Source organism: Barnesiella sp. An22, from assembly GCF_963931395.1.
GTDB lineage: Bacteria > Bacteroidota > Bacteroidia > Bacteroidales > Barnesiellaceae > Barnesiella > Barnesiella merdigallinarum.
In genome coordinates this window covers 1441282-1498952 of sequence record NZ_OZ007014.1, presented here as the reverse complement: position 1 = coordinate 1498952, position 57671 = coordinate 1441282, and the positions used below count along the sequence as shown (strand labels likewise).

The 57671-nt window shown below is 52.7% G+C and carries 34 protein-coding genes, 1 tRNA gene and 1 riboswitch (1 of these 36 running past the window's edge); of the genes, 16 read left to right on the top strand and 19 right to left on the bottom strand.

Annotated features, from left to right (window positions below):
• The first annotated feature begins 11 nt into the window (after positions 1–11).
• Positions 12–88 (top strand) — tRNA-His (locus ABGT88_RS06025).
• A 146-nt stretch (positions 89–234) separates the two neighbouring features.
• Here the strand turns inward: ABGT88_RS06025 and ABGT88_RS06020 are convergent.
• The 9 genes from ABGT88_RS06020 to ABGT88_RS05980 all read right to left on the bottom strand — a co-directional run bounded on the left by ABGT88_RS06020 (position 235) and on the right by ABGT88_RS05980 (position 16954).
• A complete protein-coding gene (locus tag ABGT88_RS06020) occupies positions 235–1155 on the bottom strand; it encodes a transposase (protein WP_346702831.1) in 921 nt (306 codons plus the stop codon).
• Positions 1156–1213: 58 nt separating this feature from the next.
• On the bottom strand, positions 1214–1555 hold the full coding sequence (locus ABGT88_RS06015) for a hypothetical protein (RefSeq protein ID WP_346700957.1): 342 nt from the start codon (positions 1553–1555) through the stop codon (positions 1214–1216).
• A gap of 311 nt (positions 1556–1866) precedes the next feature.
• A complete protein-coding gene (locus ABGT88_RS06010) occupies positions 1867–3141 on the bottom strand; it encodes a DUF5074 domain-containing protein (protein ID WP_258326991.1) in 1275 nt (424 codons plus the stop codon).
• Between the two features lie 24 nt (positions 3142–3165).
• Positions 3166–4623, bottom strand: coding sequence for a DUF5074 domain-containing protein (locus ABGT88_RS06005; protein ID WP_087407685.1), 1458 nt, complete (start codon positions 4621–4623; stop codon positions 3166–3168).
• 257 nt (positions 4624–4880) lie between these two features.
• A riboswitch (cobalamin riboswitch) is annotated at positions 4881–5077 on the bottom strand.
• A gap of 225 nt (positions 5078–5302) precedes the next feature.
• Entirely contained in the window at positions 5303–7678 is a 2376-nt protein-coding gene (locus ABGT88_RS06000; RefSeq protein WP_346700996.1) for a LamG-like jellyroll fold domain-containing protein, read from the bottom strand.
• A gap of 89 nt (positions 7679–7767) precedes the next feature.
• Positions 7768–9234: a DUF4960 domain-containing protein gene (locus tag ABGT88_RS05995; protein ID WP_087407687.1), complete on the bottom strand. Its 1467-nt coding sequence runs from the start codon at positions 9232–9234 to the stop codon at positions 7768–7770.
• Between the two features lie 21 nt (positions 9235–9255).
• The gene (locus tag ABGT88_RS05990) at positions 9256–10932 is read right to left on the bottom strand and encodes a RagB/SusD family nutrient uptake outer membrane protein (RefSeq protein WP_087407688.1); all 1677 of its coding nucleotides are present in this window, start codon (positions 10930–10932) and stop codon (positions 9256–9258) included.
• 18 nt (positions 10933–10950) lie between these two features.
• Positions 10951–13989, bottom strand: coding sequence for a TonB-dependent receptor (locus tag ABGT88_RS05985; RefSeq protein ID WP_258326994.1), 3039 nt, complete (start codon positions 13987–13989; stop codon positions 10951–10953).
• Positions 13990–14212: 223 nt separating this feature from the next.
• Positions 14213–16954 carry a substrate-binding domain-containing protein gene (locus ABGT88_RS05980; protein WP_087407690.1) on the bottom strand — a complete coding sequence of 914 codons (2742 nt, stop codon included), beginning with the start codon at positions 16952–16954 and terminating at the stop codon, positions 14213–14215.
• A gap of 269 nt (positions 16955–17223) precedes the next feature.
• On the opposite strand from ABGT88_RS05980, the gene ABGT88_RS05975 reads away from it, so the two are divergent.
• From ABGT88_RS05975 to ABGT88_RS05960, 4 genes are all read left to right on the top strand, one after another.
• On the top strand, positions 17224–18402 hold the full coding sequence (locus ABGT88_RS05975; protein ID WP_241147791.1) for an MFS transporter: 1179 nt from the start codon (positions 17224–17226) through the stop codon (positions 18400–18402).
• A 30-nt stretch (positions 18403–18432) separates the two neighbouring features.
• Positions 18433–19311, top strand: coding sequence for a carbohydrate kinase (locus tag ABGT88_RS05970; protein WP_087407691.1), 879 nt, complete (start codon positions 18433–18435; stop codon positions 19309–19311).
• A 186-nt stretch (positions 19312–19497) separates the two neighbouring features.
• Positions 19498–20166, top strand: a complete 669-nt coding sequence (locus tag ABGT88_RS05965; protein WP_346702829.1) for a hypothetical protein — start codon at positions 19498–19500, stop codon at positions 20164–20166.
• Positions 20167–20208: 42 nt separating this feature from the next.
• Complete coding sequence (locus tag ABGT88_RS05960) at positions 20209–21483, top strand: AbiH family protein (RefSeq protein WP_346700992.1); 1275 nt, start codon at positions 20209–20211, stop codon at positions 21481–21483.
• A gap of 182 nt (positions 21484–21665) precedes the next feature.
• Here the strand turns inward: ABGT88_RS05960 and ABGT88_RS05955 are convergent, their stop codons facing one another.
• The 4 genes from ABGT88_RS05955 to ABGT88_RS05940 are packed head-to-tail and all read right to left on the bottom strand — an operon-like array spanning position 21666 to position 29733.
• On the bottom strand, positions 21666–23534 hold the full coding sequence (locus ABGT88_RS05955) for a BACON domain-containing protein (RefSeq protein WP_298663798.1): 1869 nt from the start codon (positions 23532–23534) through the stop codon (positions 21666–21668).
• 6 nt (positions 23535–23540) lie between these two features.
• Entirely contained in the window at positions 23541–24500 is a 960-nt protein-coding gene (locus ABGT88_RS05950; protein ID WP_346700989.1) for a phosphodiester glycosidase family protein, read from the bottom strand.
• Between the two features lie 12 nt (positions 24501–24512).
• Positions 24513–26267: a RagB/SusD family nutrient uptake outer membrane protein gene (locus ABGT88_RS05945; protein ID WP_258326999.1), complete on the bottom strand. Its 1755-nt coding sequence runs from the start codon at positions 26265–26267 to the stop codon at positions 24513–24515.
• Between the two features lie 40 nt (positions 26268–26307).
• The gene (locus ABGT88_RS05940) at positions 26308–29733 is read right to left on the bottom strand and encodes a TonB-dependent receptor (RefSeq protein WP_346700987.1); all 3426 of its coding nucleotides are present in this window, start codon (positions 29731–29733) and stop codon (positions 26308–26310) included.
• A gap of 417 nt (positions 29734–30150) precedes the next feature.
• On the opposite strand from ABGT88_RS05940, the gene ABGT88_RS05935 reads away from it, so the two are divergent.
• From ABGT88_RS05935 to ABGT88_RS05900, 8 genes are all read left to right on the top strand, one after another.
• Complete coding sequence (locus ABGT88_RS05935) at positions 30151–30729, top strand: RNA polymerase sigma-70 factor (protein ID WP_087407697.1); 579 nt, start codon at positions 30151–30153, stop codon at positions 30727–30729.
• A 146-nt stretch (positions 30730–30875) separates the two neighbouring features.
• A complete protein-coding gene (locus ABGT88_RS05930) occupies positions 30876–31907 on the top strand; it encodes a FecR domain-containing protein (RefSeq protein WP_346700985.1) in 1032 nt (343 codons plus the stop codon).
• Between the two features lie 143 nt (positions 31908–32050).
• The gene (locus ABGT88_RS05925; RefSeq protein ID WP_346700983.1) at positions 32051–32749 is read left to right on the top strand and encodes a flavodoxin; all 699 of its coding nucleotides are present in this window, start codon (positions 32051–32053) and stop codon (positions 32747–32749) included.
• Positions 32750–32979: 230 nt separating this feature from the next.
• Entirely contained in the window at positions 32980–33279 is a 300-nt protein-coding gene (locus ABGT88_RS05920; protein WP_087407700.1) for a glutaredoxin-related protein, read from the top strand.
• Between the two features lie 24 nt (positions 33280–33303).
• Entirely contained in the window at positions 33304–33915 is a 612-nt protein-coding gene (locus tag ABGT88_RS05915; protein WP_346700981.1) for a YqiA/YcfP family alpha/beta fold hydrolase, read from the top strand.
• 182 nt (positions 33916–34097) lie between these two features.
• The gene (locus ABGT88_RS05910; protein WP_346700979.1) at positions 34098–35594 is read left to right on the top strand and encodes a class I SAM-dependent DNA methyltransferase; all 1497 of its coding nucleotides are present in this window, start codon (positions 34098–34100) and stop codon (positions 35592–35594) included.
• A 4-nt stretch (positions 35595–35598) separates the two neighbouring features.
• The gene (locus ABGT88_RS05905; protein WP_346700977.1) at positions 35599–36732 is read left to right on the top strand and encodes a restriction endonuclease subunit S; all 1134 of its coding nucleotides are present in this window, start codon (positions 35599–35601) and stop codon (positions 36730–36732) included.
• Between the two features lie 27 nt (positions 36733–36759).
• A complete protein-coding gene (locus tag ABGT88_RS05900) occupies positions 36760–40113 on the top strand; it encodes a DEAD/DEAH box helicase family protein (protein ID WP_346700975.1) in 3354 nt (1117 codons plus the stop codon).
• Positions 40114–40208: 95 nt separating this feature from the next.
• On the opposite strand, the gene ABGT88_RS05895 is transcribed toward ABGT88_RS05900, so the two are convergent.
• The 5 genes from ABGT88_RS05895 to ABGT88_RS05875 all read right to left on the bottom strand — a co-directional run bounded on the left by ABGT88_RS05895 (position 40209) and on the right by ABGT88_RS05875 (position 52056).
• Complete coding sequence (locus tag ABGT88_RS05895; protein ID WP_346700973.1) at positions 40209–41351, bottom strand: hypothetical protein; 1143 nt, start codon at positions 41349–41351, stop codon at positions 40209–40211.
• A 16-nt stretch (positions 41352–41367) separates the two neighbouring features.
• Positions 41368–43572: a S8 family peptidase gene (locus tag ABGT88_RS05890; protein WP_346700971.1), complete on the bottom strand. Its 2205-nt coding sequence runs from the start codon at positions 43570–43572 to the stop codon at positions 41368–41370.
• A 19-nt stretch (positions 43573–43591) separates the two neighbouring features.
• Positions 43592–45787, bottom strand: coding sequence for a choice-of-anchor J domain-containing protein (locus tag ABGT88_RS05885; protein WP_346700969.1), 2196 nt, complete (start codon positions 45785–45787; stop codon positions 43592–43594).
• Between the two features lie 60 nt (positions 45788–45847).
• Positions 45848–50176: a T9SS-dependent choice-of-anchor J family protein gene (locus ABGT88_RS05880; RefSeq protein ID WP_346700967.1), complete on the bottom strand. Its 4329-nt coding sequence runs from the start codon at positions 50174–50176 to the stop codon at positions 45848–45850.
• A gap of 839 nt (positions 50177–51015) precedes the next feature.
• On the bottom strand, positions 51016–52056 hold the full coding sequence (locus ABGT88_RS05875; protein ID WP_346700965.1) for an alcohol dehydrogenase: 1041 nt from the start codon (positions 52054–52056) through the stop codon (positions 51016–51018).
• A gap of 381 nt (positions 52057–52437) precedes the next feature.
• Here ABGT88_RS05875 and ABGT88_RS05870 point away from each other — a divergent pair, with 381 nt between their 5' ends.
• Complete coding sequence (locus ABGT88_RS05870) at positions 52438–55398, top strand: AsmA-like C-terminal region-containing protein (RefSeq protein WP_346700963.1); 2961 nt, start codon at positions 52438–52440, stop codon at positions 55396–55398.
• A gap of 164 nt (positions 55399–55562) precedes the next feature.
• Here ABGT88_RS05870 and ABGT88_RS05865 read toward each other — a convergent pair whose 3' ends face one another.
• Positions 55563–55931: a DMT family protein gene (locus ABGT88_RS05865; RefSeq protein WP_298663127.1), complete on the bottom strand. Its 369-nt coding sequence runs from the start codon at positions 55929–55931 to the stop codon at positions 55563–55565.
• Positions 55932–56233: 302 nt separating this feature from the next.
• On the opposite strand from ABGT88_RS05865, the gene ABGT88_RS05860 reads away from it, so the two are divergent.
• Both ABGT88_RS05860 and ABGT88_RS05855 read left to right on the top strand, forming a co-directional pair.
• A complete protein-coding gene (locus ABGT88_RS05860) occupies positions 56234–56722 on the top strand; it encodes a YcxB family protein (RefSeq protein WP_158096828.1) in 489 nt (162 codons plus the stop codon).
• 187 nt (positions 56723–56909) lie between these two features.
• Positions 56910–57671, top strand: partial view of a tetratricopeptide repeat protein gene (locus ABGT88_RS05855; protein WP_346700960.1) — the 5' portion only. It continues 690 nt past the right edge of the window; the window shows 762 of its 1452 coding nt (coding positions 1–762); it begins with the start codon at positions 56910–56912; the stop codon falls past the right edge of the window.

Genomic DNA, 57671 nt, shown 5'->3' with positions numbered 1-57671 from the left:
AACAGAACATGGTGCCTGTAGCTCAGTTGGTTAGAGCATCGGATTGTGGTTCCGAGGGTCGTGGGTTCGAGTCCCATCTAGCACCCCACAAAAGGAGCGAGAACAAAAAGTCCTCGCTCCTTTTGTTTTACCCACTCCTTTGTAAAACCGGGGCAGTAGAGGGATAAGGGGAGCAACGTAAAAAACTGAGGGATTCGTGAGGGATCAACGTAAAAACCTGAGGGATTCATAAGATTAAGCATAAATTTTAGCTAGTCTGAACAAGAAGAACGCCTTATCCTTTACTCCTCTGAACTGCGAACGGAAGCTCTTTATTTTGGCATTGAAGGATTCAGAAGCCGCGTTTGTGGAACGCCTCTCAAAGAAGTTAATGATTTCCAGATAATGTGTCTGTATGGATCTTGCCACTCTGCCAAAAGCCAGGAAGCCCGATTTGTCCACCTCGTCATACCATCTGGCAAGTCTTGTCAATGCGGTATCCTTATGCTTGCACTGGTGATATATCAGCCCGAGTCTCATGGAAAGATAGTAGGCCTTCTTTATCTCGGGATATTCTCTGAAGAGGATTTTGGCTCGTACACGCTGTGATTCGGTCCATAAAGATTCCTTCTTATAGAGAAGATAGATGCTTCTTGCCAGCAGCTGCTTTCTCGAATCCCCGTTCTCGAATACCGGAGCATGATAGATTTTCCCGCAAGCTTTGGCATGTGCTATCTGTATGGATTCCTCATCCAGGGCTTCCCAGCGTGCCTTCACTCTCATTTCCTGAACCTCTTCATAAGCCAGTTTCTGGACATGGAAGCGGTCTGTGACACGGCGTGCGGCAGGGAAGCAGATTCGTGCCGTCTGCTCCATGTTCGGAGCCATATCGAGGGTTATCTCCCTGACCTGAAACCGCCTGCGTCTGGAGAGCTTCAGCAGGACGGATGTGACGATCCTTACATCGGTACCCTTTATGATGGCAATGATACTTCCCAATCCTCCTCTTCTCTCCTTGTTTATCAGGATTGTGTAGAGTTCTCCCTGTGAAAGGTTGACCTCATCAATTCCCACATACGGACCGATATTCTTCTCGAAAAGAATCCATTTTTCGGCATGGGGGAGCTGGTCCCAGCTCTTGTAACCGCTCAAGTGGTTGCGGTACTGACGCTCCAGAAGATCTCCGTCCACGCCGAAGAGGAATCCCAAAAGCTTGCAGCTTACCGGAAGTGTATCAATATAGTTCTTTTAAAAAAGACGCAAATTCTTGCGTCATACGGCTCCCTTCTGCAACCAGCTTCCAGTTGCGGCTTACATAACGGCCATCTTCCTTCACAATCCATCTGCGCCGGCGGATATTCAGGAAAAGTTTCTTGCCACGAACCGGAAAGTCCTGAACCACTACAGGATCATAAAATCCCTTGCTTTCCACTTTCATTTTTGAATGTTCTTCAGGAACTTCATTTTTCTCTTCCAGATATATTACTATTTCCGTACTGCTTTCCTTTACATCCGAGATGATAAAATAATCCAATGTCCCTTCGGGAAGAAGGAGACGATAGCCGTTGCTTTCCATATCTGTTGCTGATTCATTGTTCGCAAAGATACGATTTTATACGGTTTACTCCTCAGGTTTTTACGTTGATCCTTCGTGAGATTAAGCATAAATTTTAGGAGCAGTAGAAAATCGGTGGGGATAACCACACAGTTTAACGATTTTAAAAAAAAGGACTTTTGGAGAATAGGCGTAAAAAAACGTGGGATTCGCAAAGTCAGAACGCAGCAAGGATTAACACCAAAACAGGCCGCCCTCAAAAATTCTGAGAACGGCCTGTTTACAGACTCTACAATTAGATAAACCTTATCTCTTTATCTCGGACAGATGGCTCAATAGAACTTCGACATCGGATAGATGTTCACCGGATAACTGCCCTTGTTTTCGAGATTCATCACCAGCTTCGGCTCATCGCCGCTGCAATCGTAGACGAGGATATTCCCGTCGGAAATCCGGGCCTCGTTCAGGTCGTTCGATACCGATACATAGAGCAGATTCTTGTTCGGGTCGGCTACAACGTTGCAGGTCAGATACTCGGCTTGCGGAGCATCGTTTTTCACCTGGATATACTCCTCGATTTTCCACGTCTTGAGCGAGATGCGGCTCACCGTCAAGGTACCGGCGGCAAAGTAGAGGTAGTCGCCAGCCAGCGTCACGCCCGACGAGTTCATAAACTCGGCCGAGATGTCGGCACTGATGGGTTTCTCGAGTATGACGCTCATGGTCTCGGTGTCGACAAAGGTGAGATAACTTTTCAGGCTGCCCGAGCGGCCGCAGGTAGCCACCACGATTTCGTGGTCGCCCGTGCGACAGATACCGCTGATAAATTCGCCCGAAAGGTCGAGCGAACGGGTCAACTTGTTGCTGTCTTTCGTGAACTCGAAGAGCTGGGTATTGGTCCAGAATCCCCCGCCGGAACAATAGAGGTGATCGCCGATGACGGTCATGCCGCGTGTGCCCACAACGGTCTCGATTGTATTCCCCTGGTTGCCGAAGTGGTATCCACCCTCCACGAGAGTCAACTCGCCGGTCTCGGTATCGAGGCGGAACATGCCCTGTCCGTCGGCCAGAAAGAGGTTATGCTCGTCGATAACGGCCAGATTCTCGAGCGGCGTGACCAGCGGCAACGAGTCGACCACCTCGAGCGAGCCCTCGGGTTTATGAAACTTCAGGTCCTTGAAATGGAATACCTTCTCGCGGCGGAAGGTCTCGGCATCGACAATGACGATAGTCCCGTCGCCCGGCTCGCTGTTTCCCAAATCGGGCACCTCGGTATTGTTGCTCATGATGTAAATCTTGTTTCCATAGAGGTAGAGATCTTGCGACGTATTGCCGCAGGCCGAACCGTTGACGGTACGGTAGACATTCTGCTCGACCTGCCCCTCGGGCGAAATCCAGGTGACCGAGCCGTTCTCCAGACGCGGGGCTCCCTGGTTGAGAATCAACACTCCGTCGGGCGAAGCATATCCGCCGAGAGCCGTGGGCGGATTAGTGCCGCCACCGCCCGTATTACCACCGTTACCTACAAGTTCGGGGTCGGACGAGCAACCGCCCGCCGCAACCATGGCCCCCGTCAGCACGAGGGCTGCAATCCATCTGTTATTCATTGCGCAAAACATATTTCTTACAGATTACTGACGACCGGCCGGGAAATAGAAGCCGGCGGGGAAGTGGGTATAGTTTTCGTATTTGACGGCCGGAGCCTCGGTGCTGGTGGCAAAGTCGAATCCCCAGATCTGGTTCTGCCCGAAGAGGGCATACGACTTGAGGGTATTGATGTAGACACGTCCCGACTTGGGGTGCACGCCCAGTCCGTTGTAACGGATGCCGGCGTTCTTGTCCAGAGCAGAGAGGTCGACCATCCATTGCTCGGCCTCGAGACCCGAGTCGGCCTTGAGATCTTCGCTCTCGTCGAAAGGCAGACAGTAGACCGTCACCCCATCGGCATAGTAGAGGTTGTTGCCATAGGCGGCGAAGGCCTCGCCCGACGAACCCACGGCCGGTTCAACGCCTATGCGGCGCTGAATCATCGAGCGGTCCGACAGGTTGAACTTGCCGATGGCAATCTGTCCCGAGCCTACGGTCGTCGAGGTAGAGGTCATCACCCACATCCGGCCGTCGTCGGCGCCCTGAATGCCCAGCACACGGTTGATCATGCAGGGGATGCTGTACGGGAACGAAATCGACGTCACGGCATCGCTCTCGGTCGAGAGCTCGAGAATCTTGCTCAAATAGCCCGACTTGAAGGTGTAGGCCTTGCCTCCCATCGTCACGAAGCGGCTCTTCGGCGCACCGTCCGAACCGGTCACGAAGGTCAGCGACTTGGCCGTGGGGTCGAAACGGTAGATACCGGCGTTGTCGCGGATATAGAGATGCTGCTCGTCGAGCACGGCGATATGCGTGGGCCAGTCGAGCCCCTGCAGGTCGTCGGTCGTGTAGGCGGCCGTACGCTTCAAGGTGTGGGCATCGGCCACCACCAGCATGCCGTCGTTTTCGAACACCGTGCCGTTGGGGTTCTTGTTGCCATTCTGCGAGATGATATAGACCTTGCCGTTACAGAACGCCATGTCCTGTGCCACGTTGCCCAGCTCGGTACCGTTGACCGTCTTGTAGGCATCGGCCACCACATACCCCTCGGGCGAAATCCAGGTGAGCGAGCCGTTCTCGGTAGTCATGTTCCCCTCGTTGAGCACAAAGACCCCGGCCGGGTCGTCAAAGGCATTCAGACAATACAGCTCCACCTTTTGCGAAAGGTTCTTCCCGCCTGCGCCCGCTACCGTGACGGTGAGCGTAGCTTTTGTTTCGGCATCGGCCGTGGCCGAGATTTCGATTTTCCGGGCATCCTGGTCGACCGTTGCACTCCACCCGGCGGGCAGCGATTCGGTCTTGACCGACTGCACATGCTCTGCCGCATAGGCAATCTCTACTTGGGTATCGGGAACCACAAACACCGGCACATCGGTTGCAACAGCCGTTGTCCACTCAAACTTCGGGTCGGGCATCGGTTCTTCACTCTCTTTCGAGCAACTGCCCATAATCAGAGCTACCGCTACCAGCAGCACGCCCCACATCTTTCTTACTTTCATCATTCTACTTTTGGATAAAAATCTATTATTTAACAAGTTGTTGAAAATTTGCAAAACAAGGTCCCGGGCCGGAGAAGAGACGGCAAGCCCGGCCGTTGCCATATTGTCAAGACGGCAACGCGTCGTGCCTGCCTGTTCCCGGGCAGATGCCCCAACAGGTTTACACAGTACCCCGACACGGGTTATGAATGGCTCGAAAAGCCTGAAAAAAGTATATAGCATTTACGTCGTACATTTAACCGTCCTGTCCACGGGCTCGATTAAAAACAAAAACTGACGGCAGGTCTTCTGACTGACTCCCCACTCGAGGCCTTCCCGATATTGCAATCAGTGGCGTATAGAATTCGAGCGGTTGGCGGAGCTTCACAGCAGCGGGACTGTCCGGGATTTTCACCCGATTCCCTTTTAATCCTCGAGGCCCGGCGGACCTTTTGGAACCAATCGGCTGCAAAATTAGTATTTTTTTCTGGAGAAAGATAACTTTTTGCTTCCTACTTCAAACAGATTGTATATGGTGCAGCTTATAGTCTTTATCCTCAGCGGTCTTGACAACACACTCCCCCCACAAAAAAAGCATGAGCGCATATAGCCGAGATGCGGCTGTATGCGCTCATGAGTTTCTCTGAAGAAGTTTTGCCGGTTCTCTCCTACACCGGCTCCATTTTTTTCTATACTGCCAAACTTATCTTACCAGAACCTTCTGGCCGCCGATAATGTAGAAACCGTTCGGCAGATTCTCGGCAGCAACCTCCCGAGGTACGTTGGCCCGCACCTTCATGCCTTGCAAATTGAAGACATCGACACGGGCACTTCCCGAATCCACACGGTCGGAGACCACAGACTCGATGCCCGAACTCGCCGATTGCCCCTCGAGTATCCAGGCATTCAGCTCCTTTACCCGGGTCGTGGCCGAGGCAAAGGCTTCGATGCCGTTGGCATCGGCTTCGGTGGGGAAGACACGGATGGAGGTAGCCCACTTGTCGTTCACGAAGATGTCGAGGATGGAGTGGTCGATAAAGATATTTATCTTCAGCTCACTCCCCACGGCCGGACGCTCGGGCAAGATGCAACGATAGACACCGTCGTATACGCCGGCGTCGTTGGTCAACCGAGGCAGGGCGCTGAAGTCGGCCACGAGTTCACCCGTTGCCGGAGTGTACGAAACAACGGCCTCGGCACTGCCGCTCTTGAAGATGTGGAAACCGAAGTCGGAGGCACCCACCTCGAATGTGCCGCATATCTCGACCGAGCGTCCGCTCACAGGCGAGAGGTCGAGAGTACCGTTCAGGTCGAACCCCGTGCGGGTAAAGGTGGTCGTGGTGCGTAACCCGGTCAACCCCTCATAAGGTTTCTGCGACAGCGAGCCGTCCTCAGCAATAGACCACTCGCGAGGCAACGAATAGCAGTGAGCCCAACCCAGGTTCCAGTTGGAGACCGACGACAACTTGTCGGGGACAATGCCCAGGGAAATCACCTTGTCGTTGTGCCGATAGATGGTGGGCGACAAGAGACCGAAGCCGTCGCGGGAGTTCAGCTCGACCAGACGCGGTTGCGAAGAATCGGCATCGGGCACAAACTTTCCATCGGCGGCAATCGAGCCCGTCCAGTACAAGGTGTGAACACCTTGCGATGTGTTGAGCGGCGTGACGGTGAACAGCCATCGGCCGTCGGGCATCGGGGTGATGTTGGGCATCTCCCAGAAGGTACCGGCTTCGGCAGCCGACGAGCCCGTGAAGAAGAGGTCGCCGTCGTTGCTCCACATGCCGGTGAGCGGGTTGTAGCGATGCAGAGTGGTTGTGCCTACCCCATTCTTCGAAGAGCCCACAATGATGTAGGCGTTGTCGCCGTTGCGGAAGAAATAGGGGTCGCGGAAATCGTCGGAGAGTCCGCTGGGGCGACCACCGATAATGGGGTTGCCGGGCAACTTGCTCCACTCGTTCAGGTTGTCGGCGACAGGCGTGGCCTGCGCAATCGTGGCCTTGGCATAATCTACGGCCGTATAGAGGATGTTGGGCTCTCCGCCCGTCACCTCATCGTCGGCAAAGAGACAGCCGCTCCAGCACCCCTTGATGTCGTAGGCGTCGCCGGGAGCCAGGGCAATCTTCTCCTCCCGCCAGTCATAGAGGTTTTCGCTCGAGATATGTCCCCAATGCAAGCGGGCCATGTAGGGGCCGTCGGCATTCTTCTGGAAGAAGAGGTGGTAGCGGCCGTCGGCATAATACATGCCGTGGCATTCGTTGGTCCACCCGGCGGCAGGCATACCGTGGAAACGCGGACGCAGCAAATCGTCGGCAAAGCGCGAGGCCGGTATATCGAGGTCGGGCTCATGCTCGGGTTGCCAGGTCTGTATCTCGTCCAGCGACTTGGCCTCGTTCCAAATCGAAATATCGTCAATCAGTCCGTTGAACGACATCAGCTCGAAGGGGCCCGACAGGCGGGACTCGGAGCCCTGCCCCATGTAAAACGAACCGGCGGCAAACGAGACAGAACCGTTGGCCCGGCTCGAGCCTACCTCCACCCCGTTGTTGTAGAGCTTGATCGACCGGTTGTCGCAGTCGATTACGGCCACCAGGTTGTTCCAGCTATACGTGGGGAGCGGCGTGCTCGCCTCGATACTTACCGGCCAACCGCCGATGTAGGTCTCGAAACTGTACTTGCCGTTAAAGCCGAGGTAGAAACCGAAGCCCGTCTTGCTGTCCCGGTCGAGACAGGTGACGATGGGGGTCTTCTCCGACGTATCGGTATCGATTTGGATAATGGGATAGCACGGGAGGGCCACCCATACCGAGACGGTCATTTGCGTGGCATCGGCAGCCAGGATATTGTCCAGACGGGCATCTACCCGCGAGGTATAGCCGTCGAACCTTAAGGCGGCACCTACGGCTCCGTCGACATTCTCGGGGGCGAAATTTCCCTCGACCGTAAAGCGGTCGCCACTGATACGCTCCTCGATCTGCCCGGAATCGACATTCATAGGAAAATGGGCAACCAGTTCGGCATTTAACGACAACGCCGACGCCATGGCGGCAATAACTGAAAATGATTTAATCCGATTCATTGATACAAATTCTTTTGAGGTTTGGCTGGATACGACACAGATGACGCACCTCGACAGAGAGGGTTACGCCATCTGTGTTTCAATAAGTTTTATTTCAGATAATCGAGAATGTTCATAGTCAACTGCTCGATGTTGTGCTGATAGGGATTGGTACCCGAGTTCTGGTTCCACTCATAGGCGGCAAAGCCGTTGGCGATGCAACGTCCGTGCTCGGCATTGGCATAGAACTCGACCAGACCGGCCACGCAGTGGTCGCGCACATGGCCCCAGGTGGCCAGCACGAGGGCGTTGGTAGTCACCTCGAAGTTGCGAATCACGTCGGGATAGTTGCCTTTCCCGTAGATGTTGCAATCCCACAAGCAGTTGTGGTCTTCGCGTTGACCGGGACCGATGAGCGGCAGGCTGTTGTAGCCGTAGTTGTTGGGGTCTTCCATCGTGAGGCCCTCGTATACGGGATGCGAGGTACGGTCGTAGAATCCCTGGTCGCTGCCGTTGCGGAAGTCCCAGCCCAGGTAGGGATTGATGGTCCACACGTCGGTACCCGTCCCGCCTTCGCCGTTACCGTAGGTCGTGGGAGGCATGGTCGACGGCACGAAGCCGAGGGGTACGGTGAGCTGCGTAGCCATGTTCGAGAGGTAGAGGCTGCCGCCGTTGGCCGAGTATTGGCGCAGAGCGGCGATGGTCTCGTCGGAGGTTATCTCGGCCGGCAGGTTCTCCCACCCGAGAGGCAACCCCACGCGGTCTATCTCGATCCAGAGCACGGGATAGATGTCGGCATCCAGGTCGGCAAGCTGCGAGGGTTGGATGAGTTCGGCATTCTCCTGCTCCATGAACCAGGCGGCCGCAGCCCGCTCGTCGTCATCGGGGAGCTGCTGGATGGTGGCGGCAGTCATCAGGTAACCCATCTTGGGGGTGATGTAGGGAACCGTCACCTGTACCGAAGTACCCTTCGACGTATAATACTCGTCATATACCAGGGCCACGGTGTAGGTCAACTCCTGGTCCATCGGCTGGCCCTTCATCTCGCACGAGGTAGCCGACGCCTCCAGCACGACGGCGGCATCGGCCTCGTCGGCTCTGAAGACCTTAACGGCCGTAATGCCCTCTTCGTCGGGCAGGGTCCAGTTGAGTGTAACGGTACGGCCGCTCACCGAAGCCTCGAGGTCGGTCACATTGGCCAGCTCGATATAGGGAATCGTAGCCGTCACCGAGACACCCTCGGATACATAGCCTCCGTTGTAGAGGACTTTCACCGTGTAGAGATACTCCTCTTCCATAGGCTGCCCCTCCACCGAATAGGAGGTTACGCTCCCCTCGAGGCGTGTGGGGTTCGACGAGTTGCCGTTGGTAATCAGCAATACCCCCTCTACCCCATCGGCTGCGGGCAGACTCCACGAAAGATTGACCACATAGCCGTCGATGTCGGCTCTCAGGTTACTCACCTTTTGCAAATCCGGAATTTCGGTATAACCGGTCGGCTCAAATTCCGAGCATGCACCAAACATACCGCACAGCGTGGCAAGCAGTATGAAAATGCCATAAGATATTTTTTTCATCGTACTTTCTGATTTAATGTGTTATTTATACAAGTCTCCTGCATTGTCTACCTGGTTGACAGGAATCGGGAAATAGATTTCGTCGCTCGAGAGATTGGCTCCCTGGTAGTAGGTCCGGATTTTCCCTTCGGTTTCGTAGTAGTTGTTTACCGTTTCGACTACCGTACCCCAGCGCACGAGGTCGAACCAGCGCAGACCCTCCATAGCCAACTCGAGGCGGCGCTCCATGCGCACAGCCTTGCGGGCATAGTCCTGATTCCAGCCCGTAGCCGGATATTCGCTCACCTTGTAACTGGCCACCATGGGGTTGCAGTCGATGGGTTCGTACGAAGCGTCGACCGAGCGGGCGGCCTTGCGGCGCACGTCGTTGATGAGGGTGCGAGCCTCCTCGAGATCCTTGTTCTGCTCGATCAGGGCCTCGGCCTTCATCAGCAGCACGTCGGCATAGCGGATGAGAAGACCGTTGAGCGACGAGGCTCCCCAGGGCACGATACCGGGTTTGACATAGGGCGACTCGGGTGCCGGATAGGGCTTTTTGCCCGAATACTGTCCGTAGAGCTCGAGGTTGCGGCACCACTTCTCGTTATACTGGTGCGAACGCCACGGCATCCCGATACGGCCTACCGTAAAGTCGAGACGGGGGTCGATGTTGCCTTCGAAATCGGCACGGTCTACATTCTGGTCGTCGGGAGCACCATCGAGATAAGGCAGACCATTTTCGTCGGTACGGAAGGCGTTGACCAGATCTTGCGAAGCCAGATAGAAGTCGTCGCCGTTGCCATAGAGGTTGCCTTCGGACCAGGTACAGTTCAGACAGTTGTTGTAGTTATACTGGTCGGGCGAGTTGGCCGACGAGAACTGGATGGCCAGTATCGACTCGTACTGGTTGTTGTACTCGGGTTTCGACATGTCGAGGAAGTTGGGATAGAGCTCGTACTGATGGCTGTCGATTACGTAGCCGGCATAGGTCTCGGCTTCGGCCCAATCGGAGGTGAAGAGGTCGACACGAGCCAGCAGGGCAGCAGCCACATAGCGGTTGAAGCGGCCCACCTCGGCCTGCGTTGGGGGCAGTATCTCGTAGCTGTCGCGCAAATCCTGTTTGATAAACTCGGCAATCTGCTCGCGCGAATACTGGTCGGCCCGGCATTCGCTGGGGTTCACGACGGTTTCGTCGAAGTAAGGGAACTTTTCAAAGATGCGCAGCATATCGAAGTAGAAGTATGCCCGCAACGTCTTCATCTCGGCCACATACGAGTTTTTCTCCTGGTCGGAAATCGAGGTAGAAGCCTGGATGCCGCGGATGGCGGTGTTGCACCGGCTGATCGAATAGTAGTTGTTGCGCCATTTGAAGGTGACCACATCGTTGTCGCTCTGCACATTGCCAATCTCGAGCTGGTGGATGTAACCCTCCATGGTCACACCGTCGCCCCCCTTGAGGGCGTCGTCGGACCGCACGTCGAATACCCAGTTGTTGATAGGGCCGGCAAACGACTCGTTATTGCCGAAATAGTGGTTGAGCAGCGACGCATAGGCCGAGGTCATCAGGTCGAGAGCCTCCTCGTCGCCAATCTGTTCGTCGGTAAACGTACCTTGCGGTTTGGTGTCGAGCATATCCTCGCATGAATTCATGGTCATGCCCATTGAAAGGATAGCTGCAACCCATATTGCTTTTTTTGCTATGTTTTGTATCATGTTCATGGTTCGTCGTTTTGAATGTTAGAACTGGAAATTCACGCCCACCGTAAAGGTGCGGGGACGGGGATATGCACCATTGTCGATGCGTGCACCATACTCACCGGGAAGGATTTCGGGGTCGAGACCCGTATAGGAGGTGAGGGTAAAGACATTCTCTACCTGCCCGTATACCTCGAGGTTCGAAGCACCTATCTTCTTGATGAGATTCTTGGGCAGTGCGTAAGAGAGTTTCAGGTATTTCATCTTCATGTAGGAACCGTTCTCCACGTAGTACGACGAGAAGCGGCTCTCGTTGTTGTCGTCGGTCAGCGACAGGGCCGGAATATCGGTATCGGTATTGGTCGGGGTCCAGGCATTCAAGATCTCTACCCCGCGGTTGGTCGAGAGGTTGCCGTAGTTCATCGAGAGCAACTGACGCTTCATGTGGTTCTGGATGTCGAATCCGAAATCGCCGGCAAAGAACATGTCGAGCGAGAAGTCCTTGTAGCGGAAGGTCAGGTTCAAGCCCATCGACAAGTCGGGGTTCGGGTCGCCGATGATGCAACGGTCGTTGTCGTCGATTACCCCGTTGCCGTCGAGGTCACGATAGATGAGTCGGCCGGGAGCGGCACCGGTCTGGGTAGCGTGGTTGGCTACCTCGACCTCGTTCTGGAAGATACCGTCGCACACATAGCCGTAGTAGACACCCATGGGCTGACCCGGGATGAGCCGTTGGTCACCGCCGATGAAGTTTTGCCGCGAGTTGAGCTCGAGCAGTTTGTTCTTGTATTGGGCTACGTTGATTGAACCGTTCCACGAGAAGTCGCCATACGAGGGACTGTTGTAGCTGAGGGCGATTTCCCAACCTTTGTTCTCCATCGAACCGGTGTTCAGCCACATGGCCGCATTCTCGCCAGCCACGTCGAGGGCGGGCGGTATCGTCAGCATGTCTTTGGTCTTCTTGATGTAGTAGTCGGCACTCAGACCCAGGGCTCCGCTGAAGAACTGGAAGTCGGCACCGATGTTGTGCTGATAGGTAGTCTCCCACTTCAACTCGGGATTACCGGTGCTCGAGAGGGTGATGCCCGACGTGGTAGACGAGTTGGTTCCGCTGATGTCGTAGGCACCGTTGCCCGTATTGAAGATGTAAGTCGAGTAAGCCGGGTAGAGCGAGGGGATATTGGCATTACCGTTCTGTCCCCAGGAGTAGCGGACCTTCAGGTCGCTGAGCACGTTGTTCTGGGGGAAGAACTCCTCCTGCGTGGGTCGCCAGGCCAGTGAGAAAGCCGGGAAGATGCCGGCGCGATAGCCTTTGGCAAAGCGTGAGTTTTCGTCGCGACGGATGGTGAACGATGCCAGATAGCGGTCGGCATAGTTGTAGTCGACTTTACCGAAGAGTGAGAATACCGACCATTGCGTCTTGCCGCCGCCGTTGCTGCGGGTACCCGTACCGGCGCCTATCTGCATGTAGTCGGGGTCTTCAAAGGCATACCCTTCGCGCGAAGCCGACAGGTCGCGGAACGTATAGCTGATGGCCTCGGTTCCGAGCAGCACGGTCAGGTGGTGCTTGTCGGCAAAAGTCTTGTTGTAGTTGGCGGTATTGGTCCAGGTCCAGGTATCGCCCTGACCGTATACGCTCGACACGCTGTTTACATCGCCGGGGTTCACCGTACGGCCGAGCGTGTGGTTGAAGTATTGGCTGTGCTCGATACCGATATTGGTCTTGAGCGAGAGGCCCTCGATGGGTTTCAACTCGAGGTAGGCATTACCCAGGATACGCCACGACGAGTAGTCGTTGTCCTTGGCATTCTCGATGAGCTGCACGGGGTTGGTCAGGTCCGAAGCAATCAGCTCCAGAGGACGGGCCCACGAACCGTCAAGACCGCGCACGGGCAGTGCCGGGTGCTGGCTCATGGCCGTGAACGGCACACCCCGGTCGCCGGCAACATCGACACCCCGGTTTTTCCAGTGGGCCAGCATGAGGTTCTCGCCCACCGAGATATACTTGTTGAAGTCGTATCGCGAGTTGATACGGGCCGAGTAGCGCTCGTAGAAGGTCTCCCGGATGTTACCGTCCTGGTTGATGTAGTTGAGCGAAAGCATCACCGAACTCTTGTCGGTATTGTTCGAGATAGAGGCGGTGAGGTTGTTGGTCCAGGCCGTGCGGTATACCTGGTCCTGCCAGTCGGTATTGGTGGTAGGATAGTTGGTATTGCCGGCCACGTAGGGTTGCAGCACCGGAGTCTCGCCGTTGCCATAGAGCACATGCGAGGGGGCTATGTTCGAGTTTTTCGAAGCAGCCCAGTAGGCTATGCCCCATTGGTTGGCATCGAGCATTTCGTAGCGGTTGGCAATCGTCTGGATGTTGGTCGAGTAGTTTACGTTGACCGTCATGCGGTCGCCCTTGCCCTGCTTGGTGGTGATGACTACCACGCCGTTGGCGGCACGCGAACCGTAGATCGAGGCCGATGCAGCATCCTTCAGCACCTGCATGGACTCGATGTCGCTCGGGTTGATGCAGTTGATGTTGTCGGTAGGCACACCGTCGATGATGTAGAGGGGGTCGTTGCTCGAGTTGGCCGTAGACATACCCCGGACACGAATCGTACCGGTACCGCCGGGAGCGGCATCGGGCACTACGTTCACACCCGGCAACCGGCCGGCCATGGAGCTCATGATGTTACCGGAGTTCTCGCTCAACGGCTCCTTCATGTCCATGACCGAGACCGCCCCGGTAAGGTCGGCTTTACGAACGATTTGATAGCCCACGACCACCACGTCGTCGAGCACTTCGGAATTTTCGCCCAGATGGATGGTCATCTCCGGCGTGGCTTTGGCCTCGGTCGGATTGAATCCAATGTACGAAAACTTCAAGGTTGCACCTTCAGGGACGGAGATGGTAAAGTTCCCGTCAATGTCGGTAGAGGCTCCGGTTTGGGTCGACTCACAAAGCACGGAGGCTCCAATGAGAGGCTCTCCGCCGGACTTTGAAAGGACCTTCCCATGCACAGTGATATTCTGTGCCTGCGCCATGATTGCCATAATAAACAGCAATGTTGCACTGAGAATTGTTCTTTTCATATTTATTTATTTTTATAAGAATTTCTATCGCAAAAATAGGTTACAAAAGCCCCTGCCGTTATAAAAAATGTTGTACAAGTTATCAAAATTTAAGCGATGCACGTTTTTTGATAGAAAATGCCCCAATTTTAATAGTCGACCAAACGACAAAAAAACGCACCTCTACGGTTGTATAGAGGTGCGCCACAACAGGATTAGTCGCAATGCCTATTGTTGTGCTCGATTATTTCGTCAGCTTGTTTCGAACCTCGGTAGGGGTCTCGCCATAGGTATCGCGATAGCATTTTGTAAAATAGGCCGGGGTAGAAAAACCTATTTCGTAGGCAATCTCGCTTACCGTTTTGTCGGTCGTGGTCAAGAGCTCGCGGCCCCGTTGCAAACGCAACCGACGTATCAGCTCAACCGGAGCGTAGTTGGTGAGCGACTTGATTTTGCGATAGAACTGAGAGCGTTCAAGCCCCATCCTGGAAGCTATCGTATCGACATTCAAGCTGGCATTGCCCATCTCTTCCTGGAATATATCCAGGAAACGGTTGTAAAATTCATTGTCGATATCGCCCGCAGGTGTGCTTTTGGCCGGCAAGGGTTTCCCCTCCTCCTTTCGATTGCCTTTCAGGACAGACGACGAGAGCCACAGCTCCTTTATCCGCTTACGATTGGCTATGAGACTGGCACATCGGGCTTTCAATACGGTACTGTTGAACGGCTTTGAAAGATAGCCGTCGGCTCCGCTGTCATATCCCTGAGCCCGCTGCTCGTCCATGGAGCAGGCAGTCAGCATCAAGACCGGTATATGCGATGTCGAAATCTCGTTTTTGATGCGCCGGCAACATTCCAATCCGTCCATTACGGGCATCATCACATCGCAGATAACGAGATCGGGCACATACTTGACAGCCAACCGCACTCCCTCTTTACCGTTCGAGGCTGTAATTATGTTGTAGTCGGCCCCCATCAACTCACCGATAAGGAGCTGAATATCCCGGTTATCGTCGACAATGAGGATAATGGGCTTGTCCTCATCGAAGGTAATGTGCGTATCGATTACTTCAAATTCGGCCTCGACATCTTGCTCATCGATTTCCTTACCGACATCGATTGTAGTTTCGGCCACATGCCTTACCGGCAAGGTCACCGTGAAAACCGAGCCTTTGTTCAACGTACTGTCTACGGTGATGCTCCCCCCATGCAACTCTACAAATGCCTTGGCGAGCGACAATCCTATACCGGAACCCTTGGGATGGACACGATCGACCTGATAGAACCGATCGAATATGTTGCCGAGGTCTCGCTCGCTTATCCCTTCGCCGGTATCGGAGACCTTGAACGTGAGGTCCGTACCATCGCATTCGTACGAGACAGTAATCGAACCATTGTCGGGCGTGTATTTGAACGCATTGGAGAGGAGATTGAAAAACACCCGCTCTATCTTTTCCAAGTCGATAGCCAGTGCCAGCCGCTCGTCGGCCGACGGGCCGACCAACGACAACTTTATATCGCGCTTGCGGGCTATGGCATAGAACGACTCCAGCCAGTCCCGGATACATTGATTGAAATCGACCTCGGACAAGTGAATATCCAGTTTCCCGTTCTCATATTTACGGAAGTCGAGTATCTGGTTGATCAGCCGCTGGAGTATCCTGACGTTCTTATCGGCTATTTTCATGAGCGTATGTTGCTGCGGCGTGAGGTTCTCGGCAGCGGCCAGTTGGGCAACCGGTTCCGAAATAAGCGTCAGCGGCGTACGCAAATCGTGCGACACACTGGTGAAGAACACCAGTTTGGCCTGAGTGGCTTTTTCGAGCTGCTCATTCAGCAACTTTTGCTTATCACGCTCCTCCTCAAGAAGTTTATTCTGCGACAAGAGCTCTTTCTGGTGCCGACTGCGCTGCCAGTAGGCCCGCAGCAGAAGGAACCCGACACCACACAACAGAACGATAATGGCTACACTGGCATAGAAGAGCGAGGTCTGCGAGGAGTGCTGAGCCCAATAATCATCGATTTGGACTTTCAACAACTCTATCTTATGAGTCTCCTCCTTCAACGTCTCGTTCTGCAACAGCAGAATATCGGCATTGCTCAAATCTACGGCCGACGAAACAGGCAAAATAGTCTCCTTTTTGTAAGGTTCGTCCTTCAAGATGGCAAGAGCCGTTTGAATGAGTCGGTGCCCCTCGGTAGGATACAAAAAGGTTGCGTCGATAATACTATCGGCAACGGCCTGTATGCCTATATTGGGAGCGGCATCGATGCCGATTATCTTGATATGGTCGCGTAGACCGAGACGACTCGCCACCTCCGACGCTCCGATGGCCATACGGTCGTTATGGGCATAGATGAGGTCTACATCGGGATAAATCCTCAATAAAGAGTCGGCAACGGGTATCGCATCTTCCTTGTTCCAGTTGCCGGAGACGCTGGCCAACAAGGTTCCACCCGACGCCACAAACTCCTTGACAAAGCCTTCGTGCCGGTCTTCGGCCGGAGTAGACCCCCTCAAGCCGAATATCTCGATGGCTTTTGCCCGGTTCCCGAGCAAGTGCTGCGCATAGTGGGCCGCCGACTGCCCAAGCCCCTTGTCGTCTACACCGATGCGGGCCGTATAAGAGTCGCTGTTTATATTCCGGTCAAAAATAACCACAGGAATCCCCCGCTTGTATACATCTTCTATAATAGGCGTAAGAGTCTCGGCTTCGTTGGGCGAGACGATGATGATGTCGAACCCGTTCTTGACAAAATAGTTTATATCGCTTATCTGTTTTTCACTACTGTCATCGGCCGACCGAATCTCCACGACAGCTTCCTTGTGAAACATAATCTCGCGGTTTATCTCGTCGTTCATCTTCATGCGCCAGTCGTCCTGGCTGCACTGCGAAACACCTATCCTGTATACTTTGCTCTGGTTACAACCGAACAAGGCCATCAATACTGCCAGCCAAAAACCGTATGATAAGATTCTGTACATCGTTATGTGTGCTTTGTATCCGCAAATTAAACTATATTCTCATAAAAAAAAGCGTGTATAAGGTATTAAAAATCGGGCATAACAACAAATTTGATAAACTATGCACGATTTTTTATAGCCTCCTCAAAGGTTAGTCTTTAACTTTGCATTACAAAACAACAGCAAGTATAACTCGATTTATCATAAATCTCGATAGAAAATAAAAAAATTGAAAATAGGCCCCACAAAAGGAGTTAATCATAAAAAATAAAACTATAATAATTATGGCTATGACTCAATCGCTTGTCACCAATCGCAAATCGTTCCTGCTGCAGATCCTCCCGGTGATGCTCTGCTTCTTTGCCATGGGATTTGTCGACCTCGTAGGCACGGCATCGAACTATGTACAAAAAGATCTCGGCTTAACCGACTCGCAGGCCAACCTCTTCCCCTCGCTCGTATTCTTCTGGTTCCTCATCTTCTCGGTTCCTACCGGCATGTTGATGAACAAAATCGGTCGGAAAAATACAGTTCTCATCAGCCTCGTCGTGACAGCTGCCTCATTGCTCATCCCGCCGTTCGGCGACAGCTACATAGTCATGCTGGTCTCCTTCTCACTGCTCGGTATCGGGAACGCCATCATGCAAACCTCGCTGAACCCGTTGGTAACCAACCTGATAAGCAGTGACAAGCTGGCTTCGACCCTCACCTTCGGCCAGTTTGTAAAAGCCATCGCCTCGTTCCTGGCCCCCATACTGGCCGCCTGGGGAGCCACCACGATATTCCCCACCTTCGGCCTGGGCTGGAGAGCTCTGTTCGTAATCTATGCCGTCATCTGTTTCCTGGCCATCTCGCTGCTGGCAGCAACCCCTATCGACGAAGACAAGCCCGACAAGGCATCCAGCATAGGGAATTGCCTGAAACTGCTCGGCCGCCCCTTCATTCTGCTCTGCTTCATCGGCATCATGTGCCACGTGGGAATAGACGTAGGAACCAACACAACAGCCCCCAAAATCATTATCGAACGACTGGGACTCCCCCTCGAAGAGGCCGGATTCGCCACCAGCATCTACTTCATATTCCGTACGATAGGCTGTTTCCTCGGCGCATTCATCCTGCGCACCATCTCGCCGAAACTCTTTTTTGCCATAAGCGTACTGATGATGCTGGCCGGCATGTGCATCCTGTTTATCTGCAACACCCTCACACCGCTATACATCGGCATCGGCCTCATCGGGTTCGGCAACTCCAACATATTCTCCATTGTATTCTCACAAGCACTCGTCTATGCACCACAAGAGAAAAACGAAGTGTCGGGCCTCATGATCATGGGCCTCTTCGGCGGTACGGTTTTCCCCCTGGCCATGGGTTATGCAGCCGATGCCATCGGCCAAATCGGAGCCGTGGCCGTGATGACGGTCGGAGTCGTCTATCTGCTCTACTATACGCTGAAAATTAAAAACATATAATCACCGTTAACCCCAATCGCATCTAACCCCATGAAAGACATAGTTGTAGGAATGGGCGAAGCCCTGTGGGACATGCTGCCCGAAGGCAAGAAAATAGGCGGAGCCCCGGCCAATTTTGCCTACCACGTATCCCAGTTCGGACTGTCGAGCTGCGTAGTAAGTGCCATAGGCGACGACTCGTTAGGCAAAGAAATCATAGAAAACTTCGCCTCCAAAGGGCTCAACCACCACATTGCCCAAGTACCCTATCCCACCGGCACCGTGCAGGTCGATATCGACCAAGCCGGCATCCCGCAATACGAAATCAAGGAAAACGTAGCGTGGGACAACATACCCTACACCGCCCACCTCGAAGCCTTGGCCGAAAACACAAAAGCCGTATGCTTCGGCTCCCTGGCCCAACGCAGTGTGGTATCGCGCAGCACCATCAACCGCTTTCTCGACGCCATGCCGCAAACCGACGATACCCTCATCGTCTTCGACATCAATCTGCGCCAGGGCTTCTACAACAAGGAGATTCTGTGCAACTCCATGAAGCGGTGCAACATACTGAAGATAAACGACGAAGAGCTCATTCTGGTCAGCCGCATGTTCGGCTACCCCGGCATAGACCTGCAAGACAAATGTTGGATACTCCTCGGGAAGTACAACCTGAAGATGCTCATACTCACTTGCGGCATCAACGGCAGTTACGTATTCACCCCCGGCCACGTGTCGTTCCAACCCACCCCCCAGGTCGAGGTTGCCGATACCGTAGGGGCCGGCGACAGCTTCACTGCCGCCTTCATCGCCTCCCTCCTGAAAGGCAAGAGTGTAACCGAGGCACACCACCTCGCCGTACAAACCTCGGCCTACGTCTGCACCCAGAATGGCGCCATGCCTCTCCTACCCGCCCAACTGACGGCGTAACTACTTCATCCCTTCCCGCGGCTAATGACTACACATTTTCTCACAAAGCATGACCTTCGATACGATTAAAATCGTAACTTTGTTATTACTTATCGGCAAAGCGTTTATGGTGCTTGCGGCTGTGCACCCGGTGGCACAATCCCGAACACGGCGCGGGAAACGATAAGGGAGTTGGAGGTTTTGCGTATGAAGGACGAGCGGTTACACAGTTGTGCCGAACTGATTGACTACATCAATCGAGTGGGCTTCTTGCCCTTGCTGCCCATAGGTATCGCGGGTTGGTCGGCCGAGGAGGTGACCGACGAAGAGTGCCAATATGCCCCCCTGCCCGATGGCGGATGGGAGTGGCCCCTCTGGCAGTGGAAAGGGACTATCTTGCAGGAGAGCGGTTGCGCCTACGGCAAATTCTTCGACCGTAAGGCGGCATTCGTCAGCCGGACGTGGTGGCCCGACTTCTGCAACTACCGGCGCAGCCGATTCCCCTACCCGGCAGAGGGAACCATCGAAGAGGGGATACTCGATACCTTGCGGCGCGAAGGCAGCCTCATCACCCGCGAACTACGCGCGGCATGCGGATTCAACGGGCCCAAAATGCGCAGCCGGTTCGATGCCTACATCACCCGCCTCGAGATGGGGGGCTACATCGTCACCGAAGATTTTGTCTACCCCCGCGACCGTCACGGGCGCGAATATGGGTGGGGCTGGTCGCTGCTCACCACTCCCGAGACGCTTTGGGGCAAAGAGTCGTGTCACCCCGAGCGCACGCCGCAAGAGTCGCGCGAGCGGATACTCGCCCAGCTGCGCCAGATACTACCATCCGTCCCCGAAAAAGTGTATGACGCTCTACTCAAATAAGGGGTAGAGACAGAGAAAACGACCTATATAAATACCAGTGAAATGAGTGCAATCCATAGAATTATCCTCGTAGGTAATGGCTTTGATCTGGCACACGGCCTTGCGACCCGATACGAAAATTTCATCGACTGGTATTGGGAGCAATACATCTCTAAATTAAAGGACTGTCTCATAAATACATATTCTGACACATTGTGCTCTTTCACATTAAAGGAAGCTATGTATGGGGACCGATGGTACCAATTCTTATCACCATACAATAATAAATCATTCGAAAACAAGTCGGGACGAGAAATTTATGAAATACTGAAAGAGCAGAAGGAAACGGTTTCCATAGAACAAACGCCGTTCATGAATCGTATCTGCCAATCTATCGAATCGAAAGGCTGGGTCGATATTGAAAACGAATATTACCAGGCTTTGAATCACGAATACTTCGAATGCCCGGAAAAGCTCAACAAAGAGTTTGAAATCGTGAAGTCGAAATTGGTCGAATACCTCACCCTCGTTCAATCGTCGAATATCGACGAGTCGATTGTAAAGCCAGCGTTGAAAGAAAAAATATTGGCCCCTATCCGCATCGACGAGATTGCCATCGGTGCCCGCTCGCAACTGGTCGACTTCATTCGTTCGCGGTATTTCGGAGAGGCCGACGGGTCATATATTTCCATTGGCGAACAGCTCGGTTGGGACAAAAGAGCAGAAAACATCGAGGCCATGAATCGATTCTCTCGGAAGTGGGGCGACAAAATCGAGGAGTTCGGTATCGAATCTGCAATCGACAGCCAGGACATTCCCGAAACCCTGTTATCGCCCATTCGACTGATGTTGCTGAACTTCAACTACACCCGCACGGCCGACCTCTATCTGCCCCAAGACAAGAAGCTCGCATATTGGTTTCCCATCGACCACATTCACGGTCAGCTAAACGACCCGCAAAGCATCATCTTCGGCTATGGCGACGAGCTCGACGACAACTACCGAAATATCGTCAAACTCAACAACAACGAGCATTTGCGGAATATCAAATCGATACGATACCTCGAGACCCAGAACTATCGCAACATGCTGGCCTTTATCGAGTCGGCACCCTACCAGGTCTACATCATGGGGCATTCGTGCGGAAACTCCGACAGGACTCTCTTGAACACCCTGTTCGAGCACAAGAACTGTATCTCGATAAAGCCTTTTTATCACCGGCAGGAAGATGGCAGTGACAACTATCTGGAGATTGTCCAGAATATAAGCCGGAACTTTACCGATATGAAACTGATGCGAGACAGAGTGGTAAACAAAACCCTCTGCGAAACCCTTTAGAACCGTACGACCATCGCACCTCACCCACAGTAGAAACGATAGTGTATGGCTTTCAACCCCATACACACCCTCTCATCCCGATTTTACCTTTCGACAATTTCTAAAACGCCCATAACATTGCGAGGGGCTGTACCGATGCTTTCGCCCCGATACAGCCCCTCGCTCTCAGAAGGATATAATCATTATTTACCTATGTATTCATAAGCGCCTATATCTATATGACCGTTCCAACTTCTATCGTGACCCAGGATGTCGAAATAGAGATTAAAGTCGGACCATTCGGCACCCTTGTCAATCAAAGGCGAGGTAACATGGAGTGAATAATCGCCATTCTCGGGAGATACAAAGTTGGGGCCGTCGGCTGCCATATTTTCCGAACCGAGGATAATAGAGCCATCGGTGCTCGACGGAGCATTATTGAAGGAGAATGATCCCTCTATCGCACAGTTCTTGAAGAAGCAAGAGCCTTGAGCATCGAGATACCCATTGTTATTCTCGCCATTGGTGTGCTTGTTGTTCCATATCACCGTATTATAGACTTCGGTTCCAGCGCCGGCTCTCAAACCGCTACTGCTACCGCCACTCGTATTGTTGACAATGGTCGTATTGTATATCTTCGATCCCTGCGAGTTTACGGTCGACGAGTTGTTAATGGTATTGTTCCCATAAATCAAGCAGTTGTACAACTTACATTTGCTAAAGTATCCACCGGCATCTCGCGTAGTATTGTTACCGGTGATAATGCAGTTGCGGAATACCCAGTTGTCATAGGCTTCGATAGTACCCAAACCTTGTGAGCTCACCGAACCGGTAAATACAAAGCCATCTACATAGCACTCGTCGGTTTGGTCATAGGCATAAATCGACGACCACGTATTTGCCGGAGCTGCTTTCAACACCGACTTTTTACTCATATCGCGGTCTTTCAACTTGGTTTCATTGCCGGCAAAACCGCCATAAACATTGATGCCTCTCTTCAAGGTCAGATAGTCTTTCAGCACATATTCACCTTCGGCAATCCACAAATCCATGTCGCCATAATTACTACATGCGGCTACACCATCTTCTACGGTTCCAAAGGCTCGTTCCCAACTGGTACCGTCGCCACCCGAGACTCCAGCTTTCACATAGACACGTTGACTACGAGCTTTTTGCGAAATAAACAAAGTATCGGTAGCCGTTTCGTCAGAGCTCTTGACGCACACGTAACCCCATCGCTCTTCTATCCCTGCATTCTGAGATACCGAAACCTTGATATTGATGTCCTGAACAATATCACCCTCAAAAGTCGGAGCCTCAAGAATGCTAATCCAGTCGTTAGATGCCGTACATTGATAGTTGACATTGAGCGAAACGGGAATTACCAGCTCTTCGCCAGCCTTTTCGAGCAGCACATCTTTATCCTCGGCATTCAACGGTATCGACAAAATGTTCTCTACATTGGCCTGAACGATGGTCAATCGCGACTCGGTGGTACCGTCGGCACTGCGAACAATCAACTCTCTCGTGATTTCATTACCGGTATTATTGGGCGAAACCGCCACCTTCAACTGGCTCTCGCTGAGCTTGGTGGCAGTGACACCCTCCAGGCCCTCGGTAACCGGCTCCCACTCTACTTTCGTGGCCACATCAATAACAGCCTCACCTCCGTTTTTATTGAATATGATTTTCTCTTTCGAGAGGGTTATCAAACTGCCCCGACCGTTTTGGATAACATGCACCTTGGTCGACATCTGGTCCATCAACCGCACTTCAATCCAGCCTTCACGCAAATCCATATTCGGATTTTCCTGAACCTCCATGACAATGGAATCGGGTTTCAGATACTGCCCTCTGTAACGAACCATCTTTATCCACGACACCGAAGACTCGGCATACCACGGATAGGTAGACTTCAGCATGATTACATTTCGCGACGCCGTAGGACCAACGACCAACTCGTCGGTTATCTCTATGCCCGGATCCAATTTTTGCTCAATGTTATCATCATCGCACGACAGCAACATGGTTGCTAAAAGAATAAATGCGCTTAATCTAAAAATCAGTTTCATAGTCCCTTATTTTTTTATTACAACTAACCCATTCAATACTTCTCTCACCGGATTATCCGAAGGGGTATTCATCAACTCAAACGAGACTTGCCCTCCCATCTCGGTTCTCTTGACCATTGTGGTCGAGCCTCCTCCATCGAGATTCAAGGCTTGATAACAACCGGCTCCTTGACATAGAAGAATCAAATCTTCCAACCTCATTCCATTGGAATAGTTGGGCTGCCGGCCATCCAGCACAAACAGTTGAACCTTCAGATTATCTCTTGATACACCCACAAATGTTCTCGGATGAAACTCCATGGCATTATCATTCACACTGAATTTCTTGACCGGTTCTCCATCGATCATCATCCGTTGCCAGCCCGACAAGGCGCTCATCACATTAGCCTCGTTCTCCTTAAACTCTTCGATGGTCGAAATATGGGCCGTTCCGTCTTTCAAGATATAGAAGGCATGATCGGCTTCATATCCCAGGGTAGTCCACAAGGCTTTCCCATCCTTATAGACCAAACCACCCGGAATCCAGGTGCCGGCCGTAGCCGTGGACTCTGAAAAATAGTCGCCGTTTGTAGCCAGATAGACATGCTTGCCGGCCGCCTCGGCACACATGGCCTGCTCGGCTACGGTCTGCAACTTCGAGCCCACCTCGTCCAGATTGTCCGGGGTAGAGACACTTATCGTCACATCTTTGGTAAGGTCTATTTCGGCAATAAGCATTCTGGTCGGTTTGCGACAATACGTAAAGGTTACATCTACGATATTGATACCATCGACCAACTGGTAGGAGTCCTCCTTGTCGACCGACTGAATATAGGGAACATTGTCGGCGATATTTTGCATAATAGGCAGTTTGGCTCCCTTGTGAGGATTCTCTACCTCGCTCTCGGCACAACTGCAAAGAGCAAACAGGCCGATAAAATTCAATACAAAAAATATAGTGCTTGTCTTCAAATAATAGGTATTCATATCTGTTCTGTTTTATTCCCAGCCCGGGTTGTTAGGTAATAAGTTAGGATTCAACGAGATTTCATCGAGCGGAACATTGTACAAATAGTTTTTCTCCGTGAAATTCATGCTGTAAGTAGCCCGCTTGGCATACGGTGTGATAAAACCGTCCTGATCGAAACCTACCAAATCGCTAATGGTATTTATCTCATCCTGCGTGTACAGCGTCGGGTCCATTTTGGCACCTCGTCTCACTTTGTTGTAAACGATGGTACCCACATTCCAGCGGCACACATCGTCCCAACGATACCCTTCGGCAAAGAGTTCGATGCGGCGCTCGCGTCTAATCTCCCGAATCAGATTCTTGTTGGGCCCTTTAATATCGGGATACTCCTTAACCAGATTGGGGTCTTCGACCGGATTCTCGGTCAGCGGGAACGGGAAACCGACCCGGGCTCTCAACTTGTTGATTGTCTTGTCGAGTTCGGGATCCTTGCCCAACTCGGCACCGGCCTCGGCTCTGATAAGCAATACCTCGGCATACCTCATCACCGGGGCATCGGTCCCGCCCTTGAAGTTTCCAATCAAATGCTCTTCCTTCTTATAGAATTTTGCCATGGCATAACCGGTGCTCGATGCCCCGTAAAACGTGCGAGTCTCCGACGAGGGTAATATCGAGAATATATTGGGAGCTCCGCCCAAACCATCCTTAAACAAATACCGGGCATTGGGATTTCCCTCTTCGGGGATACAGAGGGTCTGCAACAGGCGGCCGTCGCGATTTTTCATCTCTGCGATATATCCCATATCGGGGTTGTGACACCCACAGATAGAAATAGGCAGACCGGTGTTGGCACACAGATACTCCTCGAAGCAATCCCGGCTCATGCCCAACTCGCCATAGGGTATCGAGTTGGTAACCTGGTGTCCCATGTTTATCGAAGGGTCGTACTCTCTCGAGAGTATGATTTCGCTGTTGGCATTGTAATCGTCCTGTATGAACAACTCGAAGTAGCTGTTCTCGGGGCCGGCGGCATCGTACAACGAATAGCCATACTCCATCAACTCACCGGCAGCTGCATAGGCCTCTTCCAGGAATCGAACATCGTCGTCGATATTTCTGTATCGGCGATAGGTGCCTTCGTACAGACAGATTCGGGCCTTAAGCAACAACGCTGCGTCGCGACTCACCCGATAGACAGCCGTCTTTCGCGGCAAAAACTCGATAGCCCGGTTGATGGTACTCAGTATGGAATCCATCACGAGTATTCTGGAATCGCGTCCTTTATACAACTCGGGCGACTCGGCCGTCAGCACCCCATCGTACCAAGGCACATCGCCAAACAGCTTCACTTTATTGAAATAGTCGAATGCCTTGAAAAAGAGCATCTCTCCTGCATATCTTCGTTTATCGCTTATCGATGCCGGCGACTTTTCATAATTGGTCAAGAACTCGTTACAGCCACGAACCACCGACCAGCTCCAGTCGCTATTGCTGGTCAACACCGTGTTCTGACCAAATGTGATTATGCTCGGAGCCGAGCCCAGCAGATTGTCCGACTGGTATTCCGAGTTAATCATATCGCCTATTGTCCAACTCTGCGGATCGCCATGACCTTTGATCAGTTTGGGATAATATAAATTGCAATACTGCTCCAAAGCGGCAGCATTGGCAGTACTCCAAAAGGTATTATTGTCAATCGCATCGCCTGGAATAGTATCCAAATAGTCGCAACTATTCATCGCTGCTGCTATAATCAAAATCAATAATGAACAATTCTTTTTCATATGTATGATTCTTATCTTTATCGATTCTACTCACTATACTCTAAAACGTAATATTTATGCCAAACGAATAGCTTCTCATAAAGGCATACTCTTTTCCAGCATTCTCACTCTGCAGGCTCTTGTCGACAGTTATCTGATCGACAATATCGGGAGTCATGAAGGGAGGCAGATGTGTCTTCTCCCACAAGTTCAAGCCACTTAAATAGATATTTATATTCTCGGCTTTTATACGGCTCACCCACTTCTTGGGCAAATTATAGGCAATCGTCAAATCTTTCAACCTGATGTACGAAGCATCTTGCAGATACTTGGTCTGAACCTGCTTGCTGCGTTTATTGCCATTGGCATTCAACCGCGGATAATAGGCGGTAGGATTCTCGTACGTCCAGGTATTGTCTATGTGATACTGAGTCACGTTCGAGTTGTATATTCCTCTGGAGAATCCCCAGAACTGGTCGCTGCCCGTCCACATGTCTCTTTTTCCTATTCCTTCGAACAAGACTCTGACACTGAATCCATGCCACTCGATACCACCTTGAATATTGTAGCGATAGCGAGGTGTAGAGTTACCGATAATTGTCTTGTCGCCCGGGTTGCTCAAGGTCACATTGCCGTTATCGATTACGCCGTCGCCGTTCAGGTCCTTGTACTTGATATCGCCAGGATACCACTTCGTCGAGATAAATTTTTGTACATAGTTCATCTTGTCGGCCTCGAAGTCGTCGAGAATATACCCATCGGTCACATAGCCCCAGATTTCGCCCAGCTTCTGACCCTTGTAGTACATGCCGTCGGCCAGAGAGCCGCTGGGGTTGTCGTATTTGGTTATCTCGGCCTGATAGTCCGATAATCCCAAAGTCACATGATAACTGATCGGACTGTTCAGGACGGCTCCCGTTTTATCATGCCAGGTAAGCTCCAGTTCCCAACCGGTGGTTCTCATGTCGGCCAGATTCTTTTTGCCGCCACTCGTTCCCAATACGGCCGGCAATGTAATCTCTCTGACCATTCCTTTCGTATCTCGTATGTAATAGTCGAACGAGCCCGACAACCGATTCTTAAACAGCGTAAAATCCAAACCCAGGTTCTTCGACTCCACCTTTTCCCAGGAGACGAGGCTCGGCAGCGAGGGAATATTCAAGGCATTGATTATCGAACCGTTCATCATGTAATTGTCCATCGACACCCCCGTCAGTATAGACATGTAGGAGTGGTTGCTGTCGGTCACCTGGTTGCCCAGCGAACCGATTGAAAATCTGAATTTCAAGTTATCTACGACCTTCGTCAACGGCTTGAAGAAGGGTTCCTCCGAAAGTCTCCATCCCACCGATGCCGAGGGGAAGAAGGCCCATCGGTCATCCTTGGCATACTTCGACGAACCGTCGTAACGGCCGTTCAACTCCAGCAAGTATCTCGACTTGTAATTGTAGTTCAGTCTGAAAAACATACCTTGTATTCTCCATATATCGATTACCTCGCTATTGGTCTTGTAGTTGATGGCCAGATCGGACACCGGCAGATCGTTCAGATAGAGGTTGGTCATTGTATACGACGTGGACGAATAGGTCTTCTCCTCCTGGTTATAACCCACCATAATGTTGAAATCGTGTGCATCGTCAAAGACCTTCTTGTACTCGGCCCACACGTTGAACGCACTGTATATATTGTTCGAATTGCTGTTTGTCACATAGTTGGGGGTCTCTACCAAATAGGGAGCCCGACCTTCGGGGAAAGTCTGCGTCATCTCTTTGCGATGTATCTTATTCCCGATCGAATATCGGTTCCACGAATAGTCTCCCTTGATAGAGAGTCCCTTCAACGGGTGTATGTCGAAGCGCCCCGTATACCACTGGTCCCAGGTATCCTCGACATTCCTGCCGGCCAATGCCATGCGCCCGGCCACATTGTAGTTACCGCTATTCAGATACAGACCGGCAAAATCGCCGTTCGGCAGATAGATAGACAAGGTGGGGAACATGCGATATACCTCGTAGAACCACGTCACCTGGTCGGAGCCCTGATTATCCATGTAGGGCTCGTCGCTTTCGATATAGTTCATGCGGGTAGAGACTCCCAGGTCTAACCACTTGAAGACCTTGGTATCGAAATTGAACGACAGATTGAACCGCTTGTACTTGTCGTTGCCGAAACGGAATATACCCGACTGGTCCTTGTAGCCGACCGAGGCATAATACCTATTTCTCTCGGTCCCGCCCGAGATGCTTACATTGTGCTGTTGCATAAAAGCCGCCTTTTTATAGAAGGCATCGAGCCAATCGGTATTCCCTACATAGGCCCAACCGGGATTGTCGGGGGTGTAGATGGCATTCTGAATACCCTCGGTATCGACCAATATCGGCGGATTGTTGGCCGGGTCGGCTATATGGGCTCTAAGGGCATCCATAAACTTCTCGTTGAAATAGTACGTACCGGGGTTGTCATAGTCGTAGGCCTTGTTCCACATTTCGGCCCAGACATCGGCTCGAGGCATCTCGGGCAGCCGAGCCGGCGTGCTCCAGGAGAAGTTGTTCGAATACGATATTCTGGCTTTCTGCTTGGCACTCCCCTTCTTGGTCGTTATCAACATCACACCAAAAGCGGCTCGAGCTCCATATATTGCCGCCGACGAAGCATCCTTCAATATCGAAATGCTTTCCACATCTTGAGGATTGATCAACGACAGGTCGGAGATTTCGACCCCATCGACCAGTATCAAGGCTTCACCACCGTTCAACGACGTATTACCGCGGATGTTAATCTTCGCCTCCTCATTCGGCTGACCGCTGTTAAACGTGATGTTCAGGTTGGGAACAAGACCTTGCAATCCCTGGGCGATGTTACCGATGGGTCTGTTTTCCAGCAGATCTCTCGATGCGGTAGCTACGGCGCCGGTCAGGTTTACCTTCTTCTGGGTACCATAGCCCACCACTACAACCTCATCGAGCAGCTGTCTGTCTTCCTGCATCACGACCTTCAGGTTGGTCGGCTTGTTTATCGCAAAATATTGTGTCTTGAAACCTATCGAAGCAACCTTCAAAGAAGAACCTGCCGGCACCGAAATCGAAAAATTACCATCGACATCGGTCGATGTACCGATGGAAGAACCTTCGACGGCAACCGTCGCGCCCGGCATAGACTCGCCATTCTCGTCCAGCACCCGACCTTTTACCTCTACCTTTTTATTTTCCGTTTTGGGAACAGCCTTCAAAACAATCTGGTTTCCCGTAATCGAGTATTGAACATTCGTACCTTCAAATATCTTTTTCAGTACCTCGTTTATGTTCTCATTGTTGACCGATATGGATACCTTTCTATTGATATCGACCAGATTTTCATTGTAGGAAAATCGATAATCGGTTTGGCTCTCCATCCGCTGCAAAACATTCTCTACCTTCACATTCTTCAGATTCAGAGTCAGCTTTGCATTCTGGCCGAATAGGGGTATCGTCAAAAAAGCACTAAGCAAACATGATATTAAATATTTTTTATTCATATAGATTAAGACATAGAGTTAAACACTATTTACACTAAAAACATTTTACTCTTTCCTCAAAAACTCAAACAGACTTGGTTCCAAGTATTAGATTCAAAATTCAAACTATTTTCTTCATACACATAACTATATTTTTATTAGACATAAAAGGTTTTTCCATTGCAATGTATAAATAGGACGATTAACGGCCCGGCAACCACAACAACGAGGCTTCAAAAATAACATCGTTTTTTGTTCCGAGCCAATGCGTTTTTTCGGAACCACATTTAAACAGCTATTATTCAAAAGAATATAATTTTTATCAAACAATTAAAATATAAATATTGATAAATAAATCTCTCCGCTTTATATTTGCAACAATCAAAAAAAGGCGGTATCCACAAACGATATATGAAGAGGATAATACAATACGATAACGAATTCGAGTTGATCGTCGCGCTCAAAAAAGGGGAACACGACGCATACTCTTATTTATTTTCAAAGTATTACAACGACCTTGTTCTATACGGTGGAACAATCATACAAAACCAGGAAGTCTGCGAAGACATCGTTCAGAATATATTCCTTTACATCTGGGACAACCGGGAGAGTATCCAAATCAAATCGCTCAAATCCTATCTCCTGCGAGCGGTCCGGAACAGTTGCTTCGACGAAATAAAGCACTACAAGATAGTAAACGAGCATACCGATTTTGTCACCAGACAAAATACCCTGGAAATCAACGATACCGAAGAATACATCCTGTTTTCCGAACTTAATGCCAAACTGCAAGAGGCGATAGAGATGCTGCCCGAAGAAGAAAAAACCACATTCAAGATGAGTAGAATACACGAAATGAAATATCAACAGATAGCCGAGGAGTTACAGGTTTCGGTACGGACCGTCGAAGTCCGAATCGCCAAATCCATAAAACATCTCAAAGTGTTGTTAAATGATTTTTTTCCTTTCTTATTATTTATTCTCATTTGATAATTGTGGATGAACCCTACTCAATCGTCATACTTAAACAAATGGTACATAATCGATGAATCTCAAACGACGACTTTTCAAAATCGCACATACGATTTTCACGATAGGTTTAGGTATTTCAGTGTCAACTAAAAGCAGAAGGTAAAATGAAAAACGAAGATATAATAACCAGAATCCTCTCGGGAAACGCCGACCCGGCCGATGTAAAGGCCTTTACGGCATGGCTGAACGAGTGTGAAGAAAACAAGACCGAGTTCCGCCGGTTAAAGAACATTTGGGATGCAACCCATCCGGCTTTCAATCCGGCTCAAATCGACACGCGCAAAGCCGAAAGCCGATTCTTCGAAAAAATCGGCAAAGAGCAACGCTCGAGCCGAATCGCTGCCTTTACAAACTTCATGTACCGGGCGGCCGCCATACTCTTCATTCCCCTGCTCATCGCCACCCTCTATCTATACAACCAGAACGCACATCGGTCCTCTGCCGGCCGCCCGACAGCCATGCAGACCATCTCGGTCCCCTACGGAATTACCTCTTCGGTCGAACTGTCCGACGGCTCTACCGTCTGGCTCAACTCAGGGACCTCCTTCAAATATCCCGTTCAGTTCGACAGCAACGTCCGGCAGGTCGAGCTCATTCAGGGCGAAGCCTTCTTCGAGGTCAATGCCGACCCGCAGCACCCCTTCATCGTCAACACCAACCACATCAGTGTCACGGCCACCGGCACTCGATTCAACGTCAACGCCTATCCCAACGAGAGCAGCCTCTATGTCTCGCTCGACAAAGGCCGGGTAAACATAACCGACCACATCACCCAAAAGCTCATTGCCATGAGCCCCGGCGAAATACTGAACTACAACAAGGCCGACAACTCCTACTCCCTCCGCCCGGGTAATGTCTATAACAACTACGCCTGGATCGACGGCATCACCATCTTCCGGGATGTCACCCTCAAAGAGGTATTCAACAAACTGGAACAGAAGTATAACGTAAAATTCATGATCCAGGACCCCGAAATCAACAGCTACCCCTACCATGCCACCTTCGAGAACGAATCGCTCAGCGAAATTCTGGACCTCCTGGAAGAGGGTAACGCCATCTCGTGCAAAGACATAAGCAAGCAACACAACGAGGTCAAGGGCAAGAAGGTATACCAAGTCTCCAAAATCAGGAAATAGGCCCCGATTGAGCCGATGAACAAAACAATTTGAACTGCTGAACAAACCGGATTTCTCATACAGGCACTATCTTTGCCCTCGAGGGTGAGAGACCGACGACCGGTCGCCCCACCCGATGATGTAACCTAAAATTGTACCGACGTATGAAGAAACTCGTTTATCTTTTTCTGGCAATGACTTTGGCCTGGGGCGCTCTGGCCTGCAAGGGCGACGAACCGGCCTCGAACGGCGAACAACCCGAGAACTCGGGCAGCGGCTCTGGTTCCGACGACCCCGACGTCGTCCCCTCCGACTCGACCGACACCCCCGGCGACACCAACTCCGTCCTGGGGCATACCCTCATTGTCTATTACAGCTACACCAACCACACCCACACGATTGTGACCGAGCTGCAAAAGCTCGTCAATGCCGACGTGGTGCGGGTTGAACCGGCCCAAAAGGGCATCGACTATGCGGCCAACAACTATGCCATAGGCAGCGCCCTGATTGCCGCCATCCGCGAGAACCCCGACGATGCCGCCTCCTACCCGGCCATCGACCCCGTCGAGGTCGATTTCAGCAGCTACAACACCATTGTCGTGGGGGCTCCCCTCTGGTGGAGCAACATGGCGGCCCCGCTGCAGACCTTCCTGTTCAACTACGGTTCCCGGATGGCCGGCAAACAGATAGGGCTGATTGTGTCGAGCGCCAGCAGCGGAATCAGCGGAGTCGAGGCCGACGCCCGGCGCCTGATTCCCAACGGCCGGTTCCTGTCGCCCAGCCTCTGGATTCGCTCGTCGCAGACCTCAGACTGTCACGCCATGCTCACCGATTGGCTGGACGAAGTCGGCCTGCCCAAATAGGAACTACTATCGCCCCCAACTACTTCCCTCCCGCGTATCGTTTTCCCCCTCCCACGGTACACGGGCGGTCCCTCGGCTCGGGATGCCCCGCAACTCCCGGGCCGAACTTTTTTTACCCCTTTTCCCCCACGAAGAAGAGGTGCCGCCACAGAAAAAAAGTCGGGCAAGGCGTCCATTCGGCTCCCGACTTTTTGTACATTTGTCCCACGAAACCTATCGGAATAACCGTTATGATCAAGATATATGGCATGAGCACCTGCCCCGACTGCACCTACGTCGAGGAGCAGGTCAAAGGCAACAGCCGCTACGAAGTGATCGACATCGGGCGGCACGTGAGAGACCTCAAAGCCTTTCTGCGGCTGCGCGACACCCACCCGGCATTCGACGGCGCCAAGCGCGCAGGAGCGGTGGGCATACCCTGTTTCGTACTCGACGACGGCACCGTCACCCTCGTGGCCGAAGAGGCCGGCCTGCACGCCCGCCCCGTGGCCGACGGCTCGGCCTGCAACCTCGACGGCAGCGGCTGCTGACCCCGCCACACACACCTCTGCCCTATGGAAACGGCCATGCCTCTCGTTCTCTTCCTCCACGGCTTCTTCGCCGCGGGAGCCTGTGCGCCTGCCCAAGCCTTGACTCAAGGTCTCGCGGGGCAAGCCCGGGTAGTTGCGCCCGACCTGCCGCTGCACCCCGGCGAGGCGCTCGACCTCGTCCATCGGCTATGCCTGCAACTCCACCCCGCCGCGATTGTGGGCAACAGCAACGGCGCATTCTTGGCCCAGATGGTGGCCTCGCGCCTGGGGCTGCCCGCGCTGCTGGGTAACCCCCACCTCGAGATGACCCGCTTCCTCACCCCGCGCCTCGGGCCCCACGAATACAAAGCCCCGCGTGCCGACGGCCGCCAGCACTTCGTCATCGACCAGCCCCTCATCGACGAGTTTGCCCGGCTGCAACAGCACCAGTGGGACTACGACTCCTCCGCCAACCGCGACCGCATCTGGGGCCTCTTCGGCACGAGCGACACGCTGGCCCACTACGAACCCCTCTTCCTCGAGCACTACACCCACGCCTTCCACTTCCCCGGAGCCCACACCCCTACCCCCGACGAGGTGCTGCGCTACTACGTGCCGCTGGTCGTGCAGCTCATCGACCGCTACGCCACCTGGTAGCCGCCGGCTCTCCCCGCCGCCCCCGCTTGCGAAAACCATCCGTTTTCATTTGCCACACCACAACTCTTTTTGTATCTTTGTAGTGTTAGGATACGGCTTGGCAAAAACTCAAACCAGTTTGGTTCCTTGTTCTCGACTTTCACTATCTTTACAAAAATTTACAAGCAAGCGAATACCCCGATATGATTACCGGCGAAATAAAACAAAAGGTAGATGCCGTATGGCAGACATTCTGGAATAACGGATTCACCCAACCGTCGGCCATCTTCGAGCAGATGACCTATCTGCTCTTTATGAAGATGCTCGACGAAAGGCAACAGAGCAAGGAACTTATCGCCAGCCTCACCGGCGACACACTGGTCAACCCCACCTTCCCCGACGGGCTGTGGCACAACCCCACGACCGACCAGGAGGTGCCCTACCGCGAGATGCGCTGGCACGTGTTCAAAGAGATGGCCCCCGACAAGATGCTCAACCGGGTGCGCAACGACGTGTTCATCTTCCTGCGGCACATCGGCGGCATAGGGTCGGCCTACAGCCGGGCCATGGAGGATACCGTTTTTCAAATCAATAACGCCCGGCTGCTGTCGAGGGTTGTCGAGGGCATCGAGGAGATTGCCTCCGACGGGGCCGACATGATGGGCGACGTCTACGAATACATGCTCAGCAAGATGGCCGCCTCGGGCACCAACGGGCAGTTCCGCACGCCGCGCCACATCATCCGCCTCATGGTAGAGCTCATGCGACCCACGCTCGACGACACCATCTGCGACCCCGCCATGGGCTCGGCCGGGTTCCTCATGGAGGCCGCCCGCTATATCGAGGAGCACCAGCGCGACCAGTTGCTCAACATCGACCTGCAACAGCGCTTCCGCCGCGAGATATTCCACGGCTCCGACTCCGACGCCTCCATGCTGCGCATCGGCTGCATGAACATGATGCTGCACGACGTCGACGAGCCGCAACTCTACTACCGCAACTCGCTCTCCGACGAAAACAACGATACCAACCGCTACACCCTCTGCCTGGCCAATCCCCCCTTTGCCGGCAGTCTCGACCAGGACGACATAGCCCACTCGCTGCGGGCTGCCGTCAAGACCAAAAAGACCGAGCTGCTCTTCCTGGCCCTGATGATGCGCATGCTGCAAACCGGCGGCCGATGCGCCTCGATTGTGCCCGACACCGTGCTCACGGGCGATGCCCAGGCCTACAAGACCATACGCTCGGCGCTGGTCGACAACCACTGCCTGCAAGCCGTCATCGCCATGCCCAGCGGGGTGTTCCAGCCATACAGCGGGGTATCGACGGCCATCGTCATCTTCACCAAGACCGGCACCGGCGGCACCGACCGGGTGTGGTTCTACGACATGCGGGCCGACGGTTTTTCGCTCACCACCCAGCGCACCCCCACACCCAAACAGAACGACATACCCGATATTGTGGAGCGCTACCACCACCTCGACCGCGAGGCCGGCCGCAGCCGCAAGGAGCAGTCGTTTCTGGTGCCGGCCGACGAGATACGCGAAAATGGATACGACCTCAGCTACAAACGCTACCACGAGGTCGAGCGACAGGCCATCGTCTACGATGCCCCCGAGACCATTATCGCCCGTATGGAAGAGCGGCAGAAGGCCATAGACCAGGCCTTTGCCGAATTCAAAAAACTGCTAAACTCGTAAGGCCATGAAGGTGGATAAAACGAAATGGGAAAAGAAAACTCTTGGGGAGATTTGTTATATATATGATTCTCAAAGGAAACCTGTATCAAAAGAGAATCGCATTAAAGGAATATATCCATACTATGGAGCAACTGGATTACAAGATTATGTCCATGATTATATTTTTGATGGGCGTTATCTTTTACTTGGAGAAGATGGAGGTAAATGGAATGCAAAAGAAAATTCCGCATACATTGTAGAAGGGAAAATTTGGGTTAATAACCATGCCCACATATTACAATTTAAGAATAATATTATTGATTCTTATATTTGCTATTATCTAAACTATTCGGATTTAATGGAGTATATCACAGGAAGTATTGTTCCAAAACTTACTCAAGCCAAAATGAGAAAGATTGAAATTCCTATTCCTCCATTAACTGAGCAACGGGCCATTGCGACCGAACTGGATGCCGTGCAAAAGATGATAGAGGGATACAAAGCCCAACTGGCCGACCTCGATACGTTGGGCCAGTCCATCTTCCTCGATATGTTTGGCGATGTAGTTAACAATGAAAGAAAATGGAATTTTGTAAAATTTGGCTCCCTTACATCCAGCATAAACTATGGAACAAGCGCTCCAGCAGTAGACGGAGGAAAATACAAATATCTACGTATGGGCAATATCACAGATAATGGACACCTTGATTTCCAGGATATAAAATACATAGATATACCAGATAATGAAATAGCAAAGTATATTGTTCATAAAGGAGATATACTTTTCAACAGAACTAATTCCAGAGAAAAGGTAGGTAAAACTGCTTGTTTTATGGAAGAAGAGGAAATGATAATTGCAGGGTATATTATACGTATAAGACTTAATGAAGAAAAATCTTTACCTTTATACATAGCACAGGCTTTTAATACACCCGAAATGAAATCTTATCTTAGACGATTAGCCCGAGGCAGCGTTGGACAAGCAAATATAAATTCGAAAGAACTTTCAGATATTAAAATATCCGTTCCTCCCCTCCCGCTTCAGCAGCAATTTGCCGAGCGGGTCGAGGCCATCGAGCGGCAAAAAGAGCTGTTGCAGGCCCAGCTGGCCGAGGCTCAAACCCTGATGGCCGAGCGCATGCAATACTACTTCGACTAACCGGAACAAGACTACCATGAAACAGCGATGAAAAGGAATTTCGACATCATCAAAGAGATAGCAGGGCTGGGTACCGTATACCGCTACTGTGCCACGGCCGAAAACTTCCAGGCGACAGAGCCCGTCATCTCGGCACAGAATGCCCGTCTGGCTCTCGAGACGCTGGTCAAGACCATCTACCGCCTGAAGGGGTGGCCTACGGGCGAGCGCACCTCGCTGCTCACGCTCACCACCGACGAGCGGTTTGTCGCCTTTATCGACAGCCCCGACCTGATGCGGCGCATACACTACGTGCGCAAGATAGGCAACAATGCCGCCCATGCGGGCGACGGGTTTGTGGGTCGCCGCGAGTCGTTTTTTGCGGTGCTCAACCTCTACTACATCGTGGGCTCCATAGCGCTGGCCTGGCAGTTGATAGAGCATCTGCCCGACTTCGACAAGGGACTGATACCCCAGTCGGTACCCCCGGCCGGTATGGCCGCCGTGCCACAGCCCGAGCAGATAAACGCCCTCACGACCGAGGCGGCCGAAGCGGCGGCCGAGGCGGTAGAGGAGCACTCGACGGCCCAACCGGCCACGGTACAGGCGCAGCCGGTTGTGAACGACCTGTCGGAGGCCGAGACGCGCCGCCTGTACATAGACCTGCTGCTGCGCGAGGCCGGCTGGAAGGTAGCCGAACAGGAGGGCCAGGTGGTGCCCCGCCAGGCGGGAATAGAGATCGAGGTGCAGGGCATGCCCTCGGCAAGCGGCGAGGGTTATGCCGACTACGTGCTGTTCGATGCCGACGGCACCCCGCTGGCCGTGGTCGAGGCCAAGCGCACGAGTGTCGATGCCCAGCAGGGACGGCACCAGGCCGAGCTCTATGCCGACTGTCTGGCTGCCCGCCATGCCTGTGCACGGCCCGTCATCTACTATACCAACGGTTTCGAAACCCACGTAATCGACGGCATAGGCTACCCGCCCCGCCGGGTGATGGGGTTCCACTCTATCGACGAGCTGCGCCGGCTGATTGCCCAGCGCCACCGCAACGACATTACCGACCTGAACATATCGGACACGATTACCGACCGCAACTACCAGAAACGGATGATTTACTCGGTATGCAAGCACTACAACGAGAAGCACCGGCGGGCCCTGCTGGTGATGGCTACCGGCACGGGCAAGACACGGGTGAGCATATCGCTGGTCGACGTGCTGGTGCGCAACGGCTGGGTGAAAAACGTGCTCTTCCTGGCCGACCGCATAGAGCTGGTGAACCAGGCCAAGAAAAACTATACGCGACTGCTGCCGTCGATGACGGTGAGCTCGCTGCGCGACGACGATGCCGACCTCTCGGCCCGCATCCTCTTCTCGACCTACCAGACGATGATAGGCCATCTGGACCGCGACTCGAAGACATTCACCCAGGGACGATTCGACCTGATTATCATCGACGAGGCACACCGCAGCGTGTTCGGCAAATACGGGGCCATATTCGACTACTTCGACGGCCTGCTGCTGGGCCTCACCGCTACCCCGCGCGACGAGGTGGACCGCTCGACCTACGAACTGTTCGGCATGGAACAGGGCGAGCCCACCGACAGCTACGAATATGACGAGGCGGTGACCGACGGCTATCTGACCCCCTTCACGGTCATCCGCGACAACTCGAAGATTCTGACCGAGGGCATCGCCCCCCAGCAGCTCACGCCCGACGAACGGCGGGAGCTCGAGGCGATTTTCGAGTACGAGAAGATGATGGCCGGCCTGGAACCGGGCGAACCGTACAGCCGCACGATAGGCGCGGCCGAGATATTCAAATACATATTCAACGTCGATACCGTAGACCATGTGCTCACCCGGCTGATGACCGACGGCATACGCCTCGACGAGGGCATGCGGGTGGGCAAGAGCATCGTCTTTGCCTACAACCACAAGCACGCCCAGCTCATTGCCGAGCGCTTTGCCGCCCTCTATCCCGACCTGGGCCCCGACTTCTGCCGGGTAATCGACAACTACGAGAAATATGCCTCGGACCTCATCGACCGGTTTGCCGACCGCGAGAAGCTGCCCCAGATAGCCGTGTCGGTCGACATGCTCGACACGGGCATCGATGTGCCCGAGGTAGTAAACCTGGTCTTCTTCAAACCCATCCACTCGAAAATCAAGTTTTGGCAGATGATAGGCCGGGGCACCCGCCTGTGTGCCGACCTGTTCGGGCCGGGCCAGGACAAGAAGGAGTTCCTGATTTTCGACTTCTACCGCAACTTCGAATACTTCGAGATGAACCCCGAGGGGGCGCGGCCCAAGCCGGCGCAATCGGTCGTAGGGATTTTGTTCGGGCTGCGGGTCGACATCAAGTTTGCCTTGCAGGATGCCACCTATCAGGCCCTGGAGGAGACCAAGGCTTTTCACGACCGCTTGTGCGAAATCTTGCACGAACAGATAGCGGGGCTGAACCGGAGCCGGCTGGATGTGAGACGGCAGATGCGGGAGGTCGAGACCTATGCGCGGCCCGAGGCGATGGCCTGCCTGTCGCTGGGCGACGTGATGGCACTGAAGAACCACATAGCCCCCCTGTTCCAGAACGCGACGAGCGATGTGGCGGCGTTGAAATTCGACGCCCTCGTGCTGAAATCGCAACTGTCGCTGGTCGACGAGACGGTAAATGCCTCATCGACCGAACGGCGCATTACCGAGATAGCCCGCTACCTCAAGGAGAAAAAGGGCTCTATTCCCCAGGTGACGGCCAAGATGGCGACACTGGACGAGGTGCTGTCGCCGCACTTCTGGGCATCGAAGAGTGTGGAGTCGCTCGAGCGCATCCGCATCGAACTGCGCGACCTGGTGCAGTATCTCGACGGCGGTCAGGCGGGACAGACTTTCACCATCAATATCGGCGACACCTTTGCAGAGGACAAGGCACAGGTGAAGATTACCCCCATACGCACCTACCGCCGCCGGGTCGAGGAGTACCTGAAGGAGCACCTGGCCGACGACACGGCCTTGCAGAAGATTTACCATCTGGAGCCGCTCACCGGCAGCGACATTGCCCGTCTGGAGCAGATATTCTGGGAGGAGCTGGGTTCGCGCGAAGAGTTTGACGCACAAACCCACTCCAAACCGTACCAGCACAGCGTAGCGGCATTCATCCGGTCGATTATCGGGGTCGAGCAGGAGGTGGCTCTGGCAAAGTACCGGGAACTGATTCACGGGGCCGAACTCACCCGCCTGCAAGAGGAGTATCTGCGCAAGCTCATCCGCTATGTGAGCGAGAACGGCGACATTGCTACCGTGGTGCTGCAACAGAAACCTTTCGACCAGTTCACCACAATATTCCGCGACAGTTCCAAGGCACTGATTGATTATGTGCGCCTCATCAGCCGGGTAATCGCCGCTTAGGCAATGCCGGCACACCAATACCCCACCCTCAAAGACAGACCAAGGGGGCACCCGGCCAGCCGGATACCCCCTTGCTATGAGGTTGCGACAGCGAATCAGCGATTGAGGTAGACAATCTTGTCGGCCTTGCGAGAGCCGTCGGTATAGACAGTAACCTTGATGACCAGGCTACCTTCTTGCGGCTCGGCAAGTTTGCGACCATCGATGGCATAGTAGTCGATGTGCGAAACCTCTTTTTCGACATTAGTCATGGAGGGAGCCTCGATAGCCGAGATGTCGGTCTTGGAGACGTCGTAAGTCACGTTTACCGTTTTGACAAACTCGTAGAACTGATTCTCATCGACCATGATGCCGCTCTCGCTATATTTGGCTACCCAAATAGCCATGGGGTCGATGGCGATTTCGCCTTTTTCGAGGTCGATCGAGGCACGCACCTTGCCATAGTTATTGGTTCCGGAATAGGCTACTTTGGTGGGCATATTGGTATCTTCGTCATACTCGCAGCCAGTGAGGATACGGTAATTCCCATCATTGGCCTGCCCGGTGAGAGTATGGCCAAACCACACTTTACCGGCTGTGCGATCGATGGTTCCGCTCAGGTGCACGCCATAGCCATACTGGTCGGCCTGCAAAATGTTGTAAATATCGATGTTATTGCCCGAGATGGTGACGTAGGAAGGACGTGATTCGATATACTCGTCCTGTTCATCGGCTGTTCCTACATATGAGGTATTGTTGGTAGTCCCATTGCAACGAGCAATGCGCGAGCCGCTGGAGAAAACGGACATTTGCATTTCTTCTCCTTGTATGGCCACAAGCATCAAATCGGAATTACACTCCCAAACGTTGTTGCCGATATATTTGTATTCGATGGGGCGCATGATTACCTCTTCGTCCTCGGTATTCCAGGGATAGAGATAAATCAAATAGGATCCAAAGAAATCGAACACAGGGGTCCCGGCGGGGATACTTATCTTGCCGGTCGTCTCGCTATACTCGGCTTTGAAATCGAGGCAGTTTCTCATATAAAATCCGCTGAGTGTAATCGAGTCGTTGTCAGCCGGCTCGATGGTGAACGGCTTCATCGACGCGAGGCTTTTCACGCCATTATAGGATTGTGAATTTAAAACGATGAAATCGCCTGTCATTTCACTCATCGAGGGGACTGTCGTTGTTTCTTGTGCGCAAACCGAAGCTGCGGCAGCCACTGCCGTGGCCAGTAAAAAATGCTTTACCATTGTCTGTTTTTCTTATTTATTGAATAATTATTTTTTTGACCATTGTTTGTGTGTTGTCGCCCGAGAGTTGCAGCAGGTATACACCGGCAGCGGCTCCGTCGAGGGAGAGTGTCAGCTCTTCGCCGGCACAGGCGTTGCCCACGGTTTGGGCCGCCACGCAGGCTCCCTGCAGGTTGTAAAGACGCAGACCGATGTGGCTGTCGGCATAGCCCATGAGCACACGCACCTGGTTGCCGTCGGCGATGACGATGTGGGCATTTGAGGTGCGATTGGGGTCGATGCCGCTCTCGTAACGGATACACTCTTTGATACCTGCATAAGCATCGATTTTACCATAGCCCCAAAGATTGGACCCACCATCGATTGTGCCGGTAAAATCGTCCTGACGGGAGGTTTTCTGCAAAATCTCACGGGCTATCTCGGGAGTCAGGCCGGGGAAGGCTTGCAGCCAGGTAGCCATGACTCCGGTGATGAAGGGCGATGCCATCGAGGTACCCTGCATATAGCCGAACTCATATTTCTTGTCGTTCCATGTAACGCTGCTGTACTTGAGCTTGCTACCCGTGTAGTAGCTCGAGAGCGACGAGATGATGTAGGTACCGGGGGCGGCAATGTCGGGTTTCACACGACCGTCGGCCGTGGGACCCTTGCTCGAGAAGGAGGCCAGGGCGTCTAACGTCTCGCCCGAATAGGAGGGTATGCCGTATTGCGTGCAGTGGTCGCGAGAGACATAAGCCCCTACCGAGATGATGCGTTTGCCGGTGCCGCCCAGCTCGTCCATGGACGACTGGTCGTTGCCGTCGAGGAATCCGGGACGGTCGTAGCTGCTGAGCGAAGTGGTGAACTCGTCGGTCCACAGGTGTATCGTGCCGGGATTGGACGAGATGATGTAGAAGCCGCGGTCGTAGCCCTCGGTGATGGAGTAAAAGTCGGGAGCGAGAATGAGGTGGGTTTTCCCGTTGACGGGATTGATTTCACCCTCGACGCCCAGACTGCCCCACACGCCGTCGTCCTGATAGCTGAAACTATATACCTTATTGTCGCACTGGGTCGCGCTGAACCGGGCCGGTTCGTAAACTTTCTGCAATTTGTTTTCCCCGGCATTGTAAGTAATGGGGACAAAGGTAATATCCATACCGGCATCGCCCCACACCTCGACGGTACCATACTGCCCGTCGATATAGTTGAAGTCGAAGAATGTGGCCAGCGTGTCGGGCTCATTGCCTTCGAAGGTCTTGCTCACGTGGTATTTCGTACCGCCGCTGTTGCCGCTGGAACCTACCAGCAGGCGGCCCGGGCCTTGCAGCTCGTCGGCCAGGCGGTCGAAGGTAGAGGAGCCGTCGCGCGGTCCCCAGTAGGAACCCAGGCTCAGGTTCACCACGCAGGGTTTGCCTACCGACTGGGCATAGTCGAAGATGTATTTCACACCGTCGATGATGGCCGTGTTGTCGCCCGTGTACATATCCTTGCTGTTGTACGAAACCAATGCAATGTCGGCATCGGTAGCTACACCGTAGAGACCTTTGTTGTCGGTATTGTCGGCACCGGCAGCGATACCCAGCACGTGGGTGCCGTGGGTGGTCTGGTCGGTATCGTACCCCTTGGCGAGAATGGCCTCGGCAGTGGTGTATTCACAACCGTAGTCGAAACCTTCGGGGGCCGTGCCCGAGGCGTTCTGATCCCACACCCGCTTGATGCGCAACTCGCTCTTGTCGCGGGTATAGAAATCGGGGTGCGTATAGTCGAAACCGTTGTCGACCACACCGACTACTACCCCACTGCCCCGGTATTCCTGGGGAAGCGATACGCCGGTTTGTACGTCGTCGACGAGGGCATCCTTGCGGGCCTCGTTGAGTCTCGGCTTGACGGGCGTTCCCATCTCGACATATTTCACTCCCTCGAGAGCGGCTACCTGGTCCAGGGCCTCGAAGGGAATATCGGCCGTGAGTATCTGACCGATGACCGAGCGAACCTCTACACCGCAAGGGGTGAGGATGTCGGGGGTATACCCTTCGTTCAAGTGAATGAAGGCCGGGATGACCAGTTGGCCCCGCGTATTGAGTTTCTTCTGGAGCAGAGCATTGCCCTGTTTCCGGCTCTCGGCCAATTTCTCCTTCTGGATACGCTCGACATAATGTCGCGTGTATGGGGACAATTTGGATTGCCCCCATACCGATACTGACATTATAGCGAGCAGCGTCGCTATAAATAGTTTCTTCATGTTGATTTGCAATTAAGACTTACCGAACAATAATCTTTTGAACCGAGTCATTGCTCTTGACTATATAGATACCGGGATAAAGCGAACGCTCATAAACCGTCTCGGTAAACGAGTCGACAAGCATACCGCCGGCGCTGTAAATTGCAACGGCCCGCCCATCGGGATTGTCCACTCTCACGCTGTTCTTTCCTGTTGTAATCACGAGCTTGCTGTCTTCGCCCTTCACGGTTTCGATACCCGACGGTGCATCGAGACGAATATCGAATACGCGGAGATACTCATGGAATTTCTCGGAGGTCACGTGGAACGCATAGTAGTAAACGCCATCTTCGTCGACCGTGATAGGTACTTTATATTCGGTTACCGGATTATCTTCGCCGACACTGGGTACCTCGGGAATATCGAGCAGCTGCTTGGTCTGCTCTTCGGGAGTGCGGCCTTTGCCGAATGTTATCTCCATCGACTCGGGATATTCGGCCATCGACGAATAGGCTTTGAACAGCAAGGTATAGTTTACGCCCTTCTTATAATTGATGGGAGGAGCAATCAGCCAGTCATCGGCAGCCTGCGTTTCGTTATAGATATACATGGCAGCGCCGATGCTCTTATCGAAATTCCAGCAGTAGCCGTCACCGTTCGAATCGATCAGCGTATAGTAGCTAAACATATCGTTCGGTTCGGAGAACAGTCCGCCATAAGGAGGATTGAGAGGCAAGCCGAGCACAAGATCTTCGGAGAATGAATAGCCACCGTCTTCGCCCTCATAGGTCGAGACTACGAAATATCTGTAATAATTCATGTCGGCGGGGTGCGTCTCGGTAAAGGTGCACTCTTTAAGATTCTCGGCTACCACGCTATTGGTACCCTGGTAGTAACCGGTTTGTTTAATTACTCTGTAACGAATGTTGTCTTTGTCGATAATAGCACCGTTCATGCCTGTGGTAGGAGCTTCCCAGGTAAGCGTGGTCGTGAGGTCCTCATAAGAGAGTTTTACGTTGGTAGGAGCAGCAGGCAGGTCATAACCGGCATAGAATGTCCGTTGGATAGTGGGCCCTGATCCCTTTTCGTTCGACAAGGTAATCGATACGGTGTGATTGTCGTTCAGCAAGGCAAGCTCCTCGCTCTTGAATAATGTGCCGGCTTGAGCCGTAGCGTCGACAAGCACCTTGTCGCCCTCGACAACCTTTATCTTCAAGTTGGAGTCGGTGAAGGGGTTGCCTCTATAATCGTTCTCGGGCAACCGGAATTGAATAGAGCCGCTTGCCGACCCCTCTTCGGGGGTTACATATTCAAAATCAGAGATAATGCCCGGTGCTCCGTTGTTGGGTTCTTTGAACCAAGCGCCGCTCACTTGATAGCAACGACTCAAATAAGAGACCATGGTAGCCTCGGCATTCGTGAGGTTCACCTCGAAGATGGGCGAATACTCGCTGTCCAGCTTGTAGCTGTTGCTTTCGAGTATCCAATAGGCCTTGCCCGTAGAGCGGTTGAGGAACATGGCCTGTTCGGTTGCGCTATTAAACAGATAGTCATCCGGGCCGAGCAGGTTCTTGGCGGTAATGTCTCTTACCTTCACGGCCAGGCCATCGGTCTTCCTGATTTTATAGAGGCTCGATACGCCCGAATCGATTACGATACTGTAAAGCATACCGTTGTTTGTCGAGACCAGAGTTTTAAAGCGCAGATTGCGATCAAAGTTGTCGCCTACCCGGGTCATATCGCCGGTCACGGGATCGATTTCGACCAAATGAGAATCGGTAAAATCGACAACAATACCATAGATTTTGTCGTTGGTTATATCGTAGGCCAGCGAGGTAGTGGTGCACTCGCAGTTGTCGGGCAACACCTTTTCGGAAAGCACCTCATAGGTTTCGGCATCGAGAATGGTCCACACCGGTTTTTGGGTAGACAGGCTGGCCTCGTCGTTGTATACGTTGCAATAGATTTTACCTTCGTGATATACACCGCCACCTGCAATATACCGACTGAACAAGACTCCGTTATCGTCGGGTTTGAACTGTTGGTCATACCCGAACTTGTACATACCCGGAGTCATCTCGTCGATTTGATTGATTGCCGAGAAGGTCACTATACCATACATCTCGACACCCTCCATGGCGATTCGCTGATTATACTCCTGAGCGACAGCCATATTCACACTACCCAAAAGCAATGCGGCCGACCACAGGAAACCTTTAAATAAGTTTTTCTTCATAGTTATATTAGTAAATAAGGCACTGCCCCTTGACAGGAGCAGTGCCATTGTTGATGGGTTTTATTTCTTAATCACTTTCAGCGTGAGAGTATTGCCTTCGCCGGTTACAGCTTTCACGATATAGGCACCGCGATTGAGACCGTTCAAGGCAATCATGCCGTCGGCATTGTCGGCATTCATTACCAACTGGCCTTGCATGTTGAATACCGAAACACTTTCTACATTTTCGGGAACATACAGCATGGCAGTCGATTGAGCATAGTACATGTTGCTGTTTTCAACAAGTTCGTCGATGCCCATGCCATCTGCTTCTTCGATTTTGAAATCGTCGATAGCAATGATACCGGCATTTGCCGTAACAGCAGCAAACCTGAAATAGAGGCAGTACTCCATGGTGTAATCCGGAGTGTATTTCACCGAGAACTTGGTCCACTCGGTTACCGGCTCGAGAATGGTTTGGATTACCGGCAGCTCGATACCGCTATCTTCTTGCGTATAGGCCACCTCTACTTGGGCGCCGGTGATGTTCTCGCCATTGCCGGGCATATACAAGTAGTAGGAGATTTCGTAGGTCTTACCCGCTTCGAGCGAGAAATAAGGCGTATACAGAAGCTCGTCTCTTGCACCCAAAGTGTACTCGTTGGCGACAACAGCATATTCGCCCGAGTGAGCAGCCACGGTATTTTCGGGCATGGTAGTTACCCGGAAGAGAGCAGAGCTCGAGGTGCGGCAACCCCACTTGTTGGTGAAATTCGTATCGTCGACATCCGTGCGGTTTTCGAAATCCTCTTCATAGGGGAGTTCTACCGGCTCGTCCTTGGTCATCAGGCGGTATACCTTGAAGCTCTTCACCTGAACCTTCGAACCGTTTTCGCTCTCGACATGGATACCGAAATAGTTGCTTTCGTCCTCGGGGAGGAAAGTACCACCGACTTCCATCAAGGCATAGTTGCTCAATATGACATTGTCGAAGCTGTAAATTACCTCGGTCTGATCTTTCACACTCGAACCGTTACCGCGGGTGAAAGTAACATCGGCATATTGGTCGACATCGGTCATAAACTCGCACAATACATAGTACGATTTGCCCGGCTTCAAAGTAAGTTCGGGCGAGATGAGCCACTCGTCTTTGCCGGTGGTTACCATCTGGCCACCCTCGGCAGCCCAAGTCTTGCTGTCGTTGTCATTGTCGACAGCGGTCCAGCCGTTATCGCCCTCGACAAAGTCGAAGATTTGGATTTGTTCTTTCAGGTAGCCGAAGGTGAAGCTGCTGAGCGAAACCACGGCAGTCGTGGCAGGGCCGGCCTCGGTATCGATGCAAGGCACAAATTTATAAATCTTTTGGCCTGTGAATTTATCAAAGTCGGCATAAGTATAGGTAAACGACATGGGGATACCCGTTTCGGCATCGACCGTACTTGCGTCGGGCATAACCACCGTAGGCTCGGCAATGAGTTCGGTGCCGTCATAAATTTGAGTCTTTATGACAGAACCCTTTTGTATCGTTTCGCCGTCGACATCGACAAGGGGGTGATTCCAGCTGAAGATTATGCTTTGATTGGAGCTGATGACCATAGCCCGGGCATTCATGACAGCTGCCGGCTTCACAGGTTCAATCTCAACGATTTGGTCTACGGCAAAATCGTCAATCTTAATATCGACATCGCTGGCACCATCGCTCGTGACTTTGATTACGAAGCAATACTCGGCAGCCTCATCGACGGTAAGGTCGAAGCTCTTTTCTTCCCAGCTGGTCATGCCGGTCTGACTATTCACCTCGAAGACGGGCTCGCCCACGATGCTCTCTTGATTTTGATCCGTAGCTTTGTAAATGGCAATAGAATTATTGGCTTTCCCGCTCAACTGGAACATATTGAACTGGAAGCTAACCGTGTAGACATTACCCGGTTCGAACGAGAACTTGGGCGTATAGGCCACCTCTTCCCGTGCCTCGGGAGCATTGCCCTTAACCATCAAGGCATTGGGCCGCGAATAGGCGTTCATATAAATCGTAGCAGCCTGAGAGACATTGCGCACATAGAAACCAAGCTCATCGCTGCTGCGTTCTACTCTCCAACCGGTGGGTATTTCGGTATTTTTGTCGAAATTCTCGAAATAGGGAAGCTCCATCACCGGTGCCTCTTGATACTCTTGAATGTAGCATACGTTTACATTTCTCACACGCATACCGTTTTCTATATTACCGGCTTGGAAACCTATATAATAGGTACCGGCGGTCTCTACACTGAACTGCGGCGTGCTCGTGCTTACGAACCCGTTGTAGTAAATGTTGTTGAGCGACAGAAGCTCGGTATCCATGTTATCGGCGTTTTGAGCATCGCCCAACCATACTTGGAGGTTGCCTGCAAACGCTTCACTTGTAGCTACATCGAATTTAACGACATAACGCTTGCCCGGTTCGAGTTGTACACCCGGGGTAATGGCCCAGTCGTTGTGGTCGCCCGAGCTGGTCGTAGGAATGGTGATAGCCGAGGCCGAATAGTTCCACGTGCCACCGCCGTCCTTATTTTCGATAACCCATTTTGCAAAATCGTCGGCCGTATCCAAAGGTATATCCTGCAACAGAATTGCCTCGCCATTGATATCGTCGAGGTTGATGCTTGCTTCGACAGGCAACGATTCTATGTCGTTAATCGAAGCTACGACACGATACAGAGCCATACCGCCAAATTTGGCAGGAGAATAGGTGTAGGTATCTTTTTCACCGACAGCGCGGTCTTCCAAGGTAGCCACCTTAACACCGTTTTCATAAATCGTGATATCGAGAGTTTCGATAATAGGAGCTTCGGTGACATCGAACGCGGGGTTGGTCCAGTTCAAGGTTACCGTTTGCTCTTTATGATTGGAAGAAACTCTCAAACCGTCTACCGGTTGGGGCTTGGCTTTCGAGGTTTGCGATACCGAAATCTTATCCAACGAAATGATACCGTTGGGATTGGCCGTCGTCAGGTTGAAACCTATATACACATTGCCCGACTGGCTGCAAGTCAAACGAATCACTTTGTCTACCGACCCGCTGCCCAAATTGATGCTTTCGGTCGTGAGGCTGTTGGTCATGCCTGCGGCCGTAGGAGTAGTACCCCATTTGATAACAACCTCGTCGGCATCGAATGCACCGGCTTGCGAGAGGGTGTAACGAATCACGTAGTCGTTGCCGGCAACCATATTCAAGGCCGGCGTGATGAGCCAGTCGTTGGCTTCGCCTATGGCCATGTTGCCATTATATGCAGGACCGGCATAACCTTCTTCCATGGCCCATTTCACATTATCGGTGTTGCTATCGATGACAGTCCAGCCATTAAGAGGCTCGCTCTCGTCAAACCGGGTCGAATAAATTTCGTTCTCCTCGGGCATTACCTCTACATATTTATCTATGGCAAACGATTGTATCATCAGAGTATTTCCACCCGTAGTCGATGTGTTATGGAACGAGAAATAGTAGTTGCCACTCGATGTCGGGGTAAAGATAATTTCCTCTATGTTTTCTCCTATTTGGTCAAAGTCAAGCTGTTTGATGGGCTGCATTTGAGCCTTATCGGTACCTTGTGTAAGGGTAACGACATCGTAATCCTTGGGAGCACCGTCTATCGCAATATTGGTTGTAATCTTATAAGTTACACCACCCTCGAGAGTTACCTGCGGCGAGAAAAAATCGTCATCGTGCGATCCCATACCGAGCATAACGCCGAAGTCGCTCCATGGAGTCCAAGTCTGACCGTCATCGTTATTGTCGGCCGATGTCCAATTTTCAGAATTATTTAAAAAGTCGATGCTGTAAGGCACTTCTACGACAACCTCTTCGGGAGTCTCGCCCGAGTCATCGCCCTCATACAATTTGAACTCAAAAAGGAAACATGAGCTGTTGTACTGCGGGCTCGTGTTGTGAAATGCAAAATAGAAAGTTCCGCTCGAAGGTGCCTCGAACGGAGTTTTTTGGGCTGCGGGATACTGCGAAGTACCATCGAGGGTAATATCGCTCAATTTTACGAACGTGCTCATATCGCTGGCCGAGCTCGCATAACCGATAGAAAGGTTGCTGCCGTTCCCGTTAAATTCCATACAGGCATTGCTCTCAATCGTGTATACCTTACCAGCTTCGAGCGTAAACCCGGGCGACACATAATAGTCGTTACACTCCGACGCATAATCCATCATCATCATGACACTGCCATAATAGGTACCTCCAATATAGGCCCACCGGGCATTATATCCCCAGGTGGTACCCGGCGAGGTACTGTTATCGACCGCCGTCCAGCCTTCCTGGCTATCGCCAAAATTAATCGAATACGGCAACGCGGTCTGCGCTTTACCGACATTTACCCCCGCAAGGAGAATAAATGTAAACACTACAAGTATTAGTTTTCTCATATCAACTGTTATTAAGTTATATTGTATTCGCAAGTTATAAAAATTAAAAATATTGAATATCTCAATATTCATAAAAGCGATTCACTTTCATGCATATTGAAATTATATTCACTATTTTGCAAATTTAGAATCTCCTCTTTTCATATTTATAAGGATACGCTCTACACACTACACACTCTACGATATGCTATTTGTCTCTTCTATAAATGTCTATATTCATTAAGTCTCTCGCACCTTGCACACCTTGGAAGAATTTCGCTTTTACAACCAAACTCCCCCTCGACGAATGCACGAAAAATAACCAAACCTTCAACAGGAAACAAGAATACCTACTGCTACACTATACACCGATGCACACACCTGCCCATCACGACCCGCTAATGCCGCGACTCTCTTTCTATGAAACTGGTGTGCACTTTTTTCATTACGTCTCTCCTGCTCGATGTCATCATTATACCACTGCATCTTGCCGCCATTTTTATAGAAATCCATGCAAAGATATAACATTATTACAAAAATAAGCTATTAAGTCTACTAATTTTACAACGAAACTCAAAAAAAAGATAATATTCTGCTTTCGTTTTTTGCTCTACGGTCACATTTTTCCAAGAGGCTTTTGATTCTCTGTGCATGACAATAGACTCAGAGTCAACCCTTCAGGTCCAGACAGAGCTTCGGCGAACAATCTTTTCAACCCCGCTACAAGCACTTGAACCGGCTCTTGCATTCGCCGCTGCAGAAGAGAAACAACTCCCCCAAAAGCGTATGCCCATACGCTCTACACATTATTATATTATACCTATATGGAGGTTTTCCCCGAAACCGGTACCCCCTACCTCCTACCGGCGACTCTCGATAGCTACCTTGATTACTCCGTCGGCTTTGCTCTCGAACAGGCGGTAGGCTTCGTCGATGCGGTTCAGCGGGAAGCGGTGGGTAATCAGCGGCGTGGTATCGATCTGCCCCTCGGCAATCAGGCGCAATATCTCGGCACAATCGCAACCATCTACCCCGCCGGTCTTGAAAGTCAGATTCTTGCCATACATGTCGGGCAGCGGCAACACCTGGGGCTTGTCGTAGAGGGCCACGACAGTGACTATCGCATTGGGGCGCGCACTCTCCCACGCCAGGCGGAAGGTGTCGTCGCCACCGGCAACCTCGAGCACCACATCGGCACCACCGTGGTCGCTGTGTGCCCGCACAAAGTCGACACACCCGTCGGGTGCAGTCACCAGCACCTGCGGGTAATGCTCGCGCACGAAGCGCTGACGCTCGGGCGACTTCTCACACACGATTACCCGGCACGGATGCTTCAGCAAGGTACACAACAGGGTACAGATGCCCGTAGGACCGGCCCCGATAATGAGCACCGTATCGTCGGGCGAAACCTCGGAGATGCGCGTGGCCCAGAAACCGGTAGCCAGAATATCGCCCACGAAGAGGGCCTGCTCGTCGCTCACCCCGGCCGGGATGGACGTGAGGCCGCAATCGGCATAGGGCACCCGCACATATTCGGCCTGGCCGCCGTCGATGCGACAGCCCAGTGCCCAGCCGCCCTGCGGGTCGGTGCAGTTGTTCACATAGCCATGTTGGCAGAAGAAACACTCGCCGCAAAAGGTCTCGACATTCACCACCACCCGGTCGCCGGGAGCAACCGTAGTAACAGCCGGGCCCACCTGCTCGACAACACCAACCATCTCGTGCCCCACGGTGATTCCCGGCACGGCCCGCGGCACACTGCCGTGCTTGATATGCAGGTCGCTGGTACAGATACTGCCAAGGGTTACCCGCACAAGGGCATCGCGCGGGTCGATAAGTTGAGGCAACGGTTTTTCGCGCAGCTCGAACTTGCCGCGCTCGACATAGGTATAGGCTAACATGGTGTATATTCTCCTTTCTCTTTCTTCGATTTTTATACAAATACAGGCAAAGGCGAGTGTAGAGACAACCGGGAACCACGTTCCCGAGTTTGGCTATGCCGAGCCGACTCCTGTATTCGTGGAACAAATATAGTAAAAGGAGAGAGCAAAAGAGGTAAACCTATTTGAGATTTTGTGTATCTTTGAATAAGACAAGTGTCGTTTGGGCAGAGTCAGATTTGAAAACCTTGGGTTTCATTTGCCTCCGCATTCACCTTTTGCTATCTTTGTAGAAGACAAGAGAAGCTCGACGAAGTCCGAAGAAAAAGAAAGTCGTGTGTTCTGTTTATCCCGGCTCTCTCCTTTTCTTATCGTATAACAGGCAGTAAAGACAAAACCGATATGAGACATCGAACAAAAAAAATACTCAAGATTACCGGCATCACGCTGGTGTCGATTGTGGTACTGGTGACAGCCGTCATCGCCGTGGCCATCAATTTCGTATTCACGCCCGAAAAGCTGACTCCCGTCGTGCTGAAGGTCGCCAACCAGAACCTGAACGCCAAACTCGACATGAAGAGCGTGGAGCTGACCTTCTTCTCGACCTTCCCGCGATTCGGGGTGAAACTCACCGACGGCTCGCTGGTGTCGAAATCGATACGCGACTCGTTGTGGCAACGCACCGACTCGCTGCTCACCTTCAAACGGGCGATAGTCGTGGTCGATGTGGCCGACTATCTGCGGGCCAAGAAAATCAGCCTCAACCGGCTGCGCCTCGACAGCATCAACCTCTATGCCTACAAAGGGAAGGATGGCGTGGCCAACTGGGATATTGTGGCCTCCGACACGGTGGCCGAGACCGATACCACCTCGACCGGACCGATTGCCAGCGAGATAGACATACGGCGTATCGTCGTGCGCCATGCCACCGTCACCTACGACGACCGCGAGACCCGGGTCTTTGCCAACCTGTGGGATGCCAACCTCAAACTGAGCGCCCACCTGAAGCGGGGCCACTCGATGCTGGCGCTCGACTTCGACAACAAGAACATCTTCTTCTGGCAGGATGGTGAACTGCTGGCTCACCGCATAGCCTCGCGGCTGAAGACCGAAATAGAGTTCAACCGGGCCCAGCGCACCATCGCCTTGCACGACGCCCTGCTCGATGTCAACGGCGTGGAACTCGACCTGAAGGGGTCGGTACGCCGCGACACCGTGGCCAAAGCGCTGGACATAGACCTGCAGTATGGCCTGCATGCCCCCTCGCTGGAGCGGGTCTTGCACATGATTCCCGAGAGCGTGGTCAAGAAGGAGGAGGTCTCGGCACAAGGCGACGTGACCCTCAACGGTATCGTGAAGGGACTGTACGGCAAAGACCGAATGCCCATGATTACCCTCAAGGTATTGATAGACAAAGCCTCGGCCAAATATGCCCGCTTGCCCTACGGTATCGACGAGTTTAAGGCCGACTTCTTCGGACAGGTCGATCTCTCGAAGCAGAAACCCTCCTACCTCGACCTGAAGATATTCCACTTCAAAGGGGCCCACACCGACATCCTGGCCGATGCCAAAGTGACCGACCTGCTGGGCGACCCCGACATCACGCTCAATACCCAGTCGACCATCGACCTGACGGCCCTGGCTCAGACCTTCCCCCTGCAAGAGGGGGTATCGATCGAGGGGAACGTCGATGCCGACCTGCGCCTGCGCTGCCGCCTGTCGTCGATCAAGAAGAAAGACCTGGGGCGCATCAAGGCATTGGGCAAACTGAACATGACCCGCCTGGCCCTTCGCGACAAGAACAAGGACTTCGAATTCACGAGCGACGCCTCGCTCCGCTTCTTCGGCAACGACGTACTGGGAGCACAGGCCCAAATCAAGAACATCGTGCTGCACTCGCCGCAACTCAACTCGACCGTCGAACAGCTGTCGGCCTCCATCAAAACGACCAACCCGCAAGATACCACCCGCATCGCCACGGTACGATGCCAGGTAAATGCCAACAAACTGAAGGCTTCGATGAGTGACTCGCTGCTCCTCTTCTGCGGCAAAACGAATGCGACCGTTCATCTGCAACCGGCCGAGAACAAACCTACCCAACCCCAGGTACAGCTCACACTCGAGGCCGACACCCTGTTCTGCCGCCTGGGCGACAACCGGCTGGGCATGGATAAAGCCGGCATCCGGCTGAAAGCCAAACAGGTAAAAGACTCGATATGGATACCGCAGGGCACGGTGGGATTCAACCGTCTGTTTGTGCGCACCCCCATGTCGTCGCTTCCCATACGGGTACAGAAGACGGCCGTATCGGTGGGCAACCGCACCATCACCCTGCACAACGCCACCATGCGCATAGGACGGTCGGACCTCACGGCATCGGGCTCTATCCACAACCTCTATGCCGCCATGCGCCGCAACAAGATGCTGAAGGCCAACCTGAGCCTCACCTCGAGAAACCTGAACTGCAACCAACTGATCCGAGCCATCTCGTTCCCGCAGGACACGACACAGATCGAGACCGAAACCGACACCACCTCGACCCCGCTCAAACTCTTTGTCATCCCCAAGAACATCGACTTTGAGCTGCAGACCAACCTGAAGCGGGTGCGCTACGGCAAAATGGTCTTTACCAACGTACACGGCGCCGTAGATGTGCGCAACCAGGCCATCCACCTCAAGGAGCTCGGCATGGAGGGATTGGGTGCCACCATGAACACCACCCTCATCTACCAGGCCCGCGAGCCCCAGTCGGGCTATGCCGGTTTCGACTTCAAGCTGCACAACATCAACATCGGCAAGTTGGTCGACTTCATTCCCTCGCTCGACACCATCGTGCCCATGCTGCGGTCGTTCCAGGGTACCGTCGAGTTCAACGTGTCGGCCGAGTCGGCTCTCGACTCCTGCCTCAACCTCAAGATACCCACCCTGCGGTCGGCCATCCATGTCGAGGGCGACAGCCTCGTGCTGCTCGACGGCGAGACCTTTGCCGAGATTTCGAAGAAATTCCTCTTCAAGAACAAGGAGCGCAACCTCATCGACAGCATCTCGGTCAACATCAGCGTGGCCGACGGCAACGTGACCGTCTACCCCTTCGTCATCGAGATGGACCGCTACCGGGCTGCCGTGGGCGGCACGCAAGACCTGGACATGAACTTCAACTACCACATATCCATACTCAAGTCGCCCATCCCCTTCAAACTGGGATTGAATATCTCGGGCAACCTCGACAAGATGAAGTTCGGCATGGGCAAAGCCAAGTACAAGGATGCCGTTACCCCCGTCGAGATACACAAGGTCGACAGTACCATCGTAAAGATGGGCGAGCAGATTGTGCGCGATTTCAGGCGGGTGATGCGAAGGTAGCCGCAAAAGACCGGCACACCGCCCGCCCCCACCAATACCCCTATACCATTACCCCCGGCAGCCACAAGTCTACGACTTGCAACGGTCGGGGGTAATCGCTGTCGGACTCTACCCGACAGGATACAAAAATCCCTGCGACCCGGCCGGGTGCGCAGGGAGCAAAATCATTTCATAAATACGAAGTAGACGGCCAGAACCAGGCAACCGAAAGCGGCTATGTGGTTCCAGTGCAGCGACTCGCCCTTGAAGAAGACCACCGAGAAGATGGTGAAGATAATGAGCGTAATCACCTCTTGTATCACCTTCAACTGCATGAGGCTGAAGGGACCGCCGTTCTCGCGGAATCCCAACCGGTTGGCCGGAACCTGACAGCAATACTCCAGCAGGGCAATACCCCAACTGAGCAGAATGACCCCGTAGAGCGGCCAGTTGCTGATGACCTTCATCTCTTGCAACTTCAGGTGGCCATACCAGGCCAGCGTCATAAAAATGTTGGATATGATAAGTAACCCTATCGAATATAAACCCTGCATATCTTTTTCTTCTTTTTCAAAAATCGGGGGCAAAGATACGCATTAAAAATGAGAAACAAAGCGAATCGTGACAAGAAGCTCATCGCGCAGCGCATTCACACGGCACACCCTGCTCTATCCCTCATCGTGAACCCGGCGCTATGCCCGACCATCCGGCCAGAACGCCGGTCGAGAATCGCCCCACCCGGTCTCAACGAGACAAATTCAGAGGCGATACAATCCACTGCTTATTTGATAAAAAAAGTTAATCTCCCGGTCGAATGGCAAAAATGCGCCATCTTTGTAAACCAGACAGCACGACTATGGCAGAGAAGACTATCGTTACCCAACCCTGCAAGGTATCGCCCATGCACTACTTCGGGCGACTGCTGCGCACCTGGCTCTACCGCAACTGGGCCTGGCTGGCGCTGATTGTGGTGTTGCTCGTGATGCTGTCGGTTCACAACCCGCTCTTTATCTACGTGGGGCTCATGGTGGTATTTCTTGTTTTCCCCTTGATTCTCTACTACTTGTGGTTTGTCTATGCCTTGCACCCCGATTGCCGGGCCTCGATTCTGACAAAGCAGGTGGAGCTGGACGAGCGGGGCATCACCTGCCGGTTCGAGGATGACCGCACCGAGACCATCGCCTGGAGTCGGGTGACCGACGTACAGCACTCGTCGAGCGACCTGATTTTCTACCTGTCGAAATATGTATTCTTCATTCTGCCCTGCGATTCGTTCGAGTCGCCCGACGATTTGGAATATTTTCTGAAAAAAATTCTCGAGCCGGCCTTCAGGAACCGAAAATAATTGTATATTTGTAGAATATAAGATACGGCTCAGCAGAGTCCAATTGTGAAACCTTGCGTTTCCCTTGTTCTGCTTTCGCCTTTCACGAATATAGGATGCAGCTCAACCAGGGCTAAACCGAAAGGGGAAGAAGCAACAACGAGTCTGCTGCCCGAGCCGGCTATCCAGAAGTACAATTTTTTTGCACATGAAGCTATTCAAATCTATCTTTCCATATTCGCTGGCGGCAATTTTCGCCCTTGTCACCATGGCTCCGGCCGAGGCCCTGACCCTCGACCAGGCCCGCGAACTGTACAAGGCCGGGAAGTATGCCGAAGCGGCCCCCGTATTCAAAGCCCAACTGAAACGCCGCCCCAACGACGGGTCGCTGAATCACTGGTACGGGGTGTGTCTCTTCCACGAAAAGAAATATGCCGAAGCCGAAAAGTACCTGAAGGTGGGCGTCAAACGCAAAGTGCTGGAGTCGCCCCACTTCCTGGGCGACGTATATATGGCCCAATATCGTTTCGACGATGCCGCAGCCAGCTATCAAGACTATATCGATGCACTGGAGAAGAACAAGAAGCAGGTACCCGACTCGGTGACCGAAGCGATTGCCCGGGCCCGCAAGGCCAAGCTGATGCTCAACCATGTAGAGCAGGTGCAGGTTATCGATAGCCTCATCGTCGATGCCGACTCGTTTTTCGAGCATTTCAAGATGACCCCCGAATCGGGGCGAATAGGTACAGCCGAGACACTGGACGTCGCTATCCCCGACAGCACCATCGGCTACATGCCGCAACGGGGCGACAAGGTATTCTTCGGGATGCCGGTCGAGGGCAAAGGGTATGAACTGTGCGCGATGAACAAACTCACCGACGGCCGCTGGAGCCGCATCACACCGCTGCCCGAGGGGGTCAACACAACCCGCAACGAGGCCTACCCCTTCTTCCTGAACGACGGGGTGACC

Excerpts from the sequence above, each read along its gene's own strand:
- ABGT88_RS06015 (WP_346700957.1), bottom strand. The coding sequence starts at position 1,555 with ATGGAAAGCAACGGCTATCGTCTCCTTCTTCCCGAAGGGACATTGGAT.
- ABGT88_RS05890 (WP_346700971.1), bottom strand. The coding sequence starts at position 43,572 with ATGAAGAAACTATTTATAGCGACGCTGCTCGCTATAATGTCAGTATCG.
- ABGT88_RS05860 (WP_158096828.1), top strand. The coding sequence starts at position 56,234 with ATGGCAGAGAAGACTATCGTTACCCAACCCTGCAAGGTATCGCCCATG.
- ABGT88_RS05865 (WP_298663127.1), bottom strand. The coding sequence starts at position 55,931 with ATGCAGGGTTTATATTCGATAGGGTTACTTATCATATCCAACATTTTT.
- ABGT88_RS05950 (WP_346700989.1), bottom strand. The coding sequence starts at position 24,500 with ATGAATACCTATTATTTGAAGACAAGCACTATATTTTTTGTATTGAAT.
- ABGT88_RS06005 (WP_087407685.1), bottom strand. The coding sequence starts at position 4,623 with ATGATGAAAGTAAGAAAGATGTGGGGCGTGCTGCTGGTAGCGGTAGCT.
- ABGT88_RS05885 (WP_346700969.1), bottom strand. The coding sequence starts at position 45,787 with ATGAAGAAAAACTTATTTAAAGGTTTCCTGTGGTCGGCCGCATTGCTT.
- ABGT88_RS05955 (WP_298663798.1), bottom strand. The coding sequence starts at position 23,534 with ATGAAACTGATTTTTAGATTAAGCGCATTTATTCTTTTAGCAACCATG.
- ABGT88_RS05930 (WP_346700985.1), top strand. The coding sequence starts at position 30,876 with ATGAAAAACGAAGATATAATAACCAGAATCCTCTCGGGAAACGCCGAC.
- ABGT88_RS06010 (WP_258326991.1), bottom strand. The coding sequence starts at position 3,141 with ATGAATAACAGATGGATTGCAGCCCTCGTGCTGACGGGGGCCATGGTT.
- ABGT88_RS05935 (WP_087407697.1), top strand. The coding sequence starts at position 30,151 with ATGAAGAGGATAATACAATACGATAACGAATTCGAGTTGATCGTCGCG.
- ABGT88_RS05975 (WP_241147791.1), top strand. The coding sequence starts at position 17,224 with ATGACTCAATCGCTTGTCACCAATCGCAAATCGTTCCTGCTGCAGATC.
- ABGT88_RS05985 (WP_258326994.1), bottom strand. The coding sequence starts at position 13,989 with ATGAAAAGAACAATTCTCAGTGCAACATTGCTGTTTATTATGGCAATC.
- ABGT88_RS05920 (WP_087407700.1), top strand. The coding sequence starts at position 32,980 with ATGATCAAGATATATGGCATGAGCACCTGCCCCGACTGCACCTACGTC.
- ABGT88_RS05875 (WP_346700965.1), bottom strand. The coding sequence starts at position 52,056 with ATGTTAGCCTATACCTATGTCGAGCGCGGCAAGTTCGAGCTGCGCGAA.
- ABGT88_RS05910 (WP_346700979.1), top strand. The coding sequence starts at position 34,098 with ATGATTACCGGCGAAATAAAACAAAAGGTAGATGCCGTATGGCAGACA.
- ABGT88_RS06000 (WP_346700996.1), bottom strand. The coding sequence starts at position 7,678 with ATGAATCGGATTAAATCATTTTCAGTTATTGCCGCCATGGCGTCGGCG.
- ABGT88_RS05915 (WP_346700981.1), top strand. The coding sequence starts at position 33,304 with ATGGAAACGGCCATGCCTCTCGTTCTCTTCCTCCACGGCTTCTTCGCC.
- ABGT88_RS05980 (WP_087407690.1), bottom strand. The coding sequence starts at position 16,954 with ATGTACAGAATCTTATCATACGGTTTTTGGCTGGCAGTATTGATGGCC.
- ABGT88_RS05880 (WP_346700967.1), bottom strand. The coding sequence starts at position 50,176 with ATGAGAAAACTAATACTTGTAGTGTTTACATTTATTCTCCTTGCGGGG.
- ABGT88_RS05895 (WP_346700973.1), bottom strand. The coding sequence starts at position 41,351 with ATGGTAAAGCATTTTTTACTGGCCACGGCAGTGGCTGCCGCAGCTTCG.
- ABGT88_RS05900 (WP_346700975.1), top strand. The coding sequence starts at position 36,760 with ATGAAAAGGAATTTCGACATCATCAAAGAGATAGCAGGGCTGGGTACC.
- ABGT88_RS05970 (WP_087407691.1), top strand. The coding sequence starts at position 18,433 with ATGAAAGACATAGTTGTAGGAATGGGCGAAGCCCTGTGGGACATGCTG.
- ABGT88_RS05905 (WP_346700977.1), top strand. The coding sequence starts at position 35,599 with ATGAAGGTGGATAAAACGAAATGGGAAAAGAAAACTCTTGGGGAGATT.
- ABGT88_RS05990 (WP_087407688.1), bottom strand. The coding sequence starts at position 10,932 with ATGAACATGATACAAAACATAGCAAAAAAAGCAATATGGGTTGCAGCT.
- ABGT88_RS05945 (WP_258326999.1), bottom strand. The coding sequence starts at position 26,267 with ATGAAAAAGAATTGTTCATTATTGATTTTGATTATAGCAGCAGCGATG.
- ABGT88_RS05925 (WP_346700983.1), top strand. The coding sequence starts at position 32,051 with ATGAAGAAACTCGTTTATCTTTTTCTGGCAATGACTTTGGCCTGGGGC.
- ABGT88_RS05870 (WP_346700963.1), top strand. The coding sequence starts at position 52,438 with ATGAGACATCGAACAAAAAAAATACTCAAGATTACCGGCATCACGCTG.
- ABGT88_RS05960 (WP_346700992.1), top strand. The coding sequence starts at position 20,209 with ATGAGTGCAATCCATAGAATTATCCTCGTAGGTAATGGCTTTGATCTG.
- ABGT88_RS05995 (WP_087407687.1), bottom strand. The coding sequence starts at position 9,234 with ATGAAAAAAATATCTTATGGCATTTTCATACTGCTTGCCACGCTGTGC.
- ABGT88_RS05965 (WP_346702829.1), top strand. The coding sequence starts at position 19,498 with ATGAAGGACGAGCGGTTACACAGTTGTGCCGAACTGATTGACTACATC.